General features: G+C 64.8%; 61 protein-coding genes, 2 pseudogenes and 1 riboswitch (1 of these 64 only partly in view). Of the genes and pseudogenes, 56 read left to right on the forward strand and 7 right to left on the reverse strand.

The window, feature by feature from the left end:
* From G3N61_RS16125 to dsbD, 32 genes and pseudogenes are all read left to right on the forward strand, one after another.
* Positions 1–127, forward strand: a pseudogene (locus G3N61_RS16125) (elongation factor Tu); the annotation flags it as partial.
* 286 nt (positions 128–413) lie between these two features.
* Positions 414–725, forward strand: coding sequence for a 30S ribosomal protein S10 (gene rpsJ / locus G3N61_RS16130; protein ID WP_004199280.1), 312 nt, complete (start codon positions 414–416; stop codon positions 723–725).
* A 177-nt stretch (positions 726–902) separates the two neighbouring features.
* Complete coding sequence (gene rplC, locus G3N61_RS16135; RefSeq protein ID WP_006482922.1) at positions 903–1,553, forward strand: 50S ribosomal protein L3; 651 nt, start codon at positions 903–905, stop codon at positions 1,551–1,553.
* The gene (rplD, locus tag G3N61_RS16140; protein ID WP_011350675.1) at positions 1,553–2,173 is read left to right on the forward strand and encodes a 50S ribosomal protein L4; all 621 of its coding nucleotides are present in this window, start codon (positions 1,553–1,555) and stop codon (positions 2,171–2,173) included. The genes rplC and rplD overlap by 1 nt, the downstream gene beginning before the upstream one ends.
* The gene (gene rplW, locus G3N61_RS16145) at positions 2,170–2,484 is read left to right on the forward strand and encodes a 50S ribosomal protein L23 (RefSeq protein ID WP_004199275.1); all 315 of its coding nucleotides are present in this window, start codon (positions 2,170–2,172) and stop codon (positions 2,482–2,484) included. Before rplD ends, rplW begins: the two co-directional genes overlap by 4 nt.
* A 2-nt stretch (positions 2,485–2,486) precedes the next feature.
* Positions 2,487–3,314 (forward strand): 50S ribosomal protein L2, encoded by an 828-nt coding sequence (rplB, locus tag G3N61_RS16150; protein WP_006482900.1) that lies wholly within the window; start codon positions 2,487–2,489, stop codon positions 3,312–3,314.
* 10 nt (positions 3,315–3,324) lie between these two features.
* On the forward strand, positions 3,325–3,600 hold the full coding sequence (gene rpsS, locus G3N61_RS16155; protein ID WP_004199273.1) for a 30S ribosomal protein S19: 276 nt from the start codon (positions 3,325–3,327) through the stop codon (positions 3,598–3,600).
* A gap of 12 nt (positions 3,601–3,612) precedes the next feature.
* The gene (gene rplV / locus G3N61_RS16160) at positions 3,613–3,942 is read left to right on the forward strand and encodes a 50S ribosomal protein L22 (RefSeq protein WP_004199272.1); all 330 of its coding nucleotides are present in this window, start codon (positions 3,613–3,615) and stop codon (positions 3,940–3,942) included.
* A gap of 11 nt (positions 3,943–3,953) precedes the next feature.
* Positions 3,954–4,754 (forward strand): 30S ribosomal protein S3, encoded by an 801-nt coding sequence (gene rpsC, locus G3N61_RS16165; RefSeq protein WP_006482899.1) that lies wholly within the window; start codon positions 3,954–3,956, stop codon positions 4,752–4,754.
* A gap of 2 nt (positions 4,755–4,756) precedes the next feature.
* Positions 4,757–5,173, forward strand: a complete 417-nt coding sequence (gene rplP / locus G3N61_RS16170; protein ID WP_006752927.1) for a 50S ribosomal protein L16 — start codon at positions 4,757–4,759, stop codon at positions 5,171–5,173.
* Between the two features lie 9 nt (positions 5,174–5,182).
* A complete protein-coding gene (gene rpmC / locus G3N61_RS16175; protein ID WP_006400652.1) occupies positions 5,183–5,377 on the forward strand; it encodes a 50S ribosomal protein L29 in 195 nt (64 codons plus the stop codon).
* Positions 5,374–5,646, forward strand: a complete 273-nt coding sequence (rpsQ, locus tag G3N61_RS16180) for a 30S ribosomal protein S17 (RefSeq protein ID WP_043191859.1) — start codon at positions 5,374–5,376, stop codon at positions 5,644–5,646. The genes rpmC and rpsQ overlap by 4 nt, the downstream gene beginning before the upstream one ends.
* Positions 5,647–5,955: 309 nt before the next feature.
* Entirely contained in the window at positions 5,956–6,324 is a 369-nt protein-coding gene (gene rplN / locus G3N61_RS16185; protein ID WP_006482918.1) for a 50S ribosomal protein L14, read from the forward strand.
* A 9-nt stretch (positions 6,325–6,333) separates the two neighbouring features.
* Positions 6,334–6,642, forward strand: coding sequence for a 50S ribosomal protein L24 (gene rplX / locus G3N61_RS16190; RefSeq protein WP_006477187.1), 309 nt, complete (start codon positions 6,334–6,336; stop codon positions 6,640–6,642).
* A 16-nt stretch (positions 6,643–6,658) separates the two neighbouring features.
* Positions 6,659–7,198 (forward strand): 50S ribosomal protein L5, encoded by a 540-nt coding sequence (gene rplE / locus G3N61_RS16195; protein WP_006477186.1) that lies wholly within the window; start codon positions 6,659–6,661, stop codon positions 7,196–7,198.
* A 7-nt stretch (positions 7,199–7,205) separates the two neighbouring features.
* Positions 7,206–7,511, forward strand: a complete 306-nt coding sequence (gene rpsN, locus G3N61_RS16200) for a 30S ribosomal protein S14 (protein WP_011350676.1) — start codon at positions 7,206–7,208, stop codon at positions 7,509–7,511.
* Between the two features lie 14 nt (positions 7,512–7,525).
* Positions 7,526–7,921: a 30S ribosomal protein S8 gene (rpsH, locus tag G3N61_RS16205; protein ID WP_011350677.1), complete on the forward strand. Its 396-nt coding sequence runs from the start codon at positions 7,526–7,528 to the stop codon at positions 7,919–7,921.
* An 18-nt stretch (positions 7,922–7,939) separates the two neighbouring features.
* Positions 7,940–8,470 carry a 50S ribosomal protein L6 gene (gene rplF, locus G3N61_RS16210; protein WP_006758786.1) on the forward strand — a complete coding sequence of 177 codons (531 nt, stop codon included), beginning with the start codon at positions 7,940–7,942 and terminating at the stop codon, positions 8,468–8,470.
* A 12-nt stretch (positions 8,471–8,482) separates the two neighbouring features.
* On the forward strand, positions 8,483–8,848 hold the full coding sequence (gene rplR / locus G3N61_RS16215; protein ID WP_006477183.1) for a 50S ribosomal protein L18: 366 nt from the start codon (positions 8,483–8,485) through the stop codon (positions 8,846–8,848).
* 14 nt (positions 8,849–8,862) lie between these two features.
* Positions 8,863–9,381, forward strand: coding sequence for a 30S ribosomal protein S5 (gene rpsE / locus G3N61_RS16220; RefSeq protein ID WP_006482895.1), 519 nt, complete (start codon positions 8,863–8,865; stop codon positions 9,379–9,381).
* Positions 9,382–9,396: 15 nt separating this feature from the next.
* A complete protein-coding gene (rpmD, locus tag G3N61_RS16225; RefSeq protein ID WP_006400644.1) occupies positions 9,397–9,579 on the forward strand; it encodes a 50S ribosomal protein L30 in 183 nt (60 codons plus the stop codon).
* Positions 9,580–9,605: 26 nt separating this feature from the next.
* Complete coding sequence (rplO, locus tag G3N61_RS16230; RefSeq protein ID WP_006477180.1) at positions 9,606–10,040, forward strand: 50S ribosomal protein L15; 435 nt, start codon at positions 9,606–9,608, stop codon at positions 10,038–10,040.
* Positions 10,041–10,082: 42 nt separating this feature from the next.
* Positions 10,083–11,432 carry a preprotein translocase subunit SecY gene (gene secY, locus G3N61_RS16235; RefSeq protein ID WP_006482915.1) on the forward strand — a complete coding sequence of 450 codons (1,350 nt, stop codon included), beginning with the start codon at positions 10,083–10,085 and terminating at the stop codon, positions 11,430–11,432.
* Positions 11,433–11,439: 7 nt separating this feature from the next.
* Complete coding sequence (gene infA, locus G3N61_RS16240) at positions 11,440–11,658, forward strand: translation initiation factor IF-1 (protein ID WP_004521905.1); 219 nt, start codon at positions 11,440–11,442, stop codon at positions 11,656–11,658.
* A 20-nt stretch (positions 11,659–11,678) separates the two neighbouring features.
* A complete protein-coding gene (gene rpmJ / locus G3N61_RS16245; protein ID WP_004199844.1) occupies positions 11,679–11,795 on the forward strand; it encodes a 50S ribosomal protein L36 in 117 nt (38 codons plus the stop codon).
* A gap of 38 nt (positions 11,796–11,833) precedes the next feature.
* Positions 11,834–12,199, forward strand: a complete 366-nt coding sequence (gene rpsM, locus G3N61_RS16250; RefSeq protein ID WP_006477178.1) for a 30S ribosomal protein S13 — start codon at positions 11,834–11,836, stop codon at positions 12,197–12,199.
* A 28-nt stretch (positions 12,200–12,227) separates the two neighbouring features.
* Positions 12,228–12,629, forward strand: coding sequence for a 30S ribosomal protein S11 (rpsK, locus tag G3N61_RS16255; RefSeq protein ID WP_004197937.1), 402 nt, complete (start codon positions 12,228–12,230; stop codon positions 12,627–12,629).
* Between the two features lie 154 nt (positions 12,630–12,783).
* Complete coding sequence (rpsD, locus tag G3N61_RS16260) at positions 12,784–13,407, forward strand: 30S ribosomal protein S4 (protein ID WP_011350679.1); 624 nt, start codon at positions 12,784–12,786, stop codon at positions 13,405–13,407.
* 124 nt (positions 13,408–13,531) lie between these two features.
* On the forward strand, positions 13,532–14,509 hold the full coding sequence (gene rpoA, locus G3N61_RS16265; protein ID WP_006477176.1) for a DNA-directed RNA polymerase subunit alpha: 978 nt from the start codon (positions 13,532–13,534) through the stop codon (positions 14,507–14,509).
* Between the two features lie 138 nt (positions 14,510–14,647).
* A complete protein-coding gene (gene rplQ, locus G3N61_RS16270) occupies positions 14,648–15,043 on the forward strand; it encodes a 50S ribosomal protein L17 (RefSeq protein WP_006477175.1) in 396 nt (131 codons plus the stop codon).
* Positions 15,044–15,245: 202 nt separating this feature from the next.
* A complete protein-coding gene (gene cutA, locus G3N61_RS16275; protein WP_043191857.1) occupies positions 15,246–15,572 on the forward strand; it encodes a divalent-cation tolerance protein CutA in 327 nt (108 codons plus the stop codon).
* Positions 15,565–17,412, forward strand: coding sequence for a protein-disulfide reductase DsbD (gene dsbD, locus G3N61_RS16280; RefSeq protein ID WP_043191855.1), 1,848 nt, complete (start codon positions 15,565–15,567; stop codon positions 17,410–17,412). Before cutA ends, dsbD begins: the two co-directional genes overlap by 8 nt.
* Positions 17,413–17,568: 156 nt before the next feature.
* Here the strand turns inward: dsbD and hemB are convergent, their stop codons facing one another.
* Together hemB and yihA are read right to left on the reverse strand one after the other, a co-directional pair.
* The gene (gene hemB / locus G3N61_RS16285) at positions 17,569–18,567 is read right to left on the reverse strand and encodes a porphobilinogen synthase (protein WP_174952939.1); all 999 of its coding nucleotides are present in this window, start codon (positions 18,565–18,567) and stop codon (positions 17,569–17,571) included.
* 253 nt (positions 18,568–18,820) lie between these two features.
* Positions 18,821–19,480, reverse strand: a complete 660-nt coding sequence (yihA, locus tag G3N61_RS16290) for a ribosome biogenesis GTP-binding protein YihA/YsxC (protein ID WP_043191851.1) — start codon at positions 19,478–19,480, stop codon at positions 18,821–18,823.
* A gap of 214 nt (positions 19,481–19,694) precedes the next feature.
* On the opposite strand from yihA, the gene G3N61_RS16295 reads away from it, so the two are divergent.
* From G3N61_RS16295 to msrQ, 5 genes are all read left to right on the forward strand, one after another.
* Entirely contained in the window at positions 19,695–20,348 is a 654-nt protein-coding gene (locus tag G3N61_RS16295; RefSeq protein WP_043191849.1) for a c-type cytochrome, read from the forward strand.
* Between the two features lie 217 nt (positions 20,349–20,565).
* Positions 20,566–22,782, forward strand: coding sequence for a cytochrome c biogenesis protein ResB (locus G3N61_RS16300; protein WP_089449755.1), 2,217 nt, complete (start codon positions 20,566–20,568; stop codon positions 22,780–22,782).
* A gap of 4 nt (positions 22,783–22,786) precedes the next feature.
* Positions 22,787–23,977, forward strand: coding sequence for a c-type cytochrome biogenesis protein CcsB (gene ccsB / locus G3N61_RS16305; RefSeq protein ID WP_089449756.1), 1,191 nt, complete (start codon positions 22,787–22,789; stop codon positions 23,975–23,977).
* 158 nt (positions 23,978–24,135) lie between these two features.
* On the forward strand, positions 24,136–25,131 hold the full coding sequence (msrP, locus tag G3N61_RS16310) for a protein-methionine-sulfoxide reductase catalytic subunit MsrP (RefSeq protein WP_043191842.1): 996 nt from the start codon (positions 24,136–24,138) through the stop codon (positions 25,129–25,131).
* A gap of 20 nt (positions 25,132–25,151) precedes the next feature.
* Positions 25,152–25,838 (forward strand): protein-methionine-sulfoxide reductase heme-binding subunit MsrQ, encoded by a 687-nt coding sequence (gene msrQ, locus G3N61_RS16315; protein WP_089449758.1) that lies wholly within the window; start codon positions 25,152–25,154, stop codon positions 25,836–25,838.
* 78 nt (positions 25,839–25,916) lie between these two features.
* Here the strand turns inward: msrQ and G3N61_RS16320 are convergent, their stop codons facing one another.
* On the reverse strand, positions 25,917–26,195 hold the full coding sequence (locus G3N61_RS16320) for a lipoprotein (protein ID WP_089449759.1): 279 nt from the start codon (positions 26,193–26,195) through the stop codon (positions 25,917–25,919).
* Positions 26,196–26,231: 36 nt separating this feature from the next.
* Here G3N61_RS16320 and cyaY point away from each other — a divergent pair, with 36 nt between their 5' ends.
* Positions 26,232–26,561 (forward strand): iron donor protein CyaY, encoded by a 330-nt coding sequence (cyaY, locus tag G3N61_RS16325; protein ID WP_043191836.1) that lies wholly within the window; start codon positions 26,232–26,234, stop codon positions 26,559–26,561.
* A gap of 93 nt (positions 26,562–26,654) precedes the next feature.
* Here the strand turns inward: cyaY and G3N61_RS16330 are convergent, their stop codons facing one another.
* A complete protein-coding gene (locus G3N61_RS16330) occupies positions 26,655–29,048 on the reverse strand; it encodes a penicillin-binding protein 1A (RefSeq protein WP_205823022.1) in 2,394 nt (797 codons plus the stop codon).
* 221 nt (positions 29,049–29,269) lie between these two features.
* On the opposite strand from G3N61_RS16330, the gene G3N61_RS16335 reads away from it, so the two are divergent.
* The 12 genes from G3N61_RS16335 (at position 29,270) to ugpQ (ending at position 41,387) form a co-directional block, all read left to right on the forward strand.
* Positions 29,270–30,196 carry a competence protein ComA gene (locus tag G3N61_RS16335; RefSeq protein ID WP_089449761.1) on the forward strand — a complete coding sequence of 309 codons (927 nt, stop codon included), beginning with the start codon at positions 29,270–29,272 and terminating at the stop codon, positions 30,194–30,196.
* Entirely contained in the window at positions 30,193–30,801 is a 609-nt protein-coding gene (locus G3N61_RS16340; protein ID WP_244911949.1) for a fimbrial protein, read from the forward strand. Before G3N61_RS16335 ends, G3N61_RS16340 begins: the two co-directional genes overlap by 4 nt.
* Positions 30,798–31,664 (forward strand): pilus assembly protein, encoded by an 867-nt coding sequence (locus G3N61_RS16345; protein ID WP_205823023.1) that lies wholly within the window; start codon positions 30,798–30,800, stop codon positions 31,662–31,664. Before G3N61_RS16340 ends, G3N61_RS16345 begins: the two co-directional genes overlap by 4 nt.
* Positions 31,661–33,295, forward strand: coding sequence for a type IV pilus secretin PilQ (gene pilQ / locus G3N61_RS16350; RefSeq protein ID WP_205823025.1), 1,635 nt, complete (start codon positions 31,661–31,663; stop codon positions 33,293–33,295). Before G3N61_RS16345 ends, pilQ begins: the two co-directional genes overlap by 4 nt.
* Before the next feature lie 40 nt (positions 33,296–33,335).
* A complete protein-coding gene (locus G3N61_RS16355) occupies positions 33,336–33,890 on the forward strand; it encodes a shikimate kinase (RefSeq protein ID WP_043191824.1) in 555 nt (184 codons plus the stop codon).
* The gene (gene aroB, locus G3N61_RS16360) at positions 33,887–34,966 is read left to right on the forward strand and encodes a 3-dehydroquinate synthase (RefSeq protein ID WP_205823027.1); all 1,080 of its coding nucleotides are present in this window, start codon (positions 33,887–33,889) and stop codon (positions 34,964–34,966) included. Before G3N61_RS16355 ends, aroB begins: the two co-directional genes overlap by 4 nt.
* 65 nt (positions 34,967–35,031) lie before the next feature.
* Positions 35,032–36,216: a deoxyguanosinetriphosphate triphosphohydrolase gene (locus G3N61_RS16365; protein WP_230624516.1), complete on the forward strand. Its 1,185-nt coding sequence runs from the start codon at positions 35,032–35,034 to the stop codon at positions 36,214–36,216.
* Between the two features lie 90 nt (positions 36,217–36,306).
* The gene (gene ugpB / locus G3N61_RS16370) at positions 36,307–37,641 is read left to right on the forward strand and encodes a sn-glycerol-3-phosphate ABC transporter substrate-binding protein UgpB (RefSeq protein WP_043191817.1); all 1,335 of its coding nucleotides are present in this window, start codon (positions 36,307–36,309) and stop codon (positions 37,639–37,641) included.
* A gap of 102 nt (positions 37,642–37,743) precedes the next feature.
* A complete protein-coding gene (ugpA, locus tag G3N61_RS16375) occupies positions 37,744–38,628 on the forward strand; it encodes a sn-glycerol-3-phosphate ABC transporter permease UgpA (RefSeq protein ID WP_175024564.1) in 885 nt (294 codons plus the stop codon).
* Positions 38,625–39,470, forward strand: coding sequence for a sn-glycerol-3-phosphate ABC transporter permease UgpE (ugpE, locus tag G3N61_RS16380; RefSeq protein ID WP_043191812.1), 846 nt, complete (start codon positions 38,625–38,627; stop codon positions 39,468–39,470). The genes ugpA and ugpE overlap by 4 nt, the downstream gene beginning before the upstream one ends.
* 32 nt (positions 39,471–39,502) lie before the next feature.
* Positions 39,503–40,588 (forward strand): sn-glycerol-3-phosphate import ATP-binding protein UgpC, encoded by a 1,086-nt coding sequence (locus tag G3N61_RS16385; protein ID WP_205823029.1) that lies wholly within the window; start codon positions 39,503–39,505, stop codon positions 40,586–40,588.
* A gap of 28 nt (positions 40,589–40,616) precedes the next feature.
* A complete protein-coding gene (gene ugpQ / locus G3N61_RS16390; RefSeq protein ID WP_205823031.1) occupies positions 40,617–41,387 on the forward strand; it encodes a glycerophosphodiester phosphodiesterase in 771 nt (256 codons plus the stop codon).
* A gap of 170 nt (positions 41,388–41,557) precedes the next feature.
* Here the strand turns inward: ugpQ and G3N61_RS16395 are convergent, their stop codons facing one another.
* The gene (locus G3N61_RS16395; protein ID WP_043191805.1) at positions 41,558–42,289 is read right to left on the reverse strand and encodes an OmpW family outer membrane protein; all 732 of its coding nucleotides are present in this window, start codon (positions 42,287–42,289) and stop codon (positions 41,558–41,560) included.
* Positions 42,290–42,482: 193 nt separating this feature from the next.
* Here G3N61_RS16395 and G3N61_RS16400 point away from each other — a divergent pair, with 193 nt between their 5' ends.
* From G3N61_RS16400 to thpR, 5 genes are all read left to right on the forward strand, one after another.
* Complete coding sequence (locus G3N61_RS16400) at positions 42,483–43,196, forward strand: transposase (RefSeq protein WP_006477151.1); 714 nt, start codon at positions 42,483–42,485, stop codon at positions 43,194–43,196.
* A gap of 289 nt (positions 43,197–43,485) precedes the next feature.
* Positions 43,486–48,189, forward strand: a complete 4,704-nt coding sequence (locus G3N61_RS16405; RefSeq protein ID WP_043191803.1) for a glutamate synthase-related protein — start codon at positions 43,486–43,488, stop codon at positions 48,187–48,189.
* Positions 48,190–48,274: 85 nt separating this feature from the next.
* A complete protein-coding gene (locus G3N61_RS16410) occupies positions 48,275–49,741 on the forward strand; it encodes a glutamate synthase subunit beta (protein WP_043191801.1) in 1,467 nt (488 codons plus the stop codon).
* 366 nt (positions 49,742–50,107) lie between these two features.
* The gene (locus G3N61_RS16415; protein ID WP_089449767.1) at positions 50,108–51,598 is read left to right on the forward strand and encodes an alanine/glycine:cation symporter family protein; all 1,491 of its coding nucleotides are present in this window, start codon (positions 50,108–50,110) and stop codon (positions 51,596–51,598) included.
* Positions 51,595–52,161 (forward strand): RNA 2',3'-cyclic phosphodiesterase, encoded by a 567-nt coding sequence (gene thpR / locus G3N61_RS16420; RefSeq protein ID WP_043191798.1) that lies wholly within the window; start codon positions 51,595–51,597, stop codon positions 52,159–52,161. The genes G3N61_RS16415 and thpR overlap by 4 nt, the downstream gene beginning before the upstream one ends.
* 193 nt (positions 52,162–52,354) lie before the next feature.
* Here the strand turns inward: thpR and G3N61_RS16425 are convergent.
* Both G3N61_RS16425 and G3N61_RS16430 read right to left on the reverse strand, forming a co-directional pair.
* Positions 52,355–52,571, reverse strand: a pseudogene (locus G3N61_RS16425) (short-chain dehydrogenase); the annotation flags it as partial.
* A gap of 25 nt (positions 52,572–52,596) precedes the next feature.
* Positions 52,597–54,366, reverse strand: coding sequence for an ABC transporter ATP-binding protein/permease (locus G3N61_RS16430; protein WP_043191794.1), 1,770 nt, complete (start codon positions 54,364–54,366; stop codon positions 52,597–52,599).
* A 269-nt stretch (positions 54,367–54,635) separates the two neighbouring features.
* Positions 54,636–54,759: riboswitch (TPP riboswitch) on the forward strand.
* A 231-nt stretch (positions 54,760–54,990) separates the two neighbouring features.
* Here G3N61_RS16430 and G3N61_RS16435 point away from each other — a divergent pair.
* Positions 54,991–55,038, forward strand: partial view of an FAD-dependent oxidoreductase gene (locus G3N61_RS16435; protein WP_043191792.1) — the 5' portion only. The gene runs 1,089 nt beyond the window's last position; only the first 48 of its 1,137 coding nucleotides appear in the window; the start codon lies at positions 54,991–54,993; the stop codon falls past the right edge of the window.

Raw genomic sequence — 55,038 nt, forward strand, 5'->3', positions numbered from 1 at the left:
GGGCGACAACGTGTCGATCACGGTGAAGCTGATCGCTCCGATCGCGATGGAAGAAGGTCTGCGCTTCGCAATCCGCGAAGGCGGCCGTACGGTCGGCGCCGGCGTCGTCGCCAAGATCATCGAGTAATATCGACGATCCGCGGATCCCGACGGGGTCCGCGATTCCGCGGTATGCAGTTGTACCGTCGAAACCGGGTGTCCAGCTTGCGCTGGCACCCGGTTTTGTTTTTCCGGCGCGCCGTTGCGTGGGGCGAGAAACTCGCACCATCGCTCCAGAATTTCGTGTAGAATCGCGGGCTTAGCAGTGGAAGTACCGTTCGGAACGTGGTGTCTCGCTCCCCGCAGGCGTCATGTTTCGCGTTCTTTTAGTGTTCGGCGATGCAACATCGCCTCGCTCTTTTCAAGGAATCGTCATGCAGCAACAGAAAATCCGCATTCGCCTGAAGGCTTTCGACTATCGTCTGATCGATCAATCGGCTGCCGAGATCGTCGATACCGCGAAGCGGACTGGCGCAATCGTCCGTGGCCCGGTGCCGCTGCCGACGCGCATTCAGCGTTTTGACATCCTGCGTTCGCCGCACGTCAACAAGACGTCGCGCGATCAGCTCGAAATCCGTACCCACCAGCGCCTGATGGACATCGTCGATCCGACCGACAAGACGGTTGACGCGCTGATGAAGCTCGACCTGCCGGCTGGCGTCGACGTGGAAATCAAGCTGCAATAAGGCTTCCAGCGCCGATCGGCTTGCCGGGCGGCGCTAAGTCTTTGATTGCTTGCGGAAAACGCGAGGTCGGGCTATAATGCTTGGCTTTTCGTGTATTCGCGAAAAAAAGTTGGGCCTTGCGTGCCCGGCATTTTGTAAATCAGCCCCGACCAATCGCAGTCGGGAATGGAGAAAATGATGAGCCTTGGACTCGTAGGTCGCAAGGTTGGCATGACCCGTATCTTCACGGCGGAAGGGGATTCGATTCCCGTCACCGTGCTGGACGTGTCGGACAACCGCGTGACGCAGATCAAGACTGTTGAAACCGACGGCTACACGGCCGTGCAGGTTGCATTCGGCTCCCGTCGTGCCTCGCGCGTGACGAAGCCGCTGGCAGGTCATCTCGCCAAAGCCGGTGTCGAAGCCGGTGAAATCCTCAAGGAATTCCGCATTGACGCGGCCAAGGCAGCTGAGCTGTCGAATGGCGCCGTGGTCGGTGCAGATCTTTTCGAAGTGGGCCAGAAGGTCGACGTGCAAGGCGTGTCGATCGGTAAGGGCTACGCCGGTACGATCAAGCGTTACAACTTCTCCTCCGGCCGTGCTACGCACGGTAACTCGCGCTCGCACAACGTGCCGGGCTCGATCGGTATGGCGCAGGATCCGGGTCGTGTTTTCCCGGGTAAACGCATGACGGGTCACATGGGTGACGTGACGGTGACGGTGCAGAACCTCGAAATCGCTCGTATCGACGCAGAGCGCAAGCTGCTGCTCGTGAAGGGTGCGATTCCGGGCGCGAAGGGCGGCAAAGTCTTCGTGACGCCGGCCGTCAAGACCAAGGGGGCGAAATAATGGAACTCAAGCTCCTGAACGAAAATGGTCAGGAAGGTGCAGTGGTCAACGCATCGGACGTCGTGTTCGGTCGTGACTACAACGAAGCGCTGATCCACCAGGTCGTCGTCGCTTACCAGGCGAATGCTCGCCAGGGTAACCGCGCGCAGAAGGACCGTGAGCAAGTCAAGCACACGACGAAGAAGCCGTGGCGCCAGAAGGGTACGGGCCGCGCTCGTGCCGGTATGTCGTCGAGCCCGTTGTGGCGTGGCGGTGGTCGTATCTTCCCGAATTCGCCGGAAGAAAACTTCTCGCACAAGGTCAACAAGAAGATGCATCGCGCAGGTCTCTGCTCGATCTTCTCGCAGCTGGCCCGTGAAGGCCGTCTGTCGGTCGTCGAGGACATCATCCTCGAAGCGCCGAAGACCAAGCTGCTGGCCGAAAAATTCAAGACCATGGGTCTCGACTCCGTGCTGATCATTACGGATACGGTCGACGAGAACCTGTACCTGGCTTCGCGCAACCTGCCGCACGTGGCGATTGTCGAGCCGCGCTACGCTGACCCGCTGTCGCTGATCTACTTCAAGAAAGTGCTGGTCACGAAGGCTGCGGTCGCCCAGATCGAGGAGTTGCTGTCATGAGCGAGATTCGCAAGAACGATCATCGTTTGATGCAGGTCCTGCTCGCGCCGGTCATCTCGGAAAAGGCGACGCTGGTTGCCGACAAGAACGAGCAAGTCGTGTTCGAAGTCGCACCGGATGCCACGAAGCAGGAAGTGAAGGCAGCGGTCGAGCTGCTGTTCAAGGTTGAAGTTGATTCCGTCAACGTGCTGGTTCAGAAGGGCAAGCAGAAGCGCTTTGGCCGTTCGATGGGCCGCCGCAAGGACGTGAAGAAGGCGTACGTTTGCCTGAAGCCCGGCCAGGAAATCAACTTTGAAGCGGAGGCCAAGTAATCATGGCAATCGTTAAAGTTAAGCCGACATCGCCGGGTCGCCGCGCGATGGTCAAGGTGGTCAACAAGAATCTGCACCAGGGCAAGCCGTTCGCGGCACTGCTCGACTCGCAGAGCTCGACCGCCGGCCGTAACAACAACGGCCGTATCACCACGCGTCACAAGGGTGGTGGTCACAAGCAACACTATCGTATCGTCGATTTCCGTCGCACGAAGGATGGCATCCCGGCAAAGGTCGAGCGTCTCGAGTACGACCCGAACCGTAGCGCGAACATCGCGCTGGTGCTCTACGCAGACGGCGAACGTCGCTACATCATCGCCCCGAAGGGCCTGACCGTCGGCCAACAGCTGATGTCGGGTTCGGAAGCGCCGATCCGTGCAGGCAACACGCTGCCGATCCGCAACATTCCGGTCGGTACGACGATCCACTGCATCGAGATGCTGCCGGGCAAGGGCGCGCAAATGGCGCGTTCGGCTGGTACGTCGGCCATGCTGCTCGCACGTGAAGGCGTCTACGCGCAGGTTCGTCTGCGTTCGGGCGAAATCCGCCGCGTGCACATCGAGTGCCGTGCAACGATCGGTGAAGTCGGCAACGAAGAGCATAGCCTGCGCCAGATCGGCAAGGCTGGCGCGAACCGCTGGCGCGGTATCCGCCCGACGGTGCGTGGCGTTGCGATGAACCCGGTTGATCACCCGCACGGTGGTGGTGAGGGCAAGACGGCTGCAGGTCGCGATCCGGTTAGCCCGTGGGGTACGCCGGCTAAGGGTTATCGCACCCGTAGCAACAAGCGCACGACGACGATGATCGTCCAGCGCCGTCACAAGCGTTAAGGAGTAGGCAATGGCACGTTCTGTTAAAAAAGGTCCGTTCTGCGACGCCCATTTGCTGAAGAAAGTTGAGGCGGCTGCAGCTTCGCGCGACAAAAAGCCGATCAAGACCTGGTCGCGTCGCTCGACGATTCTGCCGGATTTCATCGGCCTGACGATCGCTGTTCACAACGGCCGTCAACACGTTCCGGTGTACATCTCGGAAAACATGGTCGGCCACAAGCTTGGCGAGTTCGCACTGACCCGTACGTTCAAGGGTCACGCAGCCGACAAGAAGGCCAAGAAATAAGGGGCAATCAAGATGGAAGTGAAAGCAATTCATCGCGGTGCCCGCATCTCGGCGCAAAAAACGCGCCTTGTGGCTGACCAGATCCGCGGTTTGCCGGTCGACAAGGCGCTGAACGTTCTGACGTTCTCGCCGAAGAAAGCGGCTGGCATCGTGAAGAAGGTTGTGCTGTCGGCAATCGCGAATGCGGAGCACAACGAAGGCGCCGATATCGACGAGCTCAAGATCAAGAGCATCTACGTCGACAAGGCTGCATCGCTCAAGCGTTTCACCGCGCGCGCCAAGGGCCGCGGTAACCGCATCGAGAAGCAATCCTGTCACATCACTGTGACGGTCGGGAATTAAGGAGCCATACGATGGGACAGAAAATTCATCCGACTGGCTTCCGCCTGGCTGTCAGCCGCAATTGGGCTTCGCGTTGGTACGCGAACAACAACAATTTCGCGGCGATGCTGCAGGAAGACATCGGTGTTCGTGAATACCTGAAGAAGAAGCTGAAGAACGCTTCGGTCGGTCGGGTCGTCATCGAGCGTCCGGCGAAGAACGCGCGCATCACGATTTACAGCTCGCGTCCGGGTGTGGTCATCGGCAAGAAGGGCGAGGATATCGAGCAGCTGAAGACGGAACTGCAACGCCGCATGGGCGTTCCGGTTCACGTCAACATCGAAGAAATCCGCAAGCCGGAAACCGATGCTCAGCTGATCGCTGACTCGATCACGCAACAGCTCGAGCGCCGGATCATGTTCCGCCGCGCGATGAAGCGTGCGATGCAGAACGCGATGCGTCTGGGTGCTCAAGGCATCAAGATCATGAGCGCGGGCCGTCTGAACGGTATCGAAATCGCTCGTACGGAGTGGTATCGCGAAGGTCGCGTGCCCCTTCACACGCTGCGTGCCGATATCGACTACGCGACCTCGGAAGCGAAGACGACCTACGGGATCATCGGCGTCAAGGTGTGGGTTTACAAGGGCGACACGCTCGGCCGCAACGACGCACCGGTGGTGGAAGAAGTAGCCGAAGACAAGCGTCCGCGTCGCAATGCGCGTCCGGGCGACCGTCGTCCGCGCCGTGACGGCGAAGGCGGCGCTCCGGGTGCTCGCCGTGGCGCACCGCGCCGTGGCGCCGGCAAGCCCGAAGACGGCAAGACTGGAGAATAACGATGCTGCAACCGAAACGCAGGAAGTATCGTAAAGAGCAGAAGGGTCGTAACACCGGCAAGGCGACGCGCGGCAACGCAGTGTCGTTCGGTGACTTCGGCCTGAAGGCTATCGGTCGCGGTCGTTTGACCGCACGCCAGATTGAAGCGGCGCGTCGTGCAATGACGCGTCACATCAAGCGTGGCGGCCGCATCTGGATCCGGATCTTCCCGGACAAGCCGATTTCGCAGAAGCCGGCCGAAGTGCGTATGGGTAACGGTAAGGGTAACCCGGAGTACTACGTCGCCGAGATTCAGCCGGGCAAGATGCTCTATGAAATGGACGGCGTAACCGAAGAACTGGCACGCGAAGCGTTCCGTCTGGCTGCAGCCAAGCTGCCGCTGAAGACGGCATTCATCGTGCGCCAGCTCGGCGCCTAAGGAGAAAATATGAAGGCTTCCGAACTTCTCCAGAAAGACCAGGCCGCGCTCAACAAGGAGCTGGCGGACCTGCTGAAGGCGCAATTCGGCCTGCGCATGCAACTCGCGACCCAGCAGCTCACGAACACGAGCCAGCTGAAGAAGGTTCGTCGCGACATCGCACGTGTGCGGACCGTCATGACTCAGAAGGCGAACCAGAAATGAACGATAGCGTGAAAACCTCGCTGAAGCGGACGCTGGTCGGTCGGGTCGTCAGCAACAAGATGGACAAGACCGTCACCGTGCTGATCGAGCACCGCGTCAAGCATCCGATCTACGGCAAGTACGTCGTGCGCTCGAAGAAGTACCACGCGCACGATGAAGCGAACACCTACAACGAGGGTGACCTCGTTGAAATCCAGGAAACTCGTCCTCTGTCGAAGACGAAGGCCTGGACGGTGTCGCGCCTCGTCGAAGCCGCTCGCGTCATCTAAGCGGGCAGCGTAGTAGGCAGTAACAAGCACTTCTCCGCGAAGTGCTTGAAATCGCAAAGTTTTTGCTTGCGTGACCAGGATTATTTGTTATAATCCTGGTCTTCCCTCTTTATGGGAGCCCCGTCGCGGGCGAAGTTGGTGGGGGAAGCGGACTGGCGCCTGCCTGTCCGAAAGATTCACCGAATTGCGATGGCGGGTTTCGTTTGCCGTCGCTGCTGTTCCAACCCAAGCAGCCGATTGGCTGACGGGACCAAGACTGACTGAATGCATCATGGTGGTGCATCCGGATTAAGTTGGGAAAGACAAACCATGATCCAGACCGAATCTCGGCTCGAAGTAGCCGACAACACGGGTGCACGTGAAGTTCTGTGCATCAAGGTGCTCGGCGGCTCGAAGCGTCGTTACGCCGGCATTGGCGACATCATCAAGGTGAGCGTCAAAGAGGCAACGCCGCGCGGGCGCGTGAAGAAAGGCGAAATTTACAACGCCGTGGTGGTCCGCACCGCCAAGGGCGTGCGCCGTCAAGACGGCTCGCTGATCAAGTTCGACGGCAACGCCGCTGTGCTTTTGAATAACAAGCTCGAGCCGATCGGCACCCGTATCTTCGGGCCGGTCACGCGTGAGCTGCGTAGCGAACGATTCATGAAGATCGTTTCGCTGGCGCCGGAAGTGCTGTAAGGAGTCGCGATGAACAAGATTCGCAAAGGTGACGAAGTCATCGTCGTCACTGGCAAAGACAAGGGCAAGCGCGGCGTCGTGCTGGCTGTCGGTGCAGAACATGTGACGGTTGAAGGTATCAACCTCGTCAAGAAGCATGTGAAGCCGAACCCGATGAAGGGTACGACGGGCGGCGTGGAAGCGAAGACGATGCCCCTGCATATTTCGAACGTCGCACTGGTCGACGCGAATGGCAAGGCGTCGCGTGTTGGCATCAAGGTCGAGGAAGGCAAGAAGGTTCGCTTCCTGAAGACGACCGGTGCCGTACTGAGCGCCTGACGCAGCGGAGTAAAAAATGGCTCGTTTTCAAGAGTTTTACAAAGAAAAGGTTGTGCCCGGCCTGATCGAGAAGTTCGGTTACAAGTCGGTCATGGAAGTGCCGCGCATCACCAAGATCACGCTGAACATGGGTCTTGGCGAAGCGATCGCTGACAAGAAGATCATCGAGAACGCCGTTGGCGACCTCACGAAGATCGCTGGTCAGAAGCCGGTCGTCACGAAGGCACGCAAGGCAATCGCAGGCTTCAAGATCCGCCAGGGTTACCCGATCGGCGCGATGGTGACGCTGCGTGGCCAAGCAATGTACGAATTCCTCGACCGTTTCGTGACGGTTGCCCTGCCCCGCGTGCGTGACTTCCGCGGCGTGTCGGGTCGTGCTTTCGATGGCCGTGGCAACTACAACATCGGTGTGAAAGAGCAGATCATTTTCCCCGAAATCGACTACGACAAGATCGACGCACTGCGTGGGCTGAACATCAGCATCACGACGACTGCGAAGACCGACGACGAAGCAAAGGCTCTGCTCGCCAGCTTCAAGTTCCCGTTCAGAAACTGAGGTTACCGTGGCTAAACTGGCACTGATCGAACGTGAAAAGAAGCGCGCCCGCCTGGTCGCGAAGTTCGCAGCAAAGCGCGATGCGCTGAAGGCGATCGTCGAAGACCAAAGCAAGTCGGAAGAAGAGCGCTACGAAGCACGCCTGGAGCTGCAGCAACTGCCCCGCAACGCAAACCCGACCCGCCAGCGTAACCGCTGCGCGATCACGGGCCGTCCGCGTGGCACGTTCCGTAAATTCGGCCTCGCGCGTAACAAGATTCGTGAAATCGCATTCCGTGGCGAGATTCCTGGCCTGACCAAGGCGAGCTGGTAATAGGAGAAACGTAAATGAGCATGAGTGATCCTATCGCCGATATGCTGACTCGCATCCGCAACGGGCAGATGGTCGAGAAGGTATCGGTGTCGATGCCCTCGTCGAAAGTCAAGGTTGCAATCGCGCAAGTCCTGAAAGACGAAGGCTATATCGACGATTTCGCCGTGAAGGCGGAAGGTGCGAAGTCCGAACTGAATATCGCGCTGAAGTACTACGCTGGCCGTCCGGTTATCGAACGCATCGAACGCGTGTCGAAGCCTGGCCTGCGCGTGTACCGCGGCCGTAACGACATTCCGCAGGTCATGAATGGCCTCGGTGTGGCAATCGTGTCGACGCCGAAGGGCGTGATGACCGACCGCAAGGCGCGCGCTACCGGCGTCGGCGGCGAAGTCATCTGCTACGTCGCTTAAAGCCGAGGAGAGAGAAACATGTCTCGAGTAGGTAAGAGCCCGATCGCGCTGCAAGGCGCGGAAGTCAAGCTGGCCGACGGTGCAATCACCGTCAAGGGCCCGCTGGGCACCATCACGCAAGCGATCAATCCGCTCGTGAACGTGGCGAACAACGACGGCACGCTGAACCTGTCGCCGGTGGACGAAAGCCGCGAAGCAAATGCACTGTCGGGCACGATGCGCGCGATTATCGCGAATGCCGTGCACGGCGTGACCAAGGGTTTCGAGCGCAAGCTGACGCTGGTTGGCGTCGGTTATCGTGCGCAAGCGCAAGGCGACAAGCTGAACCTGTCGCTGGGTTTCTCGCACCCCGTGGTGCACCAGATGCCGGAAGGCGTCAAGGCAGAAACCCCGACGCAAACCGAAATCGTGATCAAGGGGATCAACAAGCAACAAGTCGGTCAAGTGGCTGCGGAAGTTCGCGGTTACCGTCCGCCGGAACCCTACAAGGGCAAGGGCGTGCGCTATTCCGACGAGGTTGTGATCCTCAAAGAAACGAAGAAGAAGTAAGGGTGCGCAATCATGGATAAGACTCAATCTCGCCTGCGCCGCGCTCGCCAGACGCGTATCAAGATCGCTGAGCTGCAGGTCGCGCGTCTCGCCGTGCATCGCACGAACACGCACATCTACGCTCAAGTGTTCTCGCCCTGCGGCACCAAGGTGCTCGCCAGCGCGTCGACGCTCGAAGCTGAAGTGCGCGCTGAACTGGCCGACAAGTCGGGCAAGGGCGGCAACGTTAATGCCGCGACGCTGATCGGCAAGCGTATTGCCGAGAAGGCAAAGGCTGCCGGCATCGAATCCGTCGCCTTCGACCGCTCGGGCTTCCGCTACCACGGCCGCGTCAAGGCGCTGGCTGAGGCAGCTCGCGAAGCTGGGCTCAAGTTCTAAGGAAGGAATTCGTCATGGCAAAGATGCAAGCGAAAGTTCAGGCTGACGAGCGCGACGACGGCCTTCGTGAAAAGATGATTTCGGTCAATCGCGTGACCAAGGTCGTGAAGGGTGGCCGTATTCTCGGCTTCGCCGCACTGACCGTGGTTGGCGATGGTGATGGCCGCATCGGTATGGGCAAGGGCAAGGCGAAGGAAGTGCCGGTCGCTGTCCAGAAGGCAATGGAACAAGCTCGCCGCAACATGTTCAAGGTGCCGCTCAAGAACGGCACGCTGCAACACGAAGTGCACGGCAAGCATGGTGCATCCGCTGTCCTCCTCGCTCCGGCGAAGGCAGGTACGGGCGTGATCGCCGGCGGCCCGATGCGCGCAGTGTTCGACGTGATGGGCGTTCAGAACGTCGTGGCAAAGAGCCACGGTTCGACGAACCCGTACAACCTCGTTCGCGCTACGCTGGACGGTCTGCGCAAGCAGTCCACCCCGGCAGACATCGCGGCGAAGCGCGGCAAGTCCGTCGAAGAAATTTTGGGCTAAGCCCGGGTGGTCACCATGTCTGAAAAAACTGTCAAGGTTCAGCTCGTTAAGAGCCTGATCGGGACCCGCGAATCGCACCGCGCGACCGTGCGTGGCCTGGGCCTGCGCCGACTCAACTCGGTCAGCGAGCTTCAGGACACGCCGGCGGTCCGCGGCATGATCAACAAGGTCTCGTACCTCGTTAAGGTCATCGCGTAAGCGGCCCTACGGATCAAGGAGTTGATATGGAATTGAATAACCTGAAGCCGGCAGCTGGCGCCAAGCACGCCAAGCGTCGCGTCGGCCGTGGCATCGGTTCGGGCCTCGGCAAGACGGCTGGCCGTGGTCACAAGGGTCAGAAATCGCGTTCGGGCGGCTTCCACAAAGTCGGTTTCGAAGGCGGTCAGATGCCGCTGCAACGTCGTCTGCCGAAGCGCGGCTTCACGTCGCTGACGAAGGAATTCGTCGGTGAAGTGCGCCTGAGCGACCTCGAGAAGCTGCCGGTCGATGAGATCGATCTGCTCGCACTGAAGCAAGCCGGCCTGGTCGGTGAGCTGACGAAGAGCGCAAAGATCATCGCGACGGGCGAACTGAAGCGCAAGATCGTCGTGAAGGGTCTCGGTGCCACCAAGGGTGCGCGCGCTGCGATCGAAGCGGCTGGCGGTTCGTTCGCCGAGTGACACGCGTAGCGCGTCGTCACTTGCATTCATCGGAGAAGGTACTTGGCTAACAGCCCGAGTCTTGCAAAACCCGGTCGAAGCACGGCGAAATTCGGCGATCTGCGCCGGCGAGCGATGTTCCTGCTCCTGGCGCTGATCGTCTATCGCATCGGCGCGCACATTCCCGTGCCGGGCATCGATCCGGATCAACTGGCAAAGCTGTTCCAGAGCCAGGCGGGCGGCATCCTGGGCATGTTCAACATGTTCTCGGGTGGCGCGCTTTCCCGCTTCACGATCTTTGCGCTGGGGATCATGCCGTACATCTCGGCGTCGATCATCATGCAGTTGCTGGCGATTGTCTCGCCGCAGCTCGAGGCGCTGAAGAAGGAAGGGCAGGCAGGGCAACGGAAGATCACGCAGTACACGCGGTATTTCACCGTGGTGCTCGCGACCTTCCAGGCGTTCGGTATCGCGGCTGCGCTGGAAAACCAGCCCGGCCTCGTCACTGACCCCGGCATGCTGTTCCGTCTGACGACGGTCGTGACGCTGGTTACCGGCACGATGTTCCTGATGTGGCTCGGCGAGCAGATTACCGAGCGTGGTCTGGGCAACGGTATCTCGATCATCATCTTCGGCGGGATCGCAGCAGGGTTCCCGAATGCCGTCGGTGGGTTGTTCGAGCTGGTGCGTACGGGTTCGATGAGCATCATTTCGGCGATCATCATCGTCGTTCTGATTGCCGCGGTGACTTACCTGGTCGTGTTCATCGAACGCGGTCAGCGCAAGATCCTCGTGAACTACGCGAAGCGCCAGGTCGGCAACAAGATCTACGGTGGGCAGTCGTCGCATCTGCCGCTGAAGTTGAACATGTCGGGCGTGATTCCGCCGATCTTCGCATCGTCGATCATTCTGTTCCCGGCAACGATTCTCGGCTGGTTCAGTACCGGTCAGCCGACGGGAAGCTGGATTTCCAATACGTTGCATAACGTTGCGGAAGCGCTGAAGCCGGGCCAGCCGGTCTATGTGCTGCTGTACACGCTGGCGATCGTGTTTTTCTGCTTCTTCTACACCGCACTGGTGTTCAACAGCAGGGAAACCGCAGACAACCTGAAGAAGAGCGGCGCGTTTGTTCCGGGCATCCGTCCGGGCGATCAGACCGCACGATATATCGACCGCATCCTCACGCGTCTGACGCTGGCCGGTGCGATCTACATCGTCTTCGTGTGTCTGCTGCCAGAGTTTCTGGTGCTGCGCTGGAACGTGCCGTTTTATTTTGGTGGAACGTCGCTGCTGATCATTGTCGTCGTCACGATGGACTTTATGGCGCAGGTGCAGTCGTACGTTATGTCGCAACAGTATGAGTCACTGCTCAAGAAGGCGAACTTCAAGGGCGGCAACATCCCGATGCGTTGAAAGGACTATGGCCAAAGACGATGTAATCCAGATGCAGGGTGAGGTGATTGAAAACCTCCCGAATGCGACCTTCCGTGTGAAGCTGGAAAACGGCCATGTCGTGTTGGGTCATATTTCCGGAAAGATGCGGATGCACTACATCCGCATCCTGCCGGGCGACAAGGTGACGGTTGAGTTGACGCCTTACGATCTGTCTCGTGCGCGGATCGTGTTCCGGGCGAAGTGATTTGAAAAAAGGGTATTATCATGAAAGTGATGGCATCGGTTAAGCGCATTTGCCGCAATTGCAAGATCATCAAGCGCAAAGGCGTCGTTCGCGTGATCTGCAGCTCGGATCCGCGCCACAAGCAGCGCCAAGGCTGACCGCGCGTTTGTTTGCGCTTTTTGTTTGAGGAAAAACAATGGCTCGTATCGCAGGGGTTAACATCCCGAATCACCAGCACACCGAGATCGGCCTGACGGCAATCTTCGGTGTCGGCCGCACCCGTTCGCGCAGCATCTGCGTGGCAGCTGGCGTCGATTTTTCGAAGAAGGTCAAGGACTTGACCGACGCAGACTTGGAAAAGCTGCGTGAAGAAGTGGGCAAGTTTGTCGTCGAAGGCGATCTGCGCCGTGAAGTGACGATGAACATCAAGCGCCTGATGGACCTCGGTTGCTACCGTGGTGTTCGTCATCGCAAGGGCCTGCCGATGCGCGGTCAGCGTACGCGTACGAACGCACGTACTCGCAAGGGTCCGCGTCGTGCAGCGCAAGCGCTGAAGAAGTAAGCGGAACTGACAGTTACAGGAAAACGTAATGGCTAAGGCTTCGAACACCGCGGCGCAACGCGTTCGCAAGAAGGTTAAGAAGAACGTCGCTGAAGGCGTGGTTCACGTTCACGCGTCGTTCAACAACACGATCATCACGATCACCGATCGCCAAGGCAATGCACTGGCATGGGCGACGTCGGGCGGTCAGGGCTTCAAGGGCTCGCGCAAATCGACGCCGTTCGCTGCCCAGGTCGCAGCCGAGTCGGCTGGCCGCGTCGCGATGGAATACGGCGTGAAGAATCTGGAAGTGCGGATCAAGGGCCCGGGCCCGGGTCGTGAGTCGGCAGTGCGCGCACTGCACGGCCTCGGCATCAAGATCACCGCGATTTCGGACGTCACCCCGATTCCGCACAACGGCTGCCGTCCGCCGAAGCGTCGTCGTATCTAAAGATGTGCTGGCACGTTCGTGCTAGCACATTGCCTGTCGCCGCTCAGCGTCGACGGGCGTTGCTTTTTTGATTGACTAAGCCCACCGTTCGCCCCAAAGGGAGCGGACTAGCGCGGATTTCGATCCGCGTGACTGATTGATAAAGGAATGCAAAGTGGCACGTTATATCGGCCCCAAAGCCAAGCTGTCCCGCCGTGAAGGCACCGACCTGTTCCTGAAGAGCGCACGCCGCTCGCTCGCCGACAAGTGCAAGCTCGACAGCAAGCCGGGTCAGCACGGCCGTACCTCGGGCGCACGTACGTCCGACTACGGTACGCAGCTGCGCGAAAAGCAGAAGGTCAAGCGTATCTACGGCGTGCTGGAGCGTCAGTTCCGCCGCTACTTCGCTGAAGCCGACCGCCGCAAGGGCAACACGGGTGAAAACCTGCTGCAACTGCTCGAGTCGCGTCTCGACAACGTCGTGTATCGCATGGGCTTTGGCTCGACCCGCGCTGAAGCGCGTCAGCTGGTCAGCCACAAGTCGATCACCGTGAACGGCGTCGTTGCGAACGTCCCGTCGCAGCAAGTGAAGTCGGGTGACGTCGTCGCGATCCGCGAAAAGGCGAAGAAGCAGGCGCGTATCGTCGAAGCGCTGTCGCTGGCCGAGCAAGGCGGCATGCCGAGCTGGGTTGCAGTCGATGCGAAGAAGTTCGAAGGCACGTTCAAGCAAATGCCGGAACGCGCTGAAATCGCAGGCGACATCAACGAAAGCCTGATCGTCGAATTGTATTCGCGTTAATCCGATTGACGGCCGAGGTACCCCGATTGCGTTGCGCAAGGGGGGTCCTCGGCTGTTTATTTTCTGGTTGTTACCGGTCAGCCTTATCGGTGTAACGAGCCGAGGGTATTGAAAAGGAAAGCCCATGCAAACCAGTTTGCTGAAACCCAAGATCATCGCCGTGGAATCGCTGGGCGAGAACCACGCGAGGGTGGTCATGGAACCGTTCGAACGCGGTTACGGCCATACCTTGGGCAATGCGCTGCGTCGCGTGCTGCTGTCGTCGATGGTTGGCTACGCGCCGACCGAAGTGACGATCGCGGGCGTGGTGCACGAGTACTCGACGCTGGATGGCGTGCAGGAAGACGTCGTCAACCTGCTGCTGAACCTGAAGGGCGTGGTGTTCAAGCTGCATAACCGTGACGAAGTGACGGTTACGCTGCGCAAGGAAGGTGAAGGCGTTGTCACGGCCGGCGATATCGAGCTGGCTCACGACTGCGAAGTCATCAACCCGAATCACGTGATTGCGCACCTGTCGAAGGGCGGCAAGCTCGACGTTCAGATCAAGATCGAAAAGGGTCGCGGCTATGTGCCCGGCAACGTCCGTCGCTACGGCGAAGACACGGCCAAGATCATCGGCCGCATCGTCCTCGACGCATCGTTCTCGCCGGTTCGCCGCGTGAGCTACGCTGTCGAAAGCGCACGTGTCGAGCAGCGTACCGACCTCGACAAGCTCGTGATGAACATCGAGACGAGCGGTGTGATCACGCCGGAAGAAGCGATCCGCCAATCGGCCCGCATCCTGGTCGACCAGCTGTCCGTGTTCGCGGCGCTGGAAGGCACGGAAACGGCAGCCGAAGCGCCGTCGCGTGCTCCGCAGATCGATCCGATCCTGCTGCGTCCGGTGGACGATCTCGAGCTGACGGTTCGTTCGGCGAACTGCCTGAAGGCCGAGAACATCTACTACATCGGCGACCTGATCCAGCGCACGGAAAACGAGCTGCTGAAGACGCCGAACCTCGGTCGCAAGTCGCTCAACGAGATCAAGGAAGTGCTCGCTTCGCGCGGTCTCACGCTGGGCATGAAGCTCGAAAACTGGCCGCCGGCTGGTCTCGACAAGTAAGCCTGGTTGTTGCTGTAGTTGGCAAAGATGCGGATTTTCCTTTAAAATCCGCATCTTGCTTTTTTTCGTTACCGGCCCGTGCATGCTTCGACGTGCGATAGAAGAGCTGGATCAAAACTTTGAATCAAGGAAACTGAAATGCGCCATCGTCATGGTCTGCGGAAACTGAACCGCACGAGCAGCCACCGTCTGGCTATGCTCCGTAACATGTCCAACTCGCTGATCGAGCACGAAGTCATCAAGACGACGCTGCCGAAGGCGAAGGAACTCCGTAAAGTCGTCGAGCCGCTGATCACGCTCGGCAAGAAGCCGTCGCTGGCAAACCGTCGCCTGGCGTTCAACCGCCTGCGCGATCGTGACTCGGTGGCGAAGCTGTTCGACGTGCTCGGTCCGCGTTTCGCGAACCGTCCGGGCGGCTACCTGCGCGTGCTGAAGTTCGGCTTCCGCGTGGGCGATAACGCACCGATGGCACTGGTCGAGCTGCTCGATCGTCCGGAAGTCGACGAAACGGAAAACGTGCAAGAAGCTGAGTAAGCTTCCGGTACGCAGCAGTATCTGAAAGGGGCCGAGCGATTGCTTGGCCCTTTTTGTTTTTCAGGCGCCGGCTGCGATCGATTGTCGCAGGGCGGTACCGGCAGCGTTGCGCGGGCTGCGCTACGATACGGGGCAGCCGGCGCGCTCCCCAGGTGGGCAATCCGCGTCGGCAGGAGCCGATAGACCAACCAGGAGGGCGCGGATGATAGTGGTGCTGATGCTGACGACGGTGCCCGATGCCGCGACCGCTCAGGCGCTTTCAGACGGTGCGCTCGATGCGCGGCTTGCCGCGTGCGTGTCGGAGCTCGGTGCGATCAAATCGCGCTATCACTGGCAGGGCAAGGTCGAAACGGCCGACGAGATCCAGTTGCTGTTCAAGACGAGCCCCGTGCGGGCGCTCGAACTGGAGCGATTTATTCTCGCGCATCATCCTTACGAGACGCCCGAAATCGTCTCGTGGCAGACGACGGCATCGGCCGCGTACGGCCAATGGGTGATCAACGAAACTCAACGTCTATTTCATGTTTAACGGTATGGCGCTTCCCGTGCGCGTGCGCGCGCTGCGGTTCCTCGCAGTCCTGTTGTCGTTCATGCTCGTGCTGGGCGGCCTGTCGGTCGCGCGCGCGGCCGACGATTTCCTCGATCCGTCGGTTGCGTTCAAGTTCAGTGCGAGCGAATCGCCGGGACAGGTGGACGTCCGCTTCAAGGTCGCCAACGGTTATTACCTGTACCGCGAGCGGTTCGCGTTCGCGGTAAAGAGCGGACAGGCGACGCTCGGCGAGCCGCAATTCCCGGCCGGTCACGTGAAGTTCGATCAGACGTTCCAGAAGAACGTCGAGACCTACCGCGACGAAGTCATCGTTCACGTGCCCGTCAAGCAGGCGTCGGGGCCGTTCGAGCTCGCGGTGACGTCGCAGGGCTGCGCGGACGAGGGCATCTGCTATCCGCCGGCCGAGCACGTCGTGAAGGTCGACGGCGCCGCGCTGGGTGCCGCCTCGTCGTCCGGCGATACGGCCGCTGCGGGCAGCTGGTTCGACAAGGTCACGAGCGCCGATTTCGCGCAGTCGCTGCTCGAAGGGCACGGCTTCTTCACGATCGTCGCGCTGTATTTCGTCGCGGGCGTCGTGCTGAGCCTGCTGCCGTGTTCGTACCCGATGATCCCGATCGTGTCGGCGATCATCATCGGCCAAGGCACGCGCGCGACGCATGCGCGCGGTTTCGCGCTGTCGCTGACCTACGTGGTCGGCATGGCGCTGGTTTATACGGTGCTCGGCATCGCCGCGGCGCTGGTCGGCCAGAGCCTCGGTGCGTGGCTGCAGAACCCGTGGGTGCTCGGCGCGTTCGGCGTGCTGCTGACCGCGTTTGCCGTCTCGCTGATCTCGGGCAAGGACATCGCGCTGCCCGCGCGCTGGCAGAACGGCGCGGCCGAGGCATCGGGCGCGCGCCAGGGCGGCCATTTCGTCGCGGTCGCGGCGATGGGCGCGCTGTCCGCGCTGGTCGTCGGTGCGTGCATGACGGCGCCGCTATTCGCGGTGCTCGCCTTCATCGCACACACCGGGAATGCGCTGCTGGGCGGTGCCGCGCTGTTCGCGATGGGGCTGGGGCTCGGCGTGCCGCTGCTGGTCGTCGGCGTCGGTGCCGGGACCGTGCTGCCGCGCGCCGGCGCCTGGATGGACGGCGTGAAGGTGTTCTTCGGCATCGTGCTGCTCGCAGCCGCGCTGTGGATCGTGTGGCCGGTGCTGGCCGGTGGCCTGAAGATGGTGCTCGCTGCGTTGTGGCTGTTGATCGCGGCCGCGGCGCTCGGGCTGTTCACGCCGAATGCCGGCGCCACGTCTATCTGGCGTCGCCTCGGCCGTGGCGTGGGCGCGGCGCTCGCGATCTGGGCGGCCACGCTGCTCGTCGGCCTGGCTGCGGGGTCGACCGATCCGGTCAAGCCGCTGGCGGTGCTGGCGGCACGCACGGTTGCGTCCGGCGGCGCTGCGACGGCAGGCGCGGCCGCAGCGCAGGACGGCCCCGCGTTCGCATCGGTGCGCTCGAGTGGCGAACTCGACGCGCTGCTGAAGACATCCGGCCAGCCCGTGATGCTCGACTTCTACGCCGACTGGTGCGTGAGCTGCAAGGAGATGGAGCATCTGACGTTTACCGACGCGCGCGTGCAGGCGCGGCTCGCGCAGCTTCACCTCGTGCGCGCGGATGTCACTGCGAACAACCCGGACGACCAGGCGCTGTTGAAGCGCTTCAACCTGTTCGGGCCGCCGGGCATCATCTTCTTCGATCGCAACGGTAACGAGATCGGGCGTGTGGTTGGCTATCAGGCGGCCGAGACGTTCCTGCGCAGCCTGGACCGGGCTGCCGTTCCGACGGTATGACCATGCCTGTCGGGGGCGTGCCGGTGGCGAAGCGGCGCGCTCGAGCGGCATAAGCGGACGATCGACACGAGCAGACGGCTCCGGTCGACGGCAAACAAAAAAACGGCGGGACACCGAAGTGTCCCGCCGTTTTTCTTTCCGCCTGCCGGCGGGCAATCAGCGTTGCGCTTTCAGCAGACGCGCGGCGTCGAGTGCGAAGTACGTGAGCACGCCGTCGGCGCCCGCCCGCTTGAACGCGAGCAGCGATTCGAGCACGACCTTGTCGTGGTCGAGCCAGCCGTTCATCGCGGCGGCCTTCAGCATCGCGTATTCGCCGCTCACCTGGTACACGTAGGTCGGGAAGCGGAACTCGTCCTTCACGCGGCGCACGATGTCGAGGTACGGCATGCCGGGCTTGACCATCACCATGTCGGCGCCTTCGTCGATGTCGAGGCGCACTTCGCGCAGCGCTTCGTCGCTGTTCGCCGGATCCATCTGGTAGGTCATCTTGTTGCCCTTGCCCAGATTGGAGGCCGAGCCGACTGCGTCGCGGAACGGACCATAGAACGCCGATGCGAACTTGGCCGAATAGGCCATGATCCGCGTGTGGATATGGCCGTCGCTTTCCAGCATTTCGCGGATGGCGCCGATGCGGCCGTCCATCATGTCCGACGGGGCGACGATGTCGACACCGGCTTCAGCCTGCGCGCGCGCCTGATCGATCAGGATCTCGATCGTGTCGTCGTTGATCACGTAGCCATTCTCGTCGAGCACGCCGTCCTGGCCATGGCTCGTGTACGGATCGAGTGCGACGTCGGTCAGCACGCCGAGTTCGGGGAAGCGCTTCTTCAGCTCGCGCACCGCGCGCGGGATCAGGCCTGCCGGATTGGCTGCCTCGCGGCCGTCAGGCGTCTTCACCGACGGCTCGATGGCCGGGAACAGCGACAGCACGGGCACGCCGAGTTCGACGCATTGCTCGGCGACCTGCATCAGCAGATCGACGGACACGCGTTCGACGCCCGGCATCGACGGCACCGGCTGCCGTTCGTTGGTGCCTTCCACGACGAATACCGGATAGATCAGGTCGTCGGTGGTCAGGCGGTTTTCGCGCATCAGGCGGCGGGAGAAGTCGTCGCGGCGCATCCGGCGCGGACGATGAAGCGGATGGAAGCTCATGGCGATTGGGTAGAAATCAGGGCAGTAAGAACCTTACGGAACCCTTCGGTCATTTTCGGGAGCGTTGGTATATGATAGCGATCGAGCGGCGCGCGTTGCGTGCAGCTCCCCGCTTCTCCTCCCTGAGCGGGTGCCTGTCGTTTTTCGATTAGGCTGTTTGACCCGCCGTTCAACGGCGGGTTTTTTTATGAGCCGGCCGAAACCGCAGGCGCCGTCAGGTGCGCGCCGCCGATCCCGGCCGCGCGTTGCCCGATCATTGTGCTACAGGCTCGCTTTTTTCGTCGGCGGCGGACGGCCGCACCCAGCTCTCGATCAGCGCGTGCGCCTCGTCGAGCCCCGTGCGCTTCATTGCCGAGAACAGCTGGACCGTCAGCTTGCCCTGGACACCCTGGTCACGATACGCATCGAGCCCCTTTTGCGCGGTCCGCAGCGCATTGATGCTTTCCTGCCGCGTCAATTTGTCGCACTTCGTCAGCAGCGTGTGGATCGGCTTGCCGGTCGGCACGAACCACTCGATCATGCGGCGATCGAGGTCGGTCAGCGGACGGCGCGAATCCATCATCAGGATCAGGCCGCAAAGCTGCGAGCGGGTCGCGAGGTAGGACGACAGCAGCATTTCCCAGTGCGCCTTGGCGGCGCCGGGCACTTCCGCGTAGCCGTAGCCGGGCAGGTCGACGAGGTTCGCGACGGGCTCGTCGGCCGGGCCGACGGAGAAGTAGTTGATATGCTGCGTGCGGCCGGGCGTCTTCGACGCGAAGGCGAGCCGCTTCTGGTTGCACAGCACGTTGATCGCCGTCGACTTGCCGGCATTCGAGCGTCCCGCGAACGCGATTTCCGGCTGGACCGTCGGCGGCAGGTCGCGCAGATGGTTGACGGTCGTGTAGAAGCGGGCTTGATGGAGCAGAAAGGCCATGGGAACCGGAAGGACGGGCGGCGCAAGCCGCTTGGTGGAGGCGGGGTAGCCCCGATAGGCGCCGGAGCTTTCAACACGATATTGTACAATACGGCGGTTTTACCGAAGGCTACCGGGCGCCTGCCTCGCGCTTTTATGTAGCTTCTGCGGTAGACTGAACGCCGTCGTTTTTTGCAGAACCTCAAATTCCCACAAGACGAAACAGGGTGTGCGAATGAATCGACTGTGCAAGTCTCTGATGGTGCTTCAGGTTGCAGCAGGGTTCGTAGGTTTCGTAGCGGAGGCAAACGCGGCAGATGCGGCAAAGCCGGATCTCGACCGTGGCAAGGCGATTGCCGGGCAGGTCTGCGCGTCGTGTCACGGCGCCGACGGCAACAGCGCGTCGGGCAGTTTCCCGAAGCTTGCCGGCCAGCATCCCGAATATCTGGTCAAGCAGTTGAACGACTTCAAGACGCAGCCGGGCGCGAAGGGGCCGGTGCGGAACAACGCGGTGATGGTCGGATTCGCGAGCGCGCTGAGCGCGGACGACATGCGCAACGTCGCCGCGTACTACGGGTCGCAGTCGACGAAGCTCGGCACCGCACGCGATGCGGCGACCGTGCCGATCGGCCAGAAGATCTATCGCGGCGGCATCGCGGAGAAGGGCGTCCCCGCCTGCGCGAGCTGCCACGGGCCGACAGGGCAGGGGATCCCGGTCCAGTACCCGCGTCTGTCGGGGCAATGGGCCGATTACACGGTCGCGCAGTTGACCGCGTTCCAGCAGGGTGTCGGCGCGCGCAACAACAACGAGGCGATGCATCAGATCGCGACGCGGCTGTCGGACAACGAGATCAAGGCCGTCGCGGATTACATCGCGGGCCTGCGTTGAGCGGTCAGCCGCGAGAATGACCGGGCGCCCGAAGGGCGGCCGGAGTCAGAACAAGAAAAGGGTGGGGCGCCGCATCGTTGCGGTTGCCTCGCCCTTCTTTTTTGTCGGCACGCGCCAGGCCAAGCCAGGATGGAGCGGCTTGCCGGAGATGGGGGGCTGCGCTCCCCAAGCGAACAAAGTGAGCGTTGGGGGCTGTTTCCCCTGAGTCGGAGTTTGAATGAGCGTTACCACGTCGGGGTTGCAGTCGAAGTCGGGTCAGGGTGCGTCCAAGCGCGCGGTCGAGCTGCTGAGCTCGATGCGCTTCGCGATCGCGCTGCTGGTGGTGCTGTCGATTGCGAGCATCATCGGCACGGTCCTGACCCAGGACGATCCGTATCCGAACTATGTGAACCAGTTCGGGCCGTTCTGGGCGGACATTTTCCGCTCGCTCGGCCTGTACAACGTGTACAGCGCGTGGTGGTTCATGCTGATCCTGATCTTCCTCGTCGTGTCGATCTCGCTGTGCGTGATCCGCAACGCGCCGAAGATGCTCGCCGATGCGAAGAGCTGGAAGGACAAGGTTCGCGAAGGCAGCCTGCGTGCGTTCCACCACAAGGCCGAGTACACGGCGTCCGGCACGCGCGCGACCGTCGCGGCGACGCTCGCCACGTTCGTCACCAAGGCCGGCTACAAGCACGTCGTGCGTGAAAACGACGGCGCGACGCTGATCTCCGCGAAGCGCGGCGCGATGACCAAGTGGGGCTACATCTCCGCTCACCTCGCGATCGTCGTGATCTGTATCGGCGGCCTGCTCGACAGCAACCTGCCGATCAAATTCCAGATGTGGATGTTCGGCAAGAGCCCGGTCAACACGAGCGCGACGATCAGCGAGATCTCGCCGGATCATCGCCTGTCCGCGTCGAACCCGACGTTCCGCGGCTACGCGTGGGTGCCCGAGGGCCAGTTCGTGTCGACCGCGATCCTGAACCAGCCGAGCGGCTCGCTGATCCAGGATCTGCCGTTCTCGATCCAGCTCAACAAGTTCATCGTCGATTACTACACGACGGGCATGCCGAAGCTGTTCGCGAGCGACATCGTCGTGATCGATCGCGAGACCGGCCAGAAGATCCCGGCGCGCGTCGAGGTCAACAAGCCGTTCACGTACAAGGGCGTGTCGATCTACCAGTCGAGCTTCCAGGACGGCGGCTCGCAGATGCAGATGACGGCCTACCCGATGACGGGCGGCAACGCGAAGACCTTCCCCGTGCAGGGCACGATCGGCAGTTCGGCGCCGCTGCAGATGCCGGGCAACGATGGCGACACGATCGAGTTCTCCGATTTCCGCGCGATCAACGTCGAGAACATGGCCGACGCGAACGGCAAGCCGGACGTGCGCGGCGTGGCGACGACGAGCTCGCTGAAGGAAGCGTTCGACGAACGGCTCGGCTCCGGCGCGAAGACGTCGAAGCCGACGCAGCTCCACAACATCGGCCCGTCCGTGCAATACAAGATCCGCGGCAAGGACGGCCAGGCGCGCGAGTTCAACAACTACATGCTGCCCGTCGACATGAACGGCGTGCGCGTGTTCCTCGCCGGCGTGCGCGCGAGCCCGAACGACCCGTTCCGCTACATGCGGATTCCGGCCGACAGCCAGGATTCGATCGGCGAATGGATGCGCCTGCGCGCCGCGCTCGAGGATCCGACCGTGCGCGCCGAAGCCGCCGCGCGCTTCGCGCAGCGTTCGCTGCCGGGCACCGACGCATCGCTGCGCAGCCGCCTGCAGGACAGCGCATCGAAGGTGCTGACCCTGTTTGCGGCGAGTGACGACAGCGTCGGCCGCGGCGCCGACGGCCAGCCGATCGGCGGCTTCCAGGCGGTGGCGACGTTCATCGACCGCTCGGTGCCCAAGGCCGAGCAGGAGAAGGCCGCGAGCCTGCTGCTGCGGATGCTCGAAGGCTCGATGTGGGAGGTCTGGCAGATCGCGCGCGAGCGTGCCGGCGAGCCGGCGGCGCAGCAGGGCACCGACACGATCCGCTTCGTGCAGAACGCGATCAATGCGCTATCTGACAGCTTTTTGTATGGATCGCCGGTCTATTTGCAGCTTGACTCATTCAAGCAGGTGCAAGCTTCGGTATTTCAGTTGACGCGCGCACCCGGCAAGAATCTGGTGTATCTTGGCAGCCTGCTGCTGGTCGCCGGCATCTTCTCGATGTTCTACGTGCGCGAGCGGCGCCTCTGGTTCTGGTTGAAGGACGCCGGTTCGGGCGTCGATGTGGTGATGGCAATGTCCACGGCCCGCAAGACCTTCGATTTCGAGAAAGAATTCGTGCAGACGCGCGACGCGGCCGGTGCCGCCCTGCACGCCGCACCTCGCGACGCCGCGCCGGCCCGTGCGGCATCGACGGCCCGTCCGCCTGCCGGCGGCGGTTCCGATTCCGAGAATTCCACCCGGTAACATCATGGATCTCACGCAAGTTTCCTCTTCCCATCGGGCGTCGGCCCAGGCTCCAGTTGTGGCGCCGCTGTTCGACGACCGTCCGTTCCTCGCGCGCCTGTCGTTGCTCGACTGGCTGTTCGCGCTGGCGCTCGTGGTGGGCGCGGGCTATGCGCTCGTGCACTACAACGAGCACATGAATTACTACGACAAGGCCGTGATGATCGGCACCGTGCCGGCGCTCATCACGCTCGGCTGGCGCTGGAAGCCCGCGCGGCTGATGATGGCGTCGATCACCGTGCTGGCGCTTCTGTCGATCCAGATCTACCAGGGCGATCTCGCGCGCGCCGATTCGGCGTTCTTCCTCAAGTACTTCCTGTCGAGCCAGTCGGCCATCCTGTGGATGAGCGCGCTGTTCGTGCTCGCGACGATCTTCTACTGGATCGGGCTGCTCGCGCGCTCGGAGTCGGGCTCCGCGATCGGCCAGAAGCTCACGTGGGTCGCCGTGCTGATGGGCTTCACCGGCCTGATGGTGCGCTGGTACGAGTCCTACCTGATCGGTGCGGACGTCGGGCACATTCCGGTGTCGAACCTGTATGAAGTGTTCGTGCTGTTCAGCCTGATCACCGCGCTGCTCTACCTGTATTACGAAGGCCATTACGGCACGCGCGCGCTCGGCGCGTTCGTGCTGCTGGTGATCAGCGCGGCCGTCGGCTTCCTGATGTGGTACTCGGTCGCGCGCGATGCGCAGCAGATCCAGCCGCTCGTGCCGGCGCTGCAGAGCTGGTGGATGAAGATCCACGTGCCGGCGAACTTCATCGGCTATGGCAGCTTCGCGCTGTCGGCGATGGTGTCGGTCGCGTACCTGATGAAGGAGCGCGGCGTGCTCGCGGATCGCCTGCCGACGCTCGAAGTGCTCGACGACGTGATGTACAAGTCGATCGCGGTCGGTTTCGCGTTCTTCACGATCGCGACGATTCTCGGCGCACTGTGGGCCGCTGAAGCCTGGGGCGGCTACTGGAGCTGGGACCCGAAGGAAACCTGGGCGCTGATCGTATGGCTCAACTACGCGGCGTGGCTGCACATGCGCCTGATGAAGGGCCTGCGCGGCTCGGTGGCCGCATGGTGGGCGCTCACGGGCCTGCTCGTGACGACCTTCGCGTTCCTCGGCGTCAACATGTTCCTGTCCGGGCTGCACAGCTACGGCAAGCTGTAAGATTTCCGCTGTTCGTCCGACTATGAGACCGCCGGTGCACCGTGTGCCCGGCGGTTTTCTTTTGTAACGGGCGGGCGGTCCGGGCGTCGAACGGCGCAAGACGGGTCGGGTCGAACGCTCATGAAGCTGCGCGCGGCGCATGCAGGAGGAGCAGCACGATGTGGATCAAACGCCCTTTGCGGAACGTACTGACCGGCGGCGATATTGCGCCCGGCGAAATCACGCCGCGTGCGGTCTTCGAGAACCGGCGGCGCGTGTTGCAGGCGGCCGGCCTCGCGGCGGCGGGCGGGCTGCTCGGCGGCAGCGGCGCAGCATGGGCCGCCTATGCGTCGCCCGATGCGCGGGCCGCGAAGCTCGCGGCGAAGACGAATCCGAAGTTCGTCGCGGCCGACAAGGTGACGCCGTTCAAGGACATCACGTCCTACAACAACTTCTACGAATTCGGCACCGACAAGAGTGACCCCGCGCAGAACGCCGGCACGTTGCGGCCGCGCCCGTGGCGCGTGAGCGTCGAAGGCGAGGTGCTGCATCCGAAGGTGTTCGATCTCGACGAACTGCTGAAGCTCGCGCCGCTCGAGGAGCGCGTGTACCGGTTGCGCTGCGTCGAGGGTTGGTCGATGGTGATCCCGTGGATCGGCGTGCCGCTGTCCGAGCTGATCAAGCGCGTGCAGCCGACCGGCAACGCGAAATACGTGCAGTTCATCACGCTGGCCGATCCGTCGCAGATGCCCGGCCTCTCGACGCCCGTGCTCGACTGGCCGTACTCGGAAGGGCTGCGGATGGACGAGGCGATGAATCCGCTGACGCTGCTGACGATGGGCGTCTACGGGCAGGTGCTGCCGAATCAGAACGGCGCGCCGGTGCGGATCGTCGTGCCGTGGAAGTACGGCTTCAAGAGCGCGAAGTCGCTCGTGAAGATCCGCTTCGTCGACAAGCAGCCGAAGACGAGCTGGAATACGTATGCGGCGAACGAGTACGGCTTTTATTCGAACGTGAACCCGAACGTCGATCATCCGCGCTGGAGCCAGGCGACCGAGCGGCGCATCGGCGAGGACGGCTTTTTCACGCCGAAGCGCAAGACACTGATGTTCAACGGCTACGGCGATCTGGTCGCGTCGATGTATCAGGGCATGGACCTGAAGAAGAACTTCTGAGCGTGACGGTGAGAAACGACATGCCTCCTTCGACGCTGACACCCGCGCGCGCAGCCGGCGCCGGTTCGGCCGCACGTGCCGCGCGGGGCGGTGCGGTCCGTCCCGCCGCGCCGCGCTGGCTCGCGCCGGCCAAGGTGCTGGTTTTCGCGGCCGGCCTTTATCCGCTCGCGCGTCTCGTGCTGTTCGGGCTGACCGACCGGCTCGGCGCGAATCCGATCGAGTTCATCACGCGTTCGACGGGCCTCTGGACGCTCGTCTTGTTGTGCATCACGCTCGCCGTCACGCCGCTGCGGCGCATGACGGGGTTCGCCGCGCTGCTGCGTTTTCGCCGGATGATCGGGCTGTTCGCGTTCTTTTACGCGACGCTGCACTTCACGACCTACCTGTGGTTCGACAAGTGGTTCGACGTCGTTGCGATCCTTAAGGACGTCGGCAAACGCCCGTTCATCACGGTCGGTTTCGCCGCGTTCGTGCTGCTGATTCCGCTCGCGGCAACCTCGCCGCGCGCGATGGTGCGCCGGCTCGGCCGCCACTGGGCGACGCTGCACAGCGCGATCTACGCGATCGCGCTGTTCGGCGTGCTGCACTTCTGGTGGATGAGGGCCGGCAAGCACAATCTCGCGCAGCCGAAGCTTTATGCGGCGATCGTTGCCGCGCTGCTTGGCTGGCGGGTCATTGCATGGGGATGGCGGCGCGTGCGCGCGTGACGGCGCAGCCTGGAAAAACAAAAGGCGATGACCGGGAAGTCATCGCCTTGTTTCGCGAGCGGTACAGGCGGCGCGCCGTTACTTTGCGACGGCCGGGCTCGATGCCGGTGCGGGCTTGGCCGATGTGCCGCTCGACAATTCGGGCGACAGCGTGAGCGGCGTACCGGACGAATCGGGCACACTGTCGGACGACGCGTTTTCATCGGTCGGCTTCACGTCCGACGGTGGTGCGTCCTGCTGCTGGAGTGGCTTGGGCATCGGAGGCACGGTGGGCAGATAGAGCGCGCCGCTTTGACCGCAGCCGGCAAGAATCGCCAAAGCCGCTACAATCGCGCTCATCCGGAAAACGACTCGCATGATCGTCCCTGAACAATTGAACCGATAGAGTTTAGCATGTCCGATACCGAATACCTGACCCGTGCCGAGGCCGTACTGGCGGCCGTCGAGCGTACCGTCGACGACGCCAACGACGGCGATCACGACATCGATCTGGAGCGCAACGGCAGCGTCCTGACGCTGACGTTCGAGAACGGCTCGAAGATCATCGTCAACCTGCAGCCGCCGATGAAGGAAGTGTGGATCGCCGCGAAGGCGGGCGGTTTCCACTACCGTTTCATCGACGGCGAATGGCGCGATACGCGCACGGGCACCGAGTTTTTCTCGGCGCTCACCGAATACGCGACGCAGCAGGCCGGCCTGGCGATCACGTTCAGCGCGCCGTAACGGCCAGGGCCGAAGCCGGGGCCGCGCCCCGAGCTGTCGTGCCAAAGAAAAAGCGCCCCCGCGGGGGCGCTTTTTTCATGTCCGGGCGGGCGATCAGTGCGCCTGGAACAGGTTCATGATGTCCTGCTTTTCCTGCTCGTCGACGTGCGGCACGGTGGCATCGACGTTCTGCGCGGCCGGTGCCTGCGGTACGCCGACCGTCGACACGAAGCCGTGACCCGGCGCGAACTCGGTGAAGTACAGCTCGCCGCCGAGCGATTCGACGCCGTCCGGCACCGTCGGCTTGAACTCGGGCACGCCCTTCAGCGCGGCGCCCATGTATTCGATCCAGACGGGCAGCGACAGGCCGCCACCCGTTTCGCGATCGCCGAGGCTGCGCGGGTTGTCGTAGCCGATCCACGCGATCGCGGCGAGCGTGTGCTGGTAGCCGGCGAACCACGCGTCGTGCGAGTCGTTCGTCGTGCCGGTCTTGCCCGCGAGGTCGGTGCGCTTCAGCACGTTGGTCCGTGCGCCCGTGCCGCGCTGCGCGACGCTCTGCAGCAGGCTGTTCATCACGTATGCGTTGCGCGCGTCGATCGCGCGCGGTGCGTTCTGCTCGGCGACGAGCGGCTGCGCGCGCACGACGATCGCCCCGTTCGGATCGGTGACTTCCGCGATCAGGTACGGATTGACGCGGTAGCCGCCGTTCGCGAAGACCGAGTACGCGCCCGCCATCTGCAGCGGCGTGACCTGGCCCGCGCCGAGTGCCATCGGCAGGTAGGCCGGATGGCGTTCGGCGTCGAAGCCGAAGCGCGTGATGTACTGCTGCGCGTACTTCGTGCCGATGTGATTCAGGATCCGGATCGACACGAGGTTGCGCGAGCGCTGCAGCGCGGTGCGCATCGACATCGGGCCTTCGAAGCCGCCGCCGTAGTTCTTCGGTTCCCACGGCTGGCCGCCCGTTTCGGCGGCGCTGAAATACAGCGGGCCGTCGTTGATCACGGTTGCCGGCCCGAGGCCCTTGTCGAGCGACGCCGAATAGATGAACGGCTTGAACGACGAACCCGGCTGTCGCCACGCCTGCGTGACGTGGTTGAACTTGTTCTTGTTGTAGTCGAAGCCGCCGACGAGCGAGCGGATCGCGCCGTCCTGCGGGACGATCGACAGGAACGCCCCCTCGACCTGCGGCAACTGCGTGATCGACCATTTACCGGCGTCGTTCTTCACGACGCGGACGATCGCGCCCGGGCGGATGCGGCGATTCGGCTGCGCATTGGCCGACAGCGCGCCCGACGCGAAGCGCAGGTTGTCGCCTTCGATCGTCGCATTGCTGCCGTCGATGAACGCAACCGTGATCTGGCGCGGGGTGGCCGCCGTGACGACCGCGGCAATCAGTTCACCGTTGTCGGGGTGTTCGAGCAGCGCATCGTCGATCGCCTGTTCGCGGTCATCGGCACCGGCCGGCAGCTCGATGAAGCCTTCCGGCCCCCGATAGCCGTGCCGGCGTTCGTAATCCATGATGCCCTTGCGCAGCGCGGTGTATGCGACCTGCTGGTCCGCGGAGTCGATCGTCGTGACGACGTTGAAGCCGCGCGTGTAGGTTTCCTCACGGTATTGCGCGTACATCATTTGTCGGACCATTTCCGCGACGTACTCGGCGTGCACGCTGAAATCGCGGCCCGGACCCTTGACGACGAGGGGCTGTGCGACGGCCTCGTCGTACTGTTCGCGCGTGATGAAGTTCAGCTCGAGCATCCGTTGCAGGATGTATTCCTGGCGCACCTTTGCGCGCTTCGGGTTCACGACCGGGTTATACGCGGACGGTGCCTTCGGCAGCCCGGCGAGCATCGCTGCTTCGGCGAGCGTGATGTCCTTCAGGTCCTTGCCGAAGTAGACCCGCGCGGCGCTTGCAAAGCCGTACGCGCGCTGGCCGAGATAGATCTGATTCATGTAGACCTCGAGAATCTGATCTTTCGTCAGCGCACGCTCGATCCGGTACGCGAGCAGCATCTCGTAGATCTTGCGCATGTAGGTCTTCTCGCTCGACAGGAAGAAGTTGCGCGCGACCTGCATCGTGATCGTGCTCGCGCCCTGCGACGCATGGCCGTTCGTCAGCGCGACGAAACCGGCGCGGACGATGCCGGTGAGGTCGACGCCGCCGTGATCGTAGAAGCGCGCGTCCTCGATCGCGAGGATCGCGTTCTTCAGCGAGGCGGGCACGTCCTTGAAATGGACGACGTCGCGGCGCTCTTCGCCGAATTCGCCGATCAGCACGTGATCGGACGTATAGATGCGCAGCGGCACCTTCGGCCGATAGTCGGTCAGCGCGTCGAGCGACGGCATGTTCGGCCAGGCGACGACGAGCGCGTAGCCGAGCACGAGGCCGCCGGCCACGACGAGCGCCACGCACATCGTGGCGAATCCGAGCAGGACTTTTTGCCACCAGGGCCGCTTCTTCGGCTCCGGGGCAGGAGGCGGGGACGTAGGAGTCGTGGATTGCATAGGCATACCGGAAAACAGTCCCGCGATTATAGCTGCCCGGTAAGACCGGTCCTGACGCGGGGGGCCGCCCGCCGCGCAGCTGCGGGTTGGCGTGCTTCCAGCATAGCCCGCGCACGGCCGTCGCGAGCGGATACTGGCCGTTAGGCCGACTGTCGGCCGCACGCGCCGTTTTGCAGAATCAGGTCTCGGAAACGCGGCGTGGGCCGCGACGATCTCGGGAGGCTGCGATGGCAGGACGATGGGGAGCGCGGTTTGCGCGGGGCGGGCACCGGTCGACGGGAATCGACGTCGGTTCGGACGAGGTGAGGGTGGTCGTGCTGAGCCGGCGCGGACGGGGCGCGGAGGTGTGCGTCGAGGGGCTCGAGCGGGAGCCGGTCGGGTTGGCGGGCGGGCCGGAGGATGCGCGCTGGGCGGCGGTCGCGCGTGCGCTGGCTGCAGCCGTGTCGAGGCTGTCGGCGGCCGACGTGCGGTGCGATGCGCGCGGGGTGATGGCGTTGCACGATGACGAGATGCGCACCGCGACGCTCGATCTGGCCGGGCGGGACGACATCCCGGACGCCGCGCGGCAGGCGGCCGAACGCATCTCGGGGCTGGCGCCGGACAGCCTCGCGTTCGACTGGCGGCAGGATGGCGGCGCGGAGGCGGGCGAGATCGAGGTTGCCGTGGCCCCGCTGGCGCTGCTCGAGCGCCGGATCGACGTGGCTGCGCAGGCCGGTGTCGACCTGACGGTGGTCGACGGCGAGTCGGCCGCCGCGCTGCGGGCGTTGCGCTACGCCGCGCAATTCGAACCCGACGCGCAGGCGGGCCCCTACGCGGCGCTCTGGTTCCACGACTCGGGCATGCACGGCTGGCGAATCGACGGCCCGTTGGCCGTGCCGGTGCTGACGCTGTCCGGCGCCGTGCCGGGGGCGTTTTCCGATGCATTGCGCCGGCGCGCGCTCGGGGCCGTGCATTGCGTACTCGTGGCCGGGGACGAGCGGTGTATCGCCCGCTTCGATACGTCCGTCGCCGAGATTGGCGACGTGCTCGGCGCGGTTGCGATGTCGTTCGACTGTACGGGCTGGAGCGGGCAGCCATGCCTGCCCGCCGGCATGCCGGGCGGTCCGGCGCTGGCTGTCGCATTCGGGCTGGCATTGCGCGGGGTGTGGGAGTGACGGTCTATCGCGCGGAGCAGGGCGGCTTCAACCTGCTGCCGTATCGCGAGCGGCTGGCGCAGGCGTTGCGGCGTCGTCGGGCCGCGCAGTGCGGCATGGCGATTCTGTTCGGCGTGCTTGGCGCCGGCCTGTGGACGGGCGCCGCTACCGGGGCGCGGTGGCGGGTGGATGCCGAGCGCGCAAGCGTGGAGGCGCGGCTGCGGCAGTTGCAGCCGCAGGTGGGTGCTGCGACGCGCGCCGCCAACGCAGCGGCTGTTGCCGCGCAGCGCGACGCGCAGGCGGCTGAGCTTGCCGAGCCTTACCGGCACGTCGCGGGGCTGCTGGCCACACTCGCACAGGTGGGCGACGGCACCGTCCGGCTCGACGCGCTGCGCACGACGTCGGCCGGTGCCGTGCTCGATGCGCGTGCCGCGAGCTACCCGGCGGCGGCGCGATGGCTCGCGGCGATGGCGCGCGAGCAGCGTGGCTGGCGGGTCGATATCGATGCGTTGAAGCCTGCTGCGGATGCGCCGGTCGCGACGGGCGGGATGCCGTTCCGGTTCTCGGTCCAGTTGCGCTGGCACGACGCGCTGCCGTCCCGGAAAGCGTCGGGAGGTGGCGCATGACGGCGCTCGTGCATCGGCCCGCACTGCACGGCGGCAGGTGGCTCGGCGGCATGCGGCGCGTGTCGCCGGCGGCTACGCACATCGCAGGCTGCGTGGTCGCGTTCGCGGCCGTGCTGGCGGGCGGCATTCATCTGGCGAATGCCGCTGACTGGAGCGGGCTTGCGCACGGCCGCGCATTGCTGGCAGCGGCGCAGATGCGTGAGGCCGACGCGCAGCGTGTCCTGGCAGCCGCTGTACGGCAACGGGACGTGTATCCGGCGGCGGCACACGGCGATCGCTTGTCGCGCGAGCCGGAATGGGCTGCGTTGATGCTGGAACTGGCAGATCGCGCCGCGTCGAGCGGGATGCACGACGTATCGATCGAACCGCTGCGTGCCGATGGTGCCGCGCAGGACGGCCGGCGCACGGTGCGCATCGTCGCGGATGGCGGCTTTCGCGCGCTGCTGCAGATGGTCGGCGGGCTGGCGCGTTTCCCGGTGCTGGCGGTGCCGACCGCGCTGCGTGTCGAACGGGGAAAGGCGGCGGCGCGCGTGGAAATGTCTGTCGACGTGTTTCCGGGGTTACCGGCGGCGACGTCTACGGCTGGGGAGGTGCCGGTTCTGGCTGACGCACCTGGCGCCGATCCGTTCGGCGTCACCGGCACGTCTGACGCGGAGGGGGCGGCTGCCCGCCTGGCCGGCACGATTCGCGACGGGCGCGCCGGACTCGCGCTGTTCGACGACGGTGACGGCGCGTTCGCGGCCGTGGTGCCCGGCGAAGCCCTCGGGGCCGCGCGGGTGGTGCGAGTCGATCCGGTCGCCGTGACGCTCGCGACGGCGGACGGCGCGTACCGCGTCACCCTGGACGACGGGAGGCGGCCATGATGAAGCATGGATGTCGGGCCCTCGCCGTCTGTGCCGGCTTGACGGCGGCCGGCGCAAGCGCCTCGTTGCCGCCGCTGCCGGCCGTCTGGCCTGCCGCTGCATCGGTGGACATGCCGGTGCCTGGCCTGCCGCTGCCCCAAGGTACGGTGGACGGTGCGGACAGCACCGTATCGGCGGAGGCCGGCCCGCGGCCGTTCGATCAGGCGGCTCGCGCGGCGCTTCAGGTGGAGGCCGCCACTCCGGCAACCGGGCTGGAGGGGCCGCCAATCCCGTTGGCGCCGCCGGCCCGGATCGGCGACGCCGCGGCACGGCAACCCGGCGATGCAGACGACGCGCGGCGGATCTCGCTGAATCTGCAGGGCGCGGGGCTCGCGGCCGCGTTCGACGCGTTCGCGCGGTTCACCGGGCTCAATATCGTCGTCGGTGAACAGGTGCGCGGCACCGTCACGTTACGTCTGAACAATGTGCGCTGGCGCGATGCCTTCGACACGCTGCTGGACACGCACGGGCTCGCGATGTCCCGGCGAGGCAACGTGATATGGGTCACGCCGGCGGCCGAGCTGGCCGCGCGCGAACGCGAGCGCTTCGAAATGCACGCGCGGGCCGCCGATCTGGAGCCGCTCGCGAGCCGTACGTTCGCGCTGCACTACCCGCGCGCGCAGGACGTGCAACGGCTGCTGGCCGGCGCGACGGGCCAGCGCCTGCTGTCGAAGCGTGGCGCCGCGGCGGCCGATCCGCGTACGAACCTGCTGTTCGTCACCGATCTCGCGCTGCGTCTCGACCAGATCGCGAGCCTGATCGATGCGATCGACCGGCCGTCGCGGCAGGTCCGGATCGAGGCCCGCATCGTCGAGGGCGAGCAGGGTTTTTCGCGCAACCTCGGCGCTCGCGTTGCGCTGCGGGCGCAGGAGAGGCCGCCATCGGGCGAGAGCGCCACGTTCACGGCCGGCGCGCGCAACGCGCTCGACCTTGCTGCGCGGCCGCTCAGCGGCTTCGAAGCGGCAACCGCGGGCTTCACGTTGTTCGCCGCGCCGCTCAGCCGCGTGCTCGACGTCGAACTGAGCGCGCTCGAGGCGCAGGGGCGGGGTCAGATCGTTTCGCGGCCGCGCGTGGTGACCGCCGATCGCGTCAAGGCCATCGTCGAACAGGGGGCGGAGCTGCCGTACCAGGCGAAGGTCGGCAACGGCGTGAGCGGCGTGCAGTTCCGCCGGGCGACGCTCAAGCTCGAGGTCGAGCCGCAGATCACGCCGGACGGGCGCGTGGTGCTCGACCTGGACGTGACGAAGGACAGCGTCGGCGAGCCGACGGCGGCCGGCCCGGCGATTCACACGAAGCATGTCCAGACGCGCGTCGAGGTCGAGAACGGCGGGACGGTCGCGATCGGCGGGATCTATGAGCAACTGAATCGGAACGATGTGACGCGCGTGCCGCTCTTGGGCAAAATACCGTTTCTGGGCGCACTTTTCCGGCACCGCGCGCAGCGCGACCAGCGCAACGAACTGGTCGTCTTCATCACGCCGACCGTCGTCGATGCGCGCTGCGATGCGCGCGGCGCGGGCAGCGCGGATGTCGGAAAAACAGGGCCGGAAGCCGCCGGCGCAGGCTCGACAAGGCAGCCGCTTTGCCAGTAAGCTGCGCCACACACCAGCAAGATTGAAGCAGAGGAAGCCGTTGCAAGCGCGGGACCCACATGCAAACGTATTTTTCGTCGGCCTTATGGGAGCGGGTAAGACCACCGTGGGCCGTGCGGTCGCGCGTCGTCTCGACAGGACGTTCTTCGACTCCGACCACGAAATCGAGGCCCGCACGGGCGCGCGCATTCCGGTGATCTTCGAGATGGAGGGCGAGGCCGGGTTTCGCGATCGCGAAACGCAGGTGATCGCCGAGCTCACGCAGCGCGAGAACATCGTGCTCGCGACGGGCGGCGGCGCGGTGCTGCGCCCGGAAAATCGCGACTACCTGAAAAACAGCGGCATCGTCGTCTACCTGCGCGCCAATCCGCACGATCTGTGGCTGCGCACGCGCAAGGACAAGAACCGCCCGCTGCTGCAGACCGAAGATCCGAAGGGGCGTCTCGAAGCGCTGTACGAAGTGCGCGACCCGCTGTACCGCGAATGCGCGGATTTCGTCATCGAGACCGGCCGTCCGTCGGTCAACGGTCTCGTCAACATGGTGCTGATGCAACTCGAACTGGCCGGCGTCATCGCCAAGCCGCTACAAGCATGATTACTGTCAACGTCGATCTGGGCGACCGCGCCTATCCGATTCACATTGGCGCCGGCCTGATCGGCCGCGCCGAGCTGTTCGCCCCGCACATCAAGGGTTCGTCCGTCACGATCGTCACGAACACGACGGTCGATCCGCTCTACGGCGATGCACTGCGCGCGGCGCTTGCACCGCTCGGCAAGCGCGTGTCGACGGTCGTGCTGCCGGACGGCGAGGCGTACAAGAACTGGGAAACGCTGAACCTGATCTTCGACGGCCTGCTGACCGACCGCGCGGACCGCAAGACGACGCTCGTCGCGCTCGGCGGCGGCGTGATCGGTGACATGACGGGCTTTGCCGCTGCGTGCTACATGCGCGGCGTGCCGTTCATCCAGGTGCCGACGACGCTGCTGTCGCAGGTCGATTCGTCGGTCGGCGGCAAGACGGGCATCAACCACCCGCTCGGCAAGAACATGATCGGCGCGTTCTACCAGCCGCAGGCCGTGATCGCGGACATCGGCGCGCTGACGACCCTGCCCGACCGCGAGCTGGCGGCCGGCGTCGCCGAGGTCATCAAGACCGGCGCGATCGCCGACGCGGAATTCTTCGACTGGATCGAGGCGAACGTCGACGCGCTGAACCGTCGCGACCCGGCTGCGCTCGCACACGCGGTGAAGCGCTCGTGCGAGATCAAGGCGAGCGTGGTGGCGGCCGACGAGCGCGAAGGCGGCCTGCGCGCGATCCTGAACTTCGGCCACACGTTCGGTCACGCGATCGAGGCCGGGCTCGGCTACGGCGAATGGCTGCACGGCGAGGCGGTCGGCTGCGGGATGGTAATGGCGGGCGACCTGTCGGTGCGGCTCGGCCTGCTCGACGAAGCGTCGCGGCAGCGCCTCGATGCGGCGATCGCGGCCGCGCACCTGCCGACCCGCGGGCCCGCGCTCGGCGACGCGCGCTACATGGACCTGATGCGCGTCGACAAGAAGGCCGAGGCCGGCGCGATCAAGTTCATCCTGCTGAAGCGATTCGGCGATACGCTGATCACGCAGGCGCCGGACGAAGCCGTGTTCGCTACACTGGCACAGACGACCCGCTAACGGCGGCCCGGATGCCCCGGCGCCCCTGACATGGAGGAGACGTGAGCGAGACATCCAGCAGCACACTGCACGAAGCCGGTAGCGCATCCACTGCGCCGGTGGCCGAGCCGCCGACACTGGCGGCGCTGGAAGCCCATCTCGCTCCGTATGCCGCTCACGCATCGCAGTCGCGCGGCCGTCGCCATCCGGAAACACCGCCGGCGGCGCGCACCGAATTCCAGCGCGATCGCGACCGCATCGTTCATTCGACCGCATTTCGCCGGCTCGAATACAAGACGCAAGTCTTCGTCAATCACGAAGGCGACCTGTTCCGCACACGCCTCACGCACAGCCTCGAAGTCGCGCAGATCGCACGCTCGGTCGCGCGCAACCTGCGCCTGAACGAGGATCTCGTCGAGGCCATCTCGCTAGCGCACGACCTCGGCCACACGCCGTTCGGCCATGCAGGGCAGGACGCGCTGAATGCCTGCATGCGCGAGCACGGCGGCTTCGAGCACAACCTGCAGAGCCTGGCGGTCGTCGACGAGCTCGAGGAGCATTACGGCGCGTTCAACGGGCTGAACCTGTGCTTCGAGACGCGCGAAGGCATTCTGAAGCACTGCTCGCGCGAGAATGCGCGCAAGCTCGGCGCGCTCGGCGAGCGCTTCCTGCAGGGCCGCCAGCCGTCGCTCGAAGCGCAGCTTGCCAACATCGCGGACGAGATCGCCTACAACAACCACGACGTCGACGACGGCCTGCGTTCCGGCCTGATCACGATCGAACAGCTCGCGGAAGTCGAGCTGTGGCAGCGCCACTACGAGGCGGCGCTCGCCGAATTTCCGCACCTCGAAGGCCGCCGTCTCGTGCACGAGACGGTGCGCCGCATCATCAACACGCTGATCGTCGACCTGATCGACGAGACGACGCGCAACCTCGCGCGCGTCGCGCCCGCGTCGCTCGACGACGTGCGCGCCGCGCCGCCGCTCGTGTCGCACAGCGAAACGGTCGCCGCCCAGGCGGCCGCCCTCAAGCGCTTCCTCTTCAAGAACCTCTATCGCCACTACAAGGTGATGCGCATGGCGAGCAAGGCGCAACGCGTCGTCACCGGGTTGTTCGATGCGTTCATCGACGATCCGCGCCTGCTGCCGCCGCCATACCAGTCCGACGATGCCGCGCAGCAGCCGCGTCTCGTCGCGCACTACATCGCCGGCATGACCGACCGCTTCGCGCTGAAGGAGTACCAGCGCCTGTTCGTCATCAGCGACAACTGACTGTCACAAACGATCACTAGACTTCGCCGGTTCAATGGCGATGGGAATGTTGCACACGCTGTTGGTAACGTTTTCATAGGAGAGAGATCGATGAAGAAGAAGCCTGCGGGGACCATGGTTCGTTCGATCGCGCTCGGCGGCGCGCTGATGTTCGGCGCGCAGCACGTGGCGTTCGCCGCGACGGAGATCCAGTTCTGGCACGCGATGGAGGCCGCGCTCGGCGAGCGGGTCAACGCGATCGCCGACCAGTTCAACGCGTCGCAGAGCGACTACAAGATCGTGCCGGTCTTCAAGGGCACCTACGACCAGGCGCTCGCGGCCGGCATCGCCGCCTATCGCAGCGGCAACGCGCCGGCGATCCTCCAGGTCTATGAAGTCGGCACGGCCACGATGATGCAGGCGAAGAAGGCCGTCGTGCCCGTCTACGACGTGTTCAAGCAGGCCGGCGTGCCGCTCGACGAAAAGGCGTTCGTGCCGACCATCGCGAGCTACTACAGCGACGCGAAGACGGGCCATCTCGTGTCGATGCCGTTCAACAGTTCGACGCCGGTGCTGTACTACAACAAGGACGCGTTCAAGAAGGCCGGGCTCGATCCGAACCAGCCGCCGAAGACGTGGGCCGACGTGCAGACCGATGCCGAGAAGCTGCGCAAGTCGGGGATGGCGTGCGGCTTCACGACCGGCTGGCAAGGCTGGATCCAGCTCGAGAACTACAGCGCATGGCACGGGCTGCCGTTCGCGAGCCGCAACAACGGCTTTGACGGTAACGACGCGGTGCTCGAATTCAACAAGCCGCAGCAGATCGCGCACGTCGCGTTCCTGCAGCAGATGGCGAAGGACGGCACGTTCACGTACGCGGGCCGCAAGGATGAAGCGTCGGCGAAGTTCTACAGCGGCGACTGCGGGATCATGACGACGTCGTCGGGCGCGCTCGCGAACGTGCAGAAGTTCGCGAAGTTCAGCTACGGCACGGGCATGATGCCGTACGACGCGAACGTGAAGGGCGCACCGCAGAACGCGATCATCGGCGGCGCGAGCCTGTGGGTGCTGGCCGGCAAGGATCCGGCGACCTACAAGGGCGTCGCGAAATTCCTCGCGTACCTGGCCTCGCCGGCCGTCGCCGCGAAGTGGCATCAGGACACGGGCTACCTGCCGGTCACCACGGCCGCGTACGACCTGACGCGCCAGCAGGGCTTCTACGCGAAGAACCCGAGCGCCGAAACCGCGATCAAGCAGATGCTGAACAAGCCGCCGCTGCCGTACACGAAGGGGCTGCGCCTCGGCAACATGCCGCAGATCCGCACGGTGGTCGACGAGGAATTCGAGCAGGTCTGGGCGCAGAAGAAGTCGCCGAAGGATGCGCTCGATTCCGCAGCTTCGCGCGGCGACGAACTGCTGCGCCGCTTCGAGAAGTCGGGCGGCTGAGCCCGCATCGCACCGTGTCGCCGGCCGCATCGCATCCTGTACGGATGCGCGCGCCGGACGGCGGCACGCCCCCTTTCCGTTGCGCCTGACCGGATCTCCGCGATGCAATCCCGTTCCCGTTTCGGCACGAGCCTGTTGCCGTACCTGCTGATCGCACCGCAGCTCGCGATCACCGCCGTGTTCTTCCTGTGGCCGGCCGGCGTCGCGCTGTGGCAGTCGACGCAGATGCAGGACGCGTTCGGCACGTCGAGCGAATTCGTCGGCCTCGCGAACTTCACGCATCTGTTCGCCGATCCGCTGTATCTCGATTCGTTCCGCACGACGCTCGTGTTCAGCTCGCTCGTCACGGTGAGCGGGCTCGTCGTATCGCTGCTGCTCGCCGCGTGCGCCGACCGCGTGATCCGTGGTGCGCGCGTGTACCGCACGCTGCTGATCTGGCCGTATGCGGTCGCGCCGACGATCGCCGCCGTGCTGTGGGCGTTCCTGTTCAATCCGAGCATCGGCCTGATCACCTATGCGCTCGCGAAGAGCGGCATCGTGTGGAACCACGCGCTGAACGGCGGCCAGGCGATGTTCCTGGTCGTGCTCGCGTCGGTGTGGAAGCAGGTGAGCTACAACTTCCTGTTCTTCTACGCGGGCCTGCAGGCGATCCCGCGTTCGCTGATCGAGGCGGCGGCGATCGACGGCGCCGGGCCGGTGCGGCGCTTCTTCAACATCGTGCTGCCGCTGCTGTCGCCCACCAGTTTCTTCCTGCTGGTCGTGAACCTCGTGTACGCCTTCTTCGACACCTTCCCGGTGATCGACGCGGCCACCGGCGGCGGCCCGGCGCAGAGCACCAAGACACTGATCTACAAGATCTTCGCGGAGGGCTTCCAGGGGCTCGACATCGGCAGCTCGGGCGCGCAGTCGGTCGTGCTGATGATCATCGTCGTCGGGCTCACGGTGATCCAGTTCCGCTTCGTCGAACGCAGGGTGCAATACGCATGATCGAGAATCGCAAGGGCTTCGACCTGTTCTGCCACGCTGTGCTGATCGCGGGTGTCGTGCTGATCGTGTTTCCCGTCTACGTCGCGTTCTGCGCGGCGACGATGAACGCGCAGGAAGTGTTCACGGTGCCGCTGTCGCTGATACCGAGCACGCACCTGTTCGAGAACGTCGCGTATATCTGGGGGCACGGCAGCGGCGGCACGACGGCGCCGTTCGGCCGCCTGCTCGTGAACAGCTTCGCGATGGCGCTCGGCATCGCGGTGGGCAAGATCGCGGTGTCGATCCTGTCCGCGTACGCGATCGTGTATTTCCGCTTCCCGTTCCGCAACACGGCGTTCTGGCTGATCTTCGTCACGCTGATGCTGCCGGTCGAGGTGCGGATCTTCCCGACCGTGCAGGTCGTGTCGACGCTGCACCTGACGAACACCTATGCGGGGCTCACGCTGCCGCTGATCGCGTCGGCGACCGCGACGTTCCTGTTCCGCCAGTTCTTCATGACGCTGCCCGACGAGCTGATGGATGCCGCGCGCATCGACGGCGCGGGGCCGCTGCGGTTCTTCTGGGACGTCGTGCTGCCGCTGTCGAAGACGAGTATCGCTGCGCTGTTCGTGATCACGTTCATCTACGGCTGGAACCAGTATCTGTGGCCGATCCTGATCACGACGGAGGCATCGCTGTCGACGGCGGTGGTGGGCATCAAGACGATGATCGCGAGCGGCGACGCCGCGACCGAATGGCAATACGTGATGGCGGCGACGCTGCTGGGGATGATTCCACCGCTCGTCGTCGTGCTGGCGATGCAGCGCTGGTTCGTGCGCGGCCTCGTCGATTCCGAGAAATAAACAACGGACGGTAACCGGGAGAAGGACCAGGTATGGCTGCGTTGAGCTTGAAGGGCGTCAGGAAATCCTACGACGGCAAGCAGCACGTGCTGCACGGCATCGACGTGGAGATCGCCGACGGCGAATTCATCGTGCTGGTCGGCCCGTCGGGCTGCGGCAAGTCGACGTTGCTGCGGATGATCGCGGGGCTCGAGACGGTGACGGATGGCGAGATCGCGATCGGCGAGCGCGTGGTCAACGCGCTGGAGCCGAAGGATCGCGACATCGCGATGGTGTTCCAGAACTATGCGCTGTATCCGCACATGACGGTCGCGCAGAACATGGGCTACGGGCTGAAGATCCGCGGGATCGAGCGCGCGACGATCGACTCGCGGGTGGCCGCGGCCGCGAAGATCCTCGAGCTCGAACCGCTGCTCGCACGGCGGCCGCGCGAGCTGTCGGGCGGCCAGCGGCAGCGCGTCGCGATGGGGCGCGCGATCGTGCGCGAGCCGTCGGTGTTCCTGTTCGACGAGCCGCTGTCGAACCTCGACGCGAAATTGCGCGTGCAGATGCGGCTCGAGATCCAGCGGCTGCATGCGCGGCTTGCGACGACGAGCGTCTACGTGACGCACGACCAGATCGAGGCGATGACGCTCGCGCAGCGCGTGATCGTGATGAACCGCGGCTACGCGGAGCAGATCGGCGCGCCGGTCGACGTGTACGAGAAGCCGGCGACGGTGTTCGTCGCGGGCTTCATTGGCTCGCCCGCGATGAACCTGATGCACGGCCGGCTGTCGGACGACGGCGCGACGTTTGCGGTTGCAGGCGGCGGCCCCGCGCTGCCGGTTGCCGGCGCGCCCGGCATCGGTGCCGCGATCGCCACCGGGCGCGACTGGGTGCTCGGCGTGCGTCCCGAACACATGACGCCGCAGCCGGGCGTCGCGCAGGCGACGCTGCCGGTCGATTCGTGCGAGCTGCTCGGCGCGGACAATCTCGCGCACGGCCGCTGGGGCAATCACGACGTTGCGGTGCGCCTGCCGCACGCAGACCGCCCCGCGCGCGGCACGGCGCTGGCGGCCGCGCTGCCGGCGCACCGGCTGCACTTCTTCGATCCCGAGAGCGGCAAGCGTGCCGCCTGAACCTGCTGCACCTGCCGAGAGACCGACGATGACAACCCGTACCGACTGGCCGTATCCGCGCGTCGTCACCCATCGCGGCGGCGGCACGCTCGCACCGGAGAACACGCTTGCCGCGCTCGACGAAGGCGCGCGCCGTGGCCACCGGATGGTCGAGTTCGACGCGAAGCTGTCGGCCGACGGCGTGACGTTCCTGCTGCACGACGACACGGTCGACCGCACGTCGAACGGTCATGGCTCGGCGGCGGGCATGCGTTATGACGCGCTGGCCGCGCTCGACGCGGGCGCGTGGCTCGACGCGCGCTTCGCGGGCGAGCGGATGCCGACGCTCGAGGCGGCGGCGGCGCGCTGCCTCGCCTACGGGCTGGCCGCCAATGTCGAGATCAAGCCATGCCCGGGGCGCGAGCGCGAGACCGGGCAGCGCGTGGCGGCCGACGCGGCCACGTACTGGCACGATGCCGCGGTCCCGCCGCTGTTGTCGTCGTTCTCGTTCGATGCGCTGCAACAGGCGCGCGCGACGGCGCCGGCGCTGCCGCGCGGGATGCTCTACGAGGCCGTGCCGGACGACTGGCATGCGCAGGTGGTCGGCGCGCTCGGCTGCGTTTCGTTGCATGCAGACCACAAGCGGCTCGACGAATCGCTCGTGCGCGCGATCAAGGCGGCCGGGTTGCGCATCCTGGTTTACACGGTGAACGACCTCGAACGGGCGCGCGAGCTGGCGCGCTGGGGCGTCGATGCGGTCTGCACGGACCGCATCGACCTGATCGCCCCCGCGGCACTGGACGACATCGATATCGCCTGACGGCCGCGACGGCGGCCGGCGCAATCGGTGCCGGGAACGTGCCTGACGCGAAAAAGCGACGCCCCGGCGGGATTTCCGCCGGGGCGTTTTACATCGTGGAGACGTTACGTCAGGAAAAATCCGCTACAAATTGCAGCAGGATTAACCATTCCCCAAATATTCGACTACGCTTAGAAGCGGTAGCCGACGTTCAGGTAAGTCACGATCGGGTTCAGCGAGATGTGCGCTTTCGACGTTTCGGTCAGGGTGCCCACCTGGGTCCGCTTGGCCGTCGTGAAAGTCGCGGTCACGCTGACCGGGATGTACGACATCGATAAGCCGGCGAACCAGTGTTTCGTGAAGTTGTACGTGAAGCCGGCGTTGAACACGGGCGCCCACTGGTTGCTGGTCTGTGCGCTGGTCGGGCCGCCGAGCGCGCCGTTTTCGAACGCGCTGTTCGTGATCTTCGCGCCGGTAAACCAGATATACGTCGCGCCGACGCCGATATACGGACGGAACTTCGCGTTGGCGTCGTTGAAGTAGTACTTGAGGAGGAGCGCGGGGCTCCACTGGTATGCGCGGCCGAGCGTACCAAAATTCGCGAACTGGCCCTTGCCGGTGATGTCGAACTTCGGCGGAATGCCGGCAATGAACTCGGTGGCGATATGGTCGGTCACGAAGTAACCGGTCGCCAGTGCGAGCGTGTCGGCGTCGCTGATGCCAGCGCCCGTGTTGGGAATCGATTGGTTGACGGGCGTGCCGCCGACGCCGTAGAGGTACAGCGGATCGCTGCTGTCCTGCGGCGCGAGGTGCAGCCAGCCGGTGCTGACGTAGAAATCACCTGCGGATTGTGCGTGTGCCGTACCGCCCGCGAACGTGAATGCGAGCGCTGCAGCCCCCGTAATGGCCAGTTTTCGTTTCATTGTGTCTCCTCCGATCTAAGGCGTGCTCATTATGACGACTGCGTTTAAAACCAAACAAGCTCGTAAGTTAGAGTTTTCACCCTAGGATTAGTACGACCGTACGCTTCCGCGCCCTGTCGGGACAGGCATTCTACGCAGGTGCGCACTATCGGACCCCCGGGTATTTCCTAACGCGTTCAAACGGACATTCAGCATGGCACGGTTAGCACGACTCTACGTTCCCGACCAGCCGCAGCACGTGATACTGCGCGGCCTGGATCAGCAACCCGCGTTCGTCGACGACCAGGACTACGAACTCTTCATCGATTGCCTGAAGGCCGCCGCGCGCGATCATCACCTGTCGGTGCACGCCTACGTGCTGCTGCCGCGCCAGGTGCAACTGCTCGTGACGCCGAGCGACGAGGCGAGCCTGCCGAAAGCGATGCAGGCTGTCGGCCGGCGCTACGTCGCGCATTTCAACCGGCGCTATTCGCGGCGCGGCACCCTGTGGGAAGGCCGCTACCGTGCGACGGTCATCGAAGGCGAGCGCTATTTCCTGCTCGCGAGCCGCGTGGTCGAGATGAGCCCGGTGCGCGCGCAGCTCGTCGCGACGCCCGAGGCTTATCGCTGGTCGAGCTACCGGCATCACGTCGGGCTCACCGTCGACAGCCTGATCACCGACCATCCGCTCTACTGGGCGCTCGGCAATACGCCGTTCGACCGCCAACGCGCGTACAAGGAGCTGTGCGAGCAGCCGCTCGACGAGCGGCAGGCCGACCAGTTGCAGCAGGCGACGTTGAAGGGCTGGGTGCTCGGCGGAGAGAATTATCGCGAGTGGGCGGCGCGTACCGCGAACCGGCGCGTGTCGCCGCTGCCGCGCGGACGCCCCAGAAAGGTGCGTGAAAACACGCCGCCGATCCAGCAGTAATCCGGGAACGGCGGTTCAGGAGGCGGCGCTGCGGGCGCCGCTTCTTTTTGCACCAAAACGATACGGCCCCAATAAAATGGCACCAGATCGAGGCATCCATTTAAATGGGGTTCGATCAAACGGTTTTTGTTGCTATTCCTTTGATTCGTCGCGTATATTCCGAATTCCGGTGGCCCGGGCGAAGCTTGCCCATCCACTGTCGGCCGCGCCGTCTCCCGTCGGGAGCGGGATCGACGGCAACAAGAAAATGGTTCAACGGCCTCCAGGCCCCCTTTACGACGGTGTCCCCATGAACGACCACCAGCAGCCGCTCGCCGCGGTGCCCGCCGCACAAGGTCTGTATGACCCGCAAAACGAACACGACGCCTGTGGCGTCGGCTTCGTCGCTCACATCAAGGGCAAGAAGAGCCACGAGATCATTCAGCAGGGTCTGAAGATCCTCGAGAACCTCGATCACCGTGGCGCAGTCGGCGCCGATCCGCTGATGGGCGACGGCGCGGGCATCCTGATCCAGATCCCGGACGCGTTCTATCGCGAGGAAATGGCGAAGCAGGGCGTGATGCTGCCGCCGGCCGGCGAATATGGGGTCGGCATGATCTTCCTGCCGAAGGAAAACGCATCGCGTCTCGCGTGCGAGCAGGAGCTCGAGCGGACGGTGAAGGCAGAGGGCCAGGTCGTGCTCGGCTGGCGCGACGTGCCGGTCGACCATGCGATGCCGATTTCGCCGACCGTGAAGGCGAGCGAGCCGCTGATCCGCCAGATCTTCATCGGCCGCGGCAAGGACATCATGGTGACGGACGCGCTCGAGCGGAAGCTGTACGTGATCCGCAAGACGGCGAGCCACCGCATCCAGGCGCTCAAGCTCAAGCACGGCAAGGAATACTTCGTGCCGTCGATGTCGGCGCGCACGATCGTCTACAAGGGGCTGCTGCTCGCGGGCCAGGTCGGCGTGTATTACCGCGACCTGCAGGACACGCGCGTCGTGTCGGCGCTCGCGCTCGTGCACCAGCGCTTCTCGACCAACACGTTCCCGGCGTGGGAACTGGCTCACCCGTACCGGATGATTGCGCACAACGGCGAGATCAACACCGTGAAGGGCAACGTGAACTGGCTGAACGCACGTACCGGCGCGATCGCGTCGCACGTGCTCGCCGACGATCTGCCGAAGCTGTGGCCGCTGATCTACCCGGGCCAGTCGGATACCGCGTCGTTCGACAACTGTCTCGAACTGCTGGTGATGGCCGGCTACCCGCTCGTGCACGCGGTGATGATGATGATCCCGGAAGCGTGGGAACAGCACACGCTGATGGACGAGAACCGCCGCGCGTTCTACGAATACCATGCCGCGATGATGGAGCCGTGGGACGGCCCGGCCGCGATCGCGTTCACCGACGGCCGCCAGATCGGCGCGACGCTCGACCGTAACGGCCTGCGCCCGGCGCGCTACCTCGTCACCGACGACGACCTCGTCATCATGGCGTCGGAAGCCGGCACGCTGCCGATCCCCGAATCGAAGATCGTCAAGAAGTGGCGCCTGCAGCCGGGCAAGATGTTCCTGATCGACATGGAACACGGCCGCATCATCGACGACAAGGAACTGAAGGACAACCTCGCGAACGCGAAGCCGTACAAGAGCTGGATCGACGCCGTGCGCATCAAGCTCGACGAGATCGAGCCGAAGGCCGAGGAAGTCGCGGCCGGCCGCACGCAGGGCGCCGCGCTGCTCGACCGCCAGCAGGCGTTCGGCTACACGCAGGAAGACCTGAAGTTCCTGATGGCGCCGATGGCGCAGCAGGGTGAGGAAGCCGTCGGTTCGATGGGCAACGATTCGCCGCTCGCGGTGATGTCGAACAAGAACAAGACGCTCTATCACTACTTCAAGCAGCTGTTCGCACAGGTCACGAACCCGCCGATCGACCCGATCCGCGAGAACATGGTCATGTCGCTCGTGTCGTTCATCGGCCCGAAGCCGAACCTGCTCGACACGAACAACATCAACCCGCCGATGCGTCTCGAAGTGTCGCAGCCGGTGCTCGACTTCAAGGACATCGCGAAGATCCGCGCGATCGACCAGTACACGGGCGGCAAGTTCAGCGCGTACGAACTGAACATCTGCTACCCGGTTGCCTGGGGCAAGGAAGGCATCGAGGCACGCCTCGCGTCGCTGTGCGCGGAAGCCGTCGACGCGGTGAAGTCGGGCTACAACATGCTGATCGTGTCGGACCGCAAGACGGACGCCGAGCATGTCGCGATTCCGGCGCTGCTCGCCACGTCGGCGATCCACACGCACCTCGTCCAGCAAGGTCTGCGCACGAGCACGGGCCTCGTCGTCGAGACGGGCTCCGCACGTGAAACGCACCACTTCGCGCTGCTCGCGGGCTACGGCGCGGAAGCCGTGCACCCGTACCTCGCGATGGAAACGCTCGCGAAGATGGCCGAAGGGCTGCCGGGCGACCTGTCGCCGGAGAAGGCCGTCTACAACTTCACGAAGGCGGTCGGCAAGGGCCTGCAGAAGGTGATGTCGAAGATGGGCATCTCGACGTACATGTCGTACACGGGCGCGCAGATCTTCGAAGCGCTCGGCCTGTCGAGCGACCTCGTCGAGAAGTACTTCAAGGGCACCGCGTCGAAGGTTGGTGGTATCGGCCTGTTCGAAGTGGCTGAAGAAGCGATCCGCCTGCACCGCGACGCGTTCGGCGACAACCCGATCCTGCGCGACATGCTCGACGCGGGCGGCGAGTACGCGTACCGCGTGCGTGGCGAAGACCACATGTGGACGCCGGATTCGATCGCGAAGCTGCAGCACGCGACGCGCAGCAACTCGTACCAGACGTACAAGGAATACGCGCACCTGATCAACGACCAGACCAAGCGTCACATGACGTTCCGTGGCCTGTTCGAGTTCAAGGTCGAGCCGACCAAGGCGATCCCGATCGACGACGTCGAATCGGCGAAGGACATCGTCAAGCGCTTCGCGACGGGCGCGATGTCGCTCGGTTCGATCAGCACCGAAGCGCACGCGACGCTCGCGGTCGCGATGAACCGGATCGGCGGCAAGTCGAACACCGGCGAAGGCGGCGAGGACCAGAAGCGCTACCGCAACGAACTGCGCGGCATTCCGATCAAGGCCGGCGAGACGCTGAAGTCGGTGATCGGCGACGAGATCGTCAGCGACATTCCGCTGAAGGACGGCGATTCGCTGCGCTCGAAGATCAAGCAGGTCGCGTCGGGCCGCTTCGGCGTCACCGCCGAGTACCTGGCATCGGCCGACCAGATCCAGATCAAGATGGCGCAGGGCGCGAAGCCGGGCGAAGGCGGCCAGCTGCCGGGTCACAAGGTGTCGGAATACATCGGCAAGCTGCGTTACTCGGTGCCGGGTGTCGGCCTGATCTCGCCGCCGCCGCACCACGACATCTACTCGATCGAGGATCTGGCGCAGCTGATCCACGACCTGAAGAACGTGAACCCGAGCTCGAGCATCTCCGTGAAGCTCGTGTCGGAAGTGGGTGTCGGCACGGTCGCGGCCGGTGTCGCGAAGGCGAAGGCCGATCACGTCGTGATCGCCGGCCATGACGGCGGCACGGGCGCGTCGCCGCTGTCGTCGGTCAAGCACGCGGGCACGCCGTGGGAACTCGGCCTCGCCGAAACGCAGCAGACGCTGGTGCTGAACCGCCTGCGCGGCCGCATCCGCGTGCAGGCCGACGGCCAGATGAAGACGGGCCGCGACGTCGTGATCGGCGCGCTGCTCGGCGCGGACGAATTCGGCTTCGCGACGGCACCGCTCGTCGTCGAGGGCTGCATCATGATGCGCAAGTGCCACCTGAACACGTGCCCGGTCGGCGTCGCGACGCAGGATCCGGTGCTGCGTGCGAAGTTCAAGGGCCAGCCCGAGCACGTCGTGAACTACTTCTTCTTCGTCGCCGAGGAAGTGCGCGAGATCATGGCGCAGCTCGGCGTCGCGAAGTTCGACGACCTGATCGGCCGCGCCGATCTGCTCGACACCCGCAAGGGCATCGAGCACTGGAAGGCGAAGGGCCTCGACTTCTCGCGCGTGTTCTACCAGCCGGAAGAGTGCGAGGACGTCGCGCCGCGTCACGTCGACGTGCAGGATCACGGCCTCGAGCGCGCGCTCGACCACGTGCTGATCGAGAAGGCGAAGGCCGCGATCGAGAACGGCGAGCATGTGTCGTTCATCCAGCCGGTGCGCAACGTGAACCGGACGGTCGGCGCGATGCTGTCGGGCGTGATCGCGAAGAAGCACGGCCACGACGGCCTGGCCGACGACGCGGTGCACATCCAGCTGAAGGGCACGGCCGGCCAGAGCTTCGGCGCGTTCCTCGCGAAGGGCGTGACGCTCGACCTGGTCGGCGACGGCAACGACTACGTCGGCAAGGGCCTGTCGGGCGGCCGGATCATCATCCGTCCGACCAACGACTTCCGCGGCAAGTCCGAGGAAAACATCATCTGCGGCAACACGGTGATGTACGGCGCGATCGAAGGCGAATCGTTCTTCCGCGGCGTCGCGGGCGAGCGCTTCTGCGTGCGTAACTCGGGTGCGACGGCGGTCGTCGAAGGCACGGGCGACCACGGTTGCGAATACATGACGGGCGGTACGGTCGTCGTGCTCGGCGAGACCGGGCGCAACTTCGCGGCCGGCATGTCGGGCGGTCTCGCGTACATCTACGATCCGGAAGGCACGTTCGCGGCGAAGTGCAACAAGGCGATGGTCGCGCTCGAGCCGGTGCTGCAGCAGGCCGAGCAGGAGCGCACGGTCGACCGCGCGCTCTGGCATGCGGGCACGACGGACGAAGCGCTGCTCAAGGGGCTCGTCGAGCGTCATTTCCAGTTCACGGGTTCGCCGCGCGCGAAGTCGCTGCTGGAAAACTGGGACGCGGCGCGCCGCCAGTTCGTGAAGGTGTTCCCGCACGAATACAAGCGCGCGCTGGGCGAGATCGGTGCGAAGAAGGCGGCGAAGGAAGTGCTGGCCGCCTGAGCGACGAACGACATAGCGAAGGCCGCGCGCGCATGATTGCCGCGCGCGGCTCCCCCACCCGATACACCGAACAGAAGAGCACCTTATGGGCAAGGCAACCGGTTTTCTGGAGTTCGAACGCCGCCACGAGGCGTACGAAGCACCGCTCACGCGCGTGAAGCACTACAAGGAATTCGTCGCGGCACTGACCGACGCGGACGCGAAGGTCCAGGGCGCGCGCTGCATGGATTGCGGCATCCCGTTCTGCAACAACGGCTGCCCGGTCAACAACATCATTCCGGACTTCAACGATCTCGTTTACCGCCAGGACTGGCAGCAGGCGATCGAAGTCCTGCACTCGACCAACAACTTCCCGGAATTCACGGGCCGCATCTGCCCGGCGCCGTGCGAGTCGGCATGCACGCTCGGGATCAACGACGATCCGGTCGGCATCAAGTCGATCGAGCACGCGATCATCGACAAGGCCTGGGCGGAAGGCTGGGTGAAGCCGCTGCCGGCCGAGCACAAGACGGGCAAGAAGGTCGCGGTCGTCGGTTCGGGCCCCGCGGGCCTCGCCGCCGCGCAGCAGCTCGCGCGTGCGGGCCACGACGTGACGGTGTTCGAGAAGAACGACCGCGTCGGCGGCCTGCTGCGTTACGGGATTCCCGACTTCAAGCTGGAGAAGTGGCTGATCGACCGCCGCATGCGCCAGATGGAAGCGGAAGGCGTGACGTTCCGCACCAGCGTGTTCATCGGCAAGGATCCGCTGCCCGAGTCGATCGGCAGCCTCGCGAAGGAAACCATCTCGCCGGAGACGCTGAAGGAAGAATTCGATGCGGTCGTGATCGCCGGCGGTTCGGAAACGCCGCGCGACCTGCCGGTGCCGGGCCGCGAACTCGCGGGCGTGCATTACGCGATGGACTTCCTGCCGCAGCAGAACCGCGTGAACGCGGGCGACAAGCTGGTCGACCAGCTGCTCGCGAAGGGCAAGCACGTGATCGTGATCGGCGGCGGCGATACGGGTTCCGACTGCGTCGGCACGTCGAACCGTCACGGCGCGAAGCAGGTCACGCAGTTCGAGCTGCTGCCGCAGCCGCCGGAAGAGGAGAACAAGCCGCTCGTGTGGCCGTACTGGCCGATCAAGCTGCGCACGTCGTCGTCGCACGAGGAAGGCTGCGAGCGTGACTGGGCGGTCGCGACGAAGCGCCTCGAAGGCAAGAACGGCAAGGTCGAGAAGCTGATCGCAGTGCGCGTCGAGTGGAAGGACGGCAAGATGCAGGAAGTGCCGGGCTCCGAGTTCGAGATGAAGGCGGACCTCGTGCTGCTCGCGATGGGCTTCACGCAGCCGGCAGCGCCCGTGCTCGAAGCGTTCGGCGTCGCGAAGGATGCGCGCGGCAATGCACGGGCTGCGACCGAAGGCGATCGTTCGTACTACACGTCGGTCGACAAGGTGTTCGCGGCGGGCGACATGCGCCGTGGCCAGTCGCTCGTCGTGTGGGCGATCCGCGAAGGCCGCCAGTGTGCGCGGTCGGTCGATGCGTACCTGATGGGGCATTCGAGCCTGCCGCGATAAGCGCAGGTCGGTAGCCGTCGTAGAAACCGGGCGTCCGAAAGGGCGCCCGGTTTTTTTATGCGTGCGATTCGGTGTCGTATCGCGCGTGCGCAGCGCGTTCCGTAGCGGGCGAGCGCCCGGCGTTTCGGCGCGCTGCTACCGCGCCGCGCGCATCGCGACAGAGCTCGGTGTCGCGGCTTAGAGATCCTGGTGCCCCCGCAATTTCGCGAAGCGTCGCCTAATCTGGTCACATCCGGCAGCGATTTCCCGGCATCTCAAATCTTTCGTTTTTGTAATGATCCTTGCAAATTGTCATATCATGTCGCCCCTCCGGCCGTGAAGCGAGCGGCCATCACATATGACTGACCCTATTTACAAGGATTCTGGATGGAAGCACTCGTGCAAGGGCTGATCGACGCCGTCAACGGCGTGTTGTGGAACTACGTGCTGATTGCGCTGCTGCTCGGCGTGGGCGCGTGGTTCACGCTGCGGTTCCGGATGATCCAGCTGAAGGCGCTGTTCCTCAGCATGAAGCTGGTCGGCAGCAAGGGCGAGCCGGGCAGCATCTCGTCGTTCCAGGCGTTCGCGACCGGGCTCGCGAGCCGCGTGGGCACCGGCAACATCGCCGGCGTCGCGGTCGCGCTGACGGTCGGCGGGCCGGGCGCGATCTTCTGGATGTGGATGACGGCGCTCGTCGGGATGTCGTCCGCGTTCGTCGAGGCGACGCTCGCGCAGATCTTCAAGGTGTCGCACCCGGACGGCAGCTATCGCGGCGGCCCCGCGTACTACATCCAGACGGGCCTGCGCTCGCGCGGCTTCGGCGTGCTGTTCTCGCTGTCGCTGATCCTCGCGTTCGGCTTCGTGTTCAACGCGGTGCAGGCCAACGCGATCGCCGATGCGTTCGACACGTCGTTCGGCTGGAGCCGCGCGAGCGTCGGTCTCGGTCTCGTGCTGCTGACTGCGCCGATCATCTTCGGCGGGATCCGCCGGATCGCGGCGGTTGCGCAGGTGATCGTGCCGCTGATGGCCATCGGCTACCTCGCGCTCGCGGTCTATGCGGTCGCGACGCACATCGCGCTGGTGCCGGGCGTGATCGAATTGATCGTGAAGAGCGCGTTCGGTCTCGAGCAGGCAGCGGGCGGCCTGACGGGCTATGCGGTCAGCCAGGCGGTCGCGATGGGCGTGAAGCGCGGGCTGTTCTCGAACGAGGCCGGCATGGGCAGCGCGCCGAATGCGGCGGCGACCGCCAGTACGCGGCATCCGGTCGTGCAGGGGCTGATCCAGATGCTCGGCGTATTCGTCGACACGATCGTGATCTGCAGCGCGACCGCCTTCGTGATCCTGCTGTCGGGCCAGTACGAACTGGGCACCGGCATGGAAGGCGCGGCGCTCACGCAGCGCGCAATCGCGAGCCACGTCGGCGGCTGGGGCGGCATCTACATGGCGTTCGCGATCTTTTTCTTCGCGTACTCGTCGGTGATCGGCAACTACGCGTATGCGGAAGGCAACGTCGAATTCATCACGAAGCGGCGCGGCGTGCTGCCGCTGTTCCGCATCGCGGTGCTCGGCATGGTGATGTTCGGCAGCGTCGGGCAACTGCCGCTCGTGTGGGCGATGGCCGATACGAGCATGGGGCTGATGGCGATCATCAACCTGATCGCGATCCTCGCGCTCGGCAAGTATGCGCACGCCGCGTGGGCCGACTATCGCCGCCAGCGCGCGGCAGGCGTTGCCGATCCGGTGTTCACGCGCAACACGATTCCGGAACTCGCGAACGTGCTGCCGACCGACGTGTGGGGCGAGCATGGCCCGCTGCCGCAGCGTCCGGCCGTGGCCGATGCCGACAGCGTGCCGCGTGCGGTGGTGCGCGAGTCATGAACGGCGACCGGCTGCGCGTGTTCGTCGCGCTGATGCCCGATGTGGCATCGCGCGACGCGCTGCATGCGTTGCCGGTTACCCGTGGCGCGCGGCGTCCGCTGCCCGCGCAACTGCATGTGACGCTCGCGTTCGTCGGCGCGATCGAGCGGGCGTGCTGCGACGCGTTGGCCGCGTACCTGCCGGCGCTCGCGGCCGCGCATGCGCTGCCGTTGGTGCCGGTCGAACGGATCGCGTGGTGGCCGAGCCTGCCGCGCGCGCGGCTGATCGTCGCGGAACTGGCCGCCGAGCCGGCGTGTGCGGCGTTGAATGTCGCGCTGTCCGCGAAGCTGCGCGAGCTCGGCGTACCGGCGGATCGGCGGCCGTTCCGTCCGCACGTGACGCTCGCGCGGCTGCCGCACGATGCGGTCGGGCAGCCGGCGCACGGCGGTGCGGTGAAGCGGCCGGTTGCGCTGCGGTTCGACGCGCTCACGCTGTTCGAAAGCCGGTTGTCGCACGAAGGGGTGTCGCATCGGCCGATCGTGTCGGCGCCGATTGCACGGGCGGACGGCGCGGCAGCGGGTTGAGCCGTTCCGGCGAGGCCCGGCGAAGGCCGGCCGCCATCCTTGTCATGCGGCAGGCGGGCTTGCCGCTGCATCGGTTCGGCGACGTCGCGCGACGTCCGGCCTGCTACCCGTGGCGGGCGAGCGTCTATCCCGATGGATCGAGCTTCGATTCTCTCCCGGTGACGAGATCCGTCACCACCTTCCCCGACCCCGTCGACATTGCCCGCCCGGGTTCACCGAGATCGCTGGAGAGTGTGATGCACGCCGCGCCGGCCGCGGTGTACGCGCGGGCGACTTCGACTTCGGCGAGCCGGGCGCGTGCCGCTTTGTCCGCGTTGCGCGCATGCAGCGCCAATGCCATGCCGGGCGCGACGAGCCGTGAGCCGCCGCGCACACGCCGCGCCGATCCCCGAACCGGCGCCGGTGATCAGCGCGCTCCGCGCGCGGCGCGTGCGCTTACGCGGCGACCTTGTCGCTGTCGTTCACGCGCTCGACGTTGATCGTGCCGACGTGGAACGCGGCCAGCGACTCGCGGTGCGCGATGCTGATGATCGCGGCCTTCGGCAGTCGTTCGGCGAACAGGTGATAGAGGCGTGCCTCGTTGTCGGCGTCGAGCGCGCTCGTCGCTTCGTCGAGGAACAGGAAGTCGGGCTTGTGCAGCAGCACGCGTGCGCCAGCCAGGCGCTGCTGTTCGCCCGGCGACAGCACGCGGGTCCAGTGCGCGGTCTCGCCGAGGCGCTCGACGTAATCCTCGAGGCGGCATGCGCGCAGCGCGTCGCGGCAGGCTTCGTCGCTGAACGCGTCGGCCGTCGCCGGATAGGTGAGCGCGGCCTTCAGCGTGCCGATCGGCAGATAGCTCGTCTGCGGCACGAACATCATCCGCGCGCCGACCGGCGCATCGATCGCGCCGTCGCCGAACGGCCACAGGCCCGCGAGCGCGCGCATGAACGTGCTCTTGCCGGAACCCGACTTGCCGATCACGAGCCAGCGCGAGCCGGGCTCGATCGTGACGCTGCCGATGTTCGCGAGCGCGTTGCCGTTCGGCAGCGCGAGCTTGAGCGACGACGTCGACAGCGTCGTGTCGTCGACGTAGTGCAGGTTGATGCCGCCGTGCTCGGTCGCGGGCGACAGGCTTTCCTTCAGGTGCGACGTGCCCATCACGCGCTTGAATTCGCGCAGACGGTTGACGGTGGCGCGCCATTCGACGAGGGTCGAGTAGCTGTTGATGAACCACGAGAACGAATCGCTGACGGTGCCGAACGCGGACGAGATCTGCATCAGCACCCCGAACGAGAACGCGCCCGCGAAATAGCGCGGTGCGGCGACGACGAGCGGGAAGATGATCGCGATCTGCCCGTAGAAGCTCAGCACGAACGTGAGCCGCTTCGTGTACTTCATCACGCGCCACCAGTTGTCGCGGATGCGCAAGAAGAGGTTTTGCGCGTTGCCGGTCTCGGTCTTCTCGCCGTCGTAGAACGCGATCTGCTCGGCGTTCTCGCGCACGCGGATCAGCCCGAAGCGGAAGTCGGCCTCGACGCGCTGCTGCTGGTAGTTGATCGACACGAGCGGATGGCCGACCTTCTGGATGATCAGCGAGCCGATCACCGCGTACAGCGCGGCCGCCCACACCATGTAGCCGGGGATCGCGATCGGCGTCGCGCCGAGCGAAATCGTCAGCGCGCCGGCGAGCGACCACAGGATCGTGATGAACGACACGAGCGTGACGACCGTCGACAGCAGGTCGAGCGACAGCGCGAGGGTGGTCGTCGCGAACGACTGGAGGTCGTCGGTGATCCGCTGGTCGGGGTTGTCGGCGAGGCGGTCACGCTCGATCCGGTAGAACGCGCGATCGCCGAGCCACTGGCCGAGAAAGCGGTCGGTGAGCCACTGGCGCCAGCGGAAGCCGAGCATCTGCCGCAGGTAGCGGCCGTACACGGCGAGGATGATGAAGGCGAACGCGAGCGCGGAGAACTGCATCAGCAGGTTCGGGAAGTCGTGGACGTCCTTCGACTGCAGCGCGTTGTAGAACTCCGCGTTCCACTTGTTCAGCCGGACGTTGATCCAGACCACGCAGAGGTTGATCGCGATGATCGAGACCAGCAGGCCCCATGCGATTTTCCATTCGGACGATACCCAGTAGGGCTTGATGAGGCTCCATGCGGATACCGGGCGCTCGTCCTGCGGCGCGTCGGAGGCGGAGCGGACGGGATCGATCGATTGGGTCATGTGCTTCCTGATGAGTAGCCGGCGCGCGGGCCGGGCGAAGCCGGGCGCGCGCCGCGATACGGCATGCCGGGACGCGGCGCCGACTGACGGCGGGCGTCCGGATGGTCGCCCGCGCGTCTTAAACGGCACTTAAGGCCGGCGGTGACGCGGCAACCGGCCGCTTGCGCGGCCGGCCTGCGGGCATTGTGCCAGAGCGGCGCGGCACGACGGCGAATTTGCCGCAAGGGGGACAGTTTGCGGCGCTTTCCGCTTTTATGGTCTAATGGCCGACGACGAAACAGGGGTGCTTTGTGGCGCGGCCGGCAGATGTTCCAGCCAGCGCGATGAGGCTGAGAAAGACCCTTCGCACCCGATCCGGGTAATACCGGCGAGGGAAGTTTCTGATCCCGCCGGGTCGCGCTGGCTGCCATCCCACATGGTCAGCGCCCTTGTCCCGCCCGGCCGGCCTTTGCTGCCGGTTTCGTCCTTTTGGGTACGCGCTTTGCGCGTTACGGAAGGAATGATGACCGCACAATCTTCAGTCTTTTGCATGGTTCCCGGCCCGATGTCGCGTGCGTTCGCGCACGGCGGCGCGTGCGCGTGCGCATCGACGTTCGTCGTGCGCGCTTGCGCGGAGGGTGCGCGATGAACGCCCGGGATTCCCGACCCGACTTCGCGGTGCTCGGCGGCGGC

It is taken from the genome of Burkholderia sp. Ac-20349 (assembly GCF_017104865.1).
In the GTDB taxonomy this organism is placed as follows: domain Bacteria; phylum Pseudomonadota; class Gammaproteobacteria; order Burkholderiales; family Burkholderiaceae; genus Burkholderia; species Burkholderia aenigmatica.

Bases quoted from the DNA above. Each gene is read 5' to 3' on its own strand.
- rpsJ (WP_004199280.1), top strand. From the start codon at position 414: ATGCAGCAACAGAAAATCCGCATTCGCCTGAAGGCTTTCGACTATCGT.
- rplC (WP_006482922.1), top strand. From the start codon at position 903: ATGAGCCTTGGACTCGTAGGTCGCAAGGTTGGCATGACCCGTATCTTC.
- rplD (WP_011350675.1), top strand. From the start codon at position 1,553: ATGGAACTCAAGCTCCTGAACGAAAATGGTCAGGAAGGTGCAGTGGTC.
- rplW (WP_004199275.1), top strand. From the start codon at position 2,170: ATGAGCGAGATTCGCAAGAACGATCATCGTTTGATGCAGGTCCTGCTC.
- rplB (WP_006482900.1), top strand. From the start codon at position 2,487: ATGGCAATCGTTAAAGTTAAGCCGACATCGCCGGGTCGCCGCGCGATG.
- rpsS (WP_004199273.1), top strand. From the start codon at position 3,325: ATGGCACGTTCTGTTAAAAAAGGTCCGTTCTGCGACGCCCATTTGCTG.
- rplV (WP_004199272.1), top strand. From the start codon at position 3,613: ATGGAAGTGAAAGCAATTCATCGCGGTGCCCGCATCTCGGCGCAAAAA.
- rpsC (WP_006482899.1), top strand. From the start codon at position 3,954: ATGGGACAGAAAATTCATCCGACTGGCTTCCGCCTGGCTGTCAGCCGC.
- rplP (WP_006752927.1), top strand. From the start codon at position 4,757: ATGCTGCAACCGAAACGCAGGAAGTATCGTAAAGAGCAGAAGGGTCGT.
- rpmC (WP_006400652.1), top strand. From the start codon at position 5,183: ATGAAGGCTTCCGAACTTCTCCAGAAAGACCAGGCCGCGCTCAACAAG.
- rpsQ (WP_043191859.1), top strand. From the start codon at position 5,374: ATGAACGATAGCGTGAAAACCTCGCTGAAGCGGACGCTGGTCGGTCGG.
- rplN (WP_006482918.1), top strand. From the start codon at position 5,956: ATGATCCAGACCGAATCTCGGCTCGAAGTAGCCGACAACACGGGTGCA.
- rplX (WP_006477187.1), top strand. From the start codon at position 6,334: ATGAACAAGATTCGCAAAGGTGACGAAGTCATCGTCGTCACTGGCAAA.
- rplE (WP_006477186.1), top strand. From the start codon at position 6,659: ATGGCTCGTTTTCAAGAGTTTTACAAAGAAAAGGTTGTGCCCGGCCTG.
- rpsH (WP_011350677.1), top strand. From the start codon at position 7,526: ATGAGCATGAGTGATCCTATCGCCGATATGCTGACTCGCATCCGCAAC.
- rplF (WP_006758786.1), top strand. From the start codon at position 7,940: ATGTCTCGAGTAGGTAAGAGCCCGATCGCGCTGCAAGGCGCGGAAGTC.
- rplR (WP_006477183.1), top strand. From the start codon at position 8,483: ATGGATAAGACTCAATCTCGCCTGCGCCGCGCTCGCCAGACGCGTATC.
- rpsE (WP_006482895.1), top strand. From the start codon at position 8,863: ATGGCAAAGATGCAAGCGAAAGTTCAGGCTGACGAGCGCGACGACGGC.
- rpmD (WP_006400644.1), top strand. From the start codon at position 9,397: ATGTCTGAAAAAACTGTCAAGGTTCAGCTCGTTAAGAGCCTGATCGGG.
- rplO (WP_006477180.1), top strand. From the start codon at position 9,606: ATGGAATTGAATAACCTGAAGCCGGCAGCTGGCGCCAAGCACGCCAAG.
- infA (WP_004521905.1), top strand. From the start codon at position 11,440: ATGGCCAAAGACGATGTAATCCAGATGCAGGGTGAGGTGATTGAAAAC.
- rpmJ (WP_004199844.1), top strand. From the start codon at position 11,679: ATGAAAGTGATGGCATCGGTTAAGCGCATTTGCCGCAATTGCAAGATC.
- rpsM (WP_006477178.1), top strand. From the start codon at position 11,834: ATGGCTCGTATCGCAGGGGTTAACATCCCGAATCACCAGCACACCGAG.
- rpsK (WP_004197937.1), top strand. From the start codon at position 12,228: ATGGCTAAGGCTTCGAACACCGCGGCGCAACGCGTTCGCAAGAAGGTT.
- rpoA (WP_006477176.1), top strand. From the start codon at position 13,532: ATGCAAACCAGTTTGCTGAAACCCAAGATCATCGCCGTGGAATCGCTG.
- rplQ (WP_006477175.1), top strand. From the start codon at position 14,648: ATGCGCCATCGTCATGGTCTGCGGAAACTGAACCGCACGAGCAGCCAC.
- cutA (WP_043191857.1), top strand. From the start codon at position 15,246: ATGATAGTGGTGCTGATGCTGACGACGGTGCCCGATGCCGCGACCGCT.
- dsbD (WP_043191855.1), top strand. From the start codon at position 15,565: ATGTTTAACGGTATGGCGCTTCCCGTGCGCGTGCGCGCGCTGCGGTTC.
- hemB (WP_174952939.1), bottom strand. From the start codon at position 18,567: ATGAGCTTCCATCCGCTTCATCGTCCGCGCCGGATGCGCCGCGACGAC.
- yihA (WP_043191851.1), bottom strand. From the start codon at position 19,480: ATGGCCTTTCTGCTCCATCAAGCCCGCTTCTACACGACCGTCAACCAT.
- G3N61_RS16295 (WP_043191849.1), top strand. From the start codon at position 19,695: ATGAATCGACTGTGCAAGTCTCTGATGGTGCTTCAGGTTGCAGCAGGG.
- G3N61_RS16300 (WP_089449755.1), top strand. From the start codon at position 20,566: ATGAGCGTTACCACGTCGGGGTTGCAGTCGAAGTCGGGTCAGGGTGCG.
- ccsB (WP_089449756.1), top strand. From the start codon at position 22,787: ATGGATCTCACGCAAGTTTCCTCTTCCCATCGGGCGTCGGCCCAGGCT.
- msrP (WP_043191842.1), top strand. From the start codon at position 24,136: ATGTGGATCAAACGCCCTTTGCGGAACGTACTGACCGGCGGCGATATT.
- msrQ (WP_089449758.1), top strand. From the start codon at position 25,152: ATGCCTCCTTCGACGCTGACACCCGCGCGCGCAGCCGGCGCCGGTTCG.
- G3N61_RS16320 (WP_089449759.1), bottom strand. From the start codon at position 26,195: ATGCGAGTCGTTTTCCGGATGAGCGCGATTGTAGCGGCTTTGGCGATT.
- cyaY (WP_043191836.1), top strand. From the start codon at position 26,232: ATGTCCGATACCGAATACCTGACCCGTGCCGAGGCCGTACTGGCGGCC.
- G3N61_RS16330 (WP_205823022.1), bottom strand. From the start codon at position 29,048: ATGCCTATGCAATCCACGACTCCTACGTCCCCGCCTCCTGCCCCGGAG.
- G3N61_RS16335 (WP_089449761.1), top strand. From the start codon at position 29,270: ATGGCAGGACGATGGGGAGCGCGGTTTGCGCGGGGCGGGCACCGGTCG.
- G3N61_RS16345 (WP_205823023.1), top strand. From the start codon at position 30,798: ATGACGGCGCTCGTGCATCGGCCCGCACTGCACGGCGGCAGGTGGCTC.
- pilQ (WP_205823025.1), top strand. From the start codon at position 31,661: ATGATGAAGCATGGATGTCGGGCCCTCGCCGTCTGTGCCGGCTTGACG.
- aroB (WP_205823027.1), top strand. From the start codon at position 33,887: ATGATTACTGTCAACGTCGATCTGGGCGACCGCGCCTATCCGATTCAC.
- ugpB (WP_043191817.1), top strand. From the start codon at position 36,307: ATGAAGAAGAAGCCTGCGGGGACCATGGTTCGTTCGATCGCGCTCGGC.
- ugpA (WP_175024564.1), top strand. From the start codon at position 37,744: ATGCAATCCCGTTCCCGTTTCGGCACGAGCCTGTTGCCGTACCTGCTG.
- ugpE (WP_043191812.1), top strand. From the start codon at position 38,625: ATGATCGAGAATCGCAAGGGCTTCGACCTGTTCTGCCACGCTGTGCTG.
- G3N61_RS16385 (WP_205823029.1), top strand. From the start codon at position 39,503: ATGGCTGCGTTGAGCTTGAAGGGCGTCAGGAAATCCTACGACGGCAAG.
- ugpQ (WP_205823031.1), top strand. From the start codon at position 40,617: ATGACAACCCGTACCGACTGGCCGTATCCGCGCGTCGTCACCCATCGC.
- G3N61_RS16395 (WP_043191805.1), bottom strand. From the start codon at position 42,289: ATGAAACGAAAACTGGCCATTACGGGGGCTGCAGCGCTCGCATTCACG.
- G3N61_RS16400 (WP_006477151.1), top strand. From the start codon at position 42,483: ATGGCACGGTTAGCACGACTCTACGTTCCCGACCAGCCGCAGCACGTG.
- G3N61_RS16405 (WP_043191803.1), top strand. From the start codon at position 43,486: ATGAACGACCACCAGCAGCCGCTCGCCGCGGTGCCCGCCGCACAAGGT.
- G3N61_RS16410 (WP_043191801.1), top strand. From the start codon at position 48,275: ATGGGCAAGGCAACCGGTTTTCTGGAGTTCGAACGCCGCCACGAGGCG.
- G3N61_RS16415 (WP_089449767.1), top strand. From the start codon at position 50,108: ATGGAAGCACTCGTGCAAGGGCTGATCGACGCCGTCAACGGCGTGTTG.
- thpR (WP_043191798.1), top strand. From the start codon at position 51,595: ATGAACGGCGACCGGCTGCGCGTGTTCGTCGCGCTGATGCCCGATGTG.
- G3N61_RS16430 (WP_043191794.1), bottom strand. From the start codon at position 54,366: ATGACCCAATCGATCGATCCCGTCCGCTCCGCCTCCGACGCGCCGCAG.